Annotated in this window: 50 protein-coding genes (1 of these 50 only partly in view); 28 read left to right on the top strand and 22 right to left on the bottom strand. The window is 70.8% G+C overall.

Annotation, left to right across the window (positions count from 1 at the left end; translation table 11 throughout):
* A protein-coding gene (locus ACIBHX_RS15840; protein ID WP_397067789.1) for a carbohydrate-binding protein crosses the window boundary here: on the top strand, positions 1-1,114 show its 3' portion. The gene continues 974 nt to the left of window position 1, outside the view; the window shows 1,114 of its 2,088 coding nt (coding positions 975-2,088); the start codon falls outside the window, past its left edge; the stop codon is at positions 1,112-1,114.
* 94 nt (positions 1,115-1,208) lie between these two features.
* Positions 1,209-2,255 carry an NAD(P)-binding domain-containing protein gene (locus ACIBHX_RS15835; RefSeq protein ID WP_397067788.1) on the top strand — a complete coding sequence of 349 codons (1,047 nt, stop codon included), beginning with the start codon at positions 1,209-1,211 and terminating at the stop codon, positions 2,253-2,255.
* Positions 2,256-2,456: 201 nt separating this feature from the next.
* Here the strand turns inward: ACIBHX_RS15835 and ACIBHX_RS15830 are convergent, their stop codons facing one another.
* The 3 genes from ACIBHX_RS15830 to ACIBHX_RS15820 all read right to left on the bottom strand — a co-directional run bounded on the left by ACIBHX_RS15830 (position 2,457) and on the right by ACIBHX_RS15820 (position 3,733).
* Complete coding sequence (locus tag ACIBHX_RS15830) at positions 2,457-2,876, bottom strand: DUF4396 domain-containing protein (RefSeq protein WP_397067787.1); 420 nt, start codon at positions 2,874-2,876, stop codon at positions 2,457-2,459.
* A complete protein-coding gene (locus tag ACIBHX_RS15825) occupies positions 2,846-3,010 on the bottom strand; it encodes a hypothetical protein (protein ID WP_397067786.1) in 165 nt (54 codons plus the stop codon). The genes ACIBHX_RS15830 and ACIBHX_RS15825 overlap by 31 nt, the downstream gene beginning before the upstream one ends.
* Positions 3,011-3,154: 144 nt before the next feature.
* Positions 3,155-3,733, bottom strand: coding sequence for a GNAT family N-acetyltransferase (locus ACIBHX_RS15820; protein ID WP_397067785.1), 579 nt, complete (start codon positions 3,731-3,733; stop codon positions 3,155-3,157).
* Positions 3,734-3,910: 177 nt separating this feature from the next.
* Between ACIBHX_RS15820 and ACIBHX_RS15815 the strand changes: the two genes are divergently transcribed.
* Together ACIBHX_RS15815 and ACIBHX_RS15810 are read left to right on the top strand one after the other, a co-directional pair.
* Positions 3,911-5,521, top strand: a complete 1,611-nt coding sequence (locus tag ACIBHX_RS15815; RefSeq protein WP_397067784.1) for a protein kinase — start codon at positions 3,911-3,913, stop codon at positions 5,519-5,521.
* 101 nt (positions 5,522-5,622) lie between these two features.
* Complete coding sequence (locus ACIBHX_RS15810) at positions 5,623-6,603, top strand: coiled-coil domain-containing protein (protein ID WP_397067783.1); 981 nt, start codon at positions 5,623-5,625, stop codon at positions 6,601-6,603.
* A 302-nt stretch (positions 6,604-6,905) separates the two neighbouring features.
* On the opposite strand, the gene ACIBHX_RS15805 is transcribed toward ACIBHX_RS15810, so the two are convergent.
* Both ACIBHX_RS15805 and ACIBHX_RS15800 read right to left on the bottom strand, forming a co-directional pair.
* Entirely contained in the window at positions 6,906-7,988 is a 1,083-nt protein-coding gene (locus ACIBHX_RS15805) for a TIGR03118 family protein (protein WP_397067782.1), read from the bottom strand.
* Between the two features lie 80 nt (positions 7,989-8,068).
* Positions 8,069-8,512, bottom strand: a complete 444-nt coding sequence (locus tag ACIBHX_RS15800; protein ID WP_397067781.1) for an ATP-binding cassette domain-containing protein — start codon at positions 8,510-8,512, stop codon at positions 8,069-8,071.
* A gap of 103 nt (positions 8,513-8,615) precedes the next feature.
* Between ACIBHX_RS15800 and ACIBHX_RS15795 the strand changes: the two genes are divergently transcribed.
* The 3 genes from ACIBHX_RS15795 (at position 8,616) to ACIBHX_RS15785 (ending at position 12,219) form a co-directional block, all read left to right on the top strand.
* Positions 8,616-9,518 (top strand): alpha/beta fold hydrolase, encoded by a 903-nt coding sequence (locus ACIBHX_RS15795; protein ID WP_397067780.1) that lies wholly within the window; start codon positions 8,616-8,618, stop codon positions 9,516-9,518.
* A gap of 235 nt (positions 9,519-9,753) precedes the next feature.
* Complete coding sequence (locus ACIBHX_RS15790; RefSeq protein ID WP_397067779.1) at positions 9,754-10,131, top strand: hypothetical protein; 378 nt, start codon at positions 9,754-9,756, stop codon at positions 10,129-10,131.
* Between the two features lie 39 nt (positions 10,132-10,170).
* Positions 10,171-12,219, top strand: a complete 2,049-nt coding sequence (locus tag ACIBHX_RS15785) for a serine/threonine protein kinase (protein WP_397067778.1) — start codon at positions 10,171-10,173, stop codon at positions 12,217-12,219.
* Here the strand turns inward: ACIBHX_RS15785 and ACIBHX_RS15780 are convergent.
* From ACIBHX_RS15780 to ACIBHX_RS15765, 4 genes are all read right to left on the bottom strand, one after another.
* The gene (locus ACIBHX_RS15780) at positions 12,216-13,112 is read right to left on the bottom strand and encodes a pirin family protein (protein ID WP_397067777.1); all 897 of its coding nucleotides are present in this window, start codon (positions 13,110-13,112) and stop codon (positions 12,216-12,218) included. The two genes, ACIBHX_RS15785 and ACIBHX_RS15780, sit on opposite strands and share 4 nt — an antisense overlap.
* A gap of 103 nt (positions 13,113-13,215) precedes the next feature.
* Entirely contained in the window at positions 13,216-13,776 is a 561-nt protein-coding gene (locus ACIBHX_RS15775) for a hypothetical protein (RefSeq protein ID WP_397067776.1), read from the bottom strand.
* A 262-nt stretch (positions 13,777-14,038) separates the two neighbouring features.
* The gene (locus ACIBHX_RS15770) at positions 14,039-19,750 is read right to left on the bottom strand and encodes a ThuA domain-containing protein (RefSeq protein ID WP_397067775.1); all 5,712 of its coding nucleotides are present in this window, start codon (positions 19,748-19,750) and stop codon (positions 14,039-14,041) included.
* A gap of 358 nt (positions 19,751-20,108) precedes the next feature.
* Entirely contained in the window at positions 20,109-21,392 is a 1,284-nt protein-coding gene (locus tag ACIBHX_RS15765) for an ROK family protein (protein ID WP_397067774.1), read from the bottom strand.
* A gap of 229 nt (positions 21,393-21,621) precedes the next feature.
* Between ACIBHX_RS15765 and ACIBHX_RS15760 the strand changes: the two genes are divergently transcribed.
* The 13 genes from ACIBHX_RS15760 to ACIBHX_RS15700 all read left to right on the top strand — a co-directional run bounded on the left by ACIBHX_RS15760 (position 21,622) and on the right by ACIBHX_RS15700 (position 35,789).
* Entirely contained in the window at positions 21,622-22,908 is a 1,287-nt protein-coding gene (locus tag ACIBHX_RS15760; RefSeq protein WP_397067773.1) for an ROK family protein, read from the top strand.
* Positions 22,909-23,075: 167 nt separating this feature from the next.
* The gene (locus tag ACIBHX_RS15755; protein WP_397067772.1) at positions 23,076-24,602 is read left to right on the top strand and encodes a sugar ABC transporter ATP-binding protein; all 1,527 of its coding nucleotides are present in this window, start codon (positions 23,076-23,078) and stop codon (positions 24,600-24,602) included.
* Positions 24,599-25,627 (top strand): ABC transporter permease, encoded by a 1,029-nt coding sequence (locus ACIBHX_RS15750; protein WP_397067771.1) that lies wholly within the window; start codon positions 24,599-24,601, stop codon positions 25,625-25,627. The genes ACIBHX_RS15755 and ACIBHX_RS15750 overlap by 4 nt, the downstream gene beginning before the upstream one ends.
* A 53-nt stretch (positions 25,628-25,680) precedes the next feature.
* On the top strand, positions 25,681-26,736 hold the full coding sequence (locus tag ACIBHX_RS15745; protein WP_397067770.1) for an ABC transporter substrate-binding protein: 1,056 nt from the start codon (positions 25,681-25,683) through the stop codon (positions 26,734-26,736).
* Positions 26,733-27,905 carry a Gfo/Idh/MocA family protein gene (locus ACIBHX_RS15740; RefSeq protein WP_397067769.1) on the top strand — a complete coding sequence of 391 codons (1,173 nt, stop codon included), beginning with the start codon at positions 26,733-26,735 and terminating at the stop codon, positions 27,903-27,905. The genes ACIBHX_RS15745 and ACIBHX_RS15740 overlap by 4 nt, the downstream gene beginning before the upstream one ends.
* The gene (locus ACIBHX_RS15735; protein WP_397067768.1) at positions 27,902-28,909 is read left to right on the top strand and encodes a sugar phosphate isomerase/epimerase family protein; all 1,008 of its coding nucleotides are present in this window, start codon (positions 27,902-27,904) and stop codon (positions 28,907-28,909) included. The genes ACIBHX_RS15740 and ACIBHX_RS15735 overlap by 4 nt, the downstream gene beginning before the upstream one ends.
* 73 nt (positions 28,910-28,982) lie before the next feature.
* Positions 28,983-30,134 carry an inositol-3-phosphate synthase gene (locus ACIBHX_RS15730; protein ID WP_397067767.1) on the top strand — a complete coding sequence of 384 codons (1,152 nt, stop codon included), beginning with the start codon at positions 28,983-28,985 and terminating at the stop codon, positions 30,132-30,134.
* Positions 30,131-30,979 (top strand): SCO3242 family prenyltransferase, encoded by an 849-nt coding sequence (locus ACIBHX_RS15725; protein WP_397067766.1) that lies wholly within the window; start codon positions 30,131-30,133, stop codon positions 30,977-30,979. Before ACIBHX_RS15730 ends, ACIBHX_RS15725 begins: the two co-directional genes overlap by 4 nt.
* A complete protein-coding gene (locus ACIBHX_RS15720; protein WP_397067765.1) occupies positions 30,976-31,833 on the top strand; it encodes a sugar phosphate isomerase/epimerase family protein in 858 nt (285 codons plus the stop codon). Before ACIBHX_RS15725 ends, ACIBHX_RS15720 begins: the two co-directional genes overlap by 4 nt.
* Positions 31,830-32,435 (top strand): EboA domain-containing protein, encoded by a 606-nt coding sequence (locus ACIBHX_RS15715; RefSeq protein ID WP_397067764.1) that lies wholly within the window; start codon positions 31,830-31,832, stop codon positions 32,433-32,435. Before ACIBHX_RS15720 ends, ACIBHX_RS15715 begins: the two co-directional genes overlap by 4 nt.
* Positions 32,435-33,286 carry a TatD family hydrolase gene (locus ACIBHX_RS15710; RefSeq protein WP_397067763.1) on the top strand — a complete coding sequence of 284 codons (852 nt, stop codon included), beginning with the start codon at positions 32,435-32,437 and terminating at the stop codon, positions 33,284-33,286. The genes ACIBHX_RS15715 and ACIBHX_RS15710 overlap by 1 nt, the downstream gene beginning before the upstream one ends.
* On the top strand, positions 33,286-34,413 hold the full coding sequence (eboE, locus tag ACIBHX_RS15705; protein WP_397067762.1) for a metabolite traffic protein EboE: 1,128 nt from the start codon (positions 33,286-33,288) through the stop codon (positions 34,411-34,413). The genes ACIBHX_RS15710 and eboE overlap by 1 nt, the downstream gene beginning before the upstream one ends.
* Positions 34,410-35,789 carry an alkaline phosphatase family protein gene (locus ACIBHX_RS15700; RefSeq protein WP_397067761.1) on the top strand — a complete coding sequence of 460 codons (1,380 nt, stop codon included), beginning with the start codon at positions 34,410-34,412 and terminating at the stop codon, positions 35,787-35,789. The genes eboE and ACIBHX_RS15700 overlap by 4 nt, the downstream gene beginning before the upstream one ends.
* On the opposite strand, the gene ACIBHX_RS15695 is transcribed toward ACIBHX_RS15700, so the two are convergent.
* Entirely contained in the window at positions 35,752-36,987 is a 1,236-nt protein-coding gene (locus ACIBHX_RS15695) for an ROK family protein (protein WP_397067760.1), read from the bottom strand. The two genes, ACIBHX_RS15700 and ACIBHX_RS15695, sit on opposite strands and share 38 nt — an antisense overlap.
* A 107-nt stretch (positions 36,988-37,094) precedes the next feature.
* The gene (gene xylB / locus ACIBHX_RS15690; RefSeq protein ID WP_397067759.1) at positions 37,095-38,549 is read right to left on the bottom strand and encodes a xylulokinase; all 1,455 of its coding nucleotides are present in this window, start codon (positions 38,547-38,549) and stop codon (positions 37,095-37,097) included.
* A gap of 126 nt (positions 38,550-38,675) precedes the next feature.
* Between xylB and xylA the strand changes: the two genes are divergently transcribed.
* Together xylA and ACIBHX_RS15680 are read left to right on the top strand one after the other, a co-directional pair.
* Positions 38,676-39,848 carry a xylose isomerase gene (xylA, locus tag ACIBHX_RS15685; RefSeq protein WP_397067758.1) on the top strand — a complete coding sequence of 391 codons (1,173 nt, stop codon included), beginning with the start codon at positions 38,676-38,678 and terminating at the stop codon, positions 39,846-39,848.
* Positions 39,849-39,859: 11 nt separating this feature from the next.
* Positions 39,860-40,000, top strand: a complete 141-nt coding sequence (locus tag ACIBHX_RS15680) for a hypothetical protein (protein WP_397067757.1) — start codon at positions 39,860-39,862, stop codon at positions 39,998-40,000.
* Positions 40,001-40,124: 124 nt separating this feature from the next.
* Here the strand turns inward: ACIBHX_RS15680 and ACIBHX_RS15675 are convergent, their stop codons facing one another.
* Both ACIBHX_RS15675 and ACIBHX_RS15670 read right to left on the bottom strand, forming a co-directional pair.
* Entirely contained in the window at positions 40,125-41,225 is a 1,101-nt protein-coding gene (locus ACIBHX_RS15675) for an MBL fold metallo-hydrolase (RefSeq protein WP_397067756.1), read from the bottom strand.
* Positions 41,226-41,345: 120 nt separating this feature from the next.
* The gene (locus tag ACIBHX_RS15670; RefSeq protein ID WP_397067755.1) at positions 41,346-42,122 is read right to left on the bottom strand and encodes an SDR family oxidoreductase; all 777 of its coding nucleotides are present in this window, start codon (positions 42,120-42,122) and stop codon (positions 41,346-41,348) included.
* A gap of 105 nt (positions 42,123-42,227) precedes the next feature.
* Between ACIBHX_RS15670 and ACIBHX_RS15665 the strand changes: the two genes are divergently transcribed.
* Positions 42,228-42,779 carry a TetR/AcrR family transcriptional regulator gene (locus tag ACIBHX_RS15665; RefSeq protein WP_397067754.1) on the top strand — a complete coding sequence of 184 codons (552 nt, stop codon included), beginning with the start codon at positions 42,228-42,230 and terminating at the stop codon, positions 42,777-42,779.
* Positions 42,780-42,791: 12 nt separating this feature from the next.
* Here ACIBHX_RS15665 and ACIBHX_RS15660 read toward each other — a convergent pair whose 3' ends face one another.
* Together ACIBHX_RS15660 and ACIBHX_RS15655 are read right to left on the bottom strand one after the other, a co-directional pair.
* Positions 42,792-44,225, bottom strand: a complete 1,434-nt coding sequence (locus ACIBHX_RS15660) for a carboxylesterase/lipase family protein (protein WP_397067753.1) — start codon at positions 44,223-44,225, stop codon at positions 42,792-42,794.
* A 177-nt stretch (positions 44,226-44,402) separates the two neighbouring features.
* Positions 44,403-45,857, bottom strand: coding sequence for an MFS transporter (locus ACIBHX_RS15655; RefSeq protein WP_397067752.1), 1,455 nt, complete (start codon positions 45,855-45,857; stop codon positions 44,403-44,405).
* Positions 45,858-45,916: 59 nt separating this feature from the next.
* On the opposite strand from ACIBHX_RS15655, the gene ACIBHX_RS15650 reads away from it, so the two are divergent.
* Entirely contained in the window at positions 45,917-48,946 is a 3,030-nt protein-coding gene (locus ACIBHX_RS15650) for an AfsR/SARP family transcriptional regulator (RefSeq protein ID WP_397067751.1), read from the top strand.
* Here ACIBHX_RS15650 and ACIBHX_RS15645 read toward each other — a convergent pair.
* The 4 genes from ACIBHX_RS15645 to ACIBHX_RS15630 form a co-directional block, all read right to left on the bottom strand.
* Positions 48,943-49,392 carry an SRPBCC domain-containing protein gene (locus ACIBHX_RS15645; protein WP_397067750.1) on the bottom strand — a complete coding sequence of 150 codons (450 nt, stop codon included), beginning with the start codon at positions 49,390-49,392 and terminating at the stop codon, positions 48,943-48,945. The genes ACIBHX_RS15650 and ACIBHX_RS15645 overlap by 4 nt on opposite strands.
* Before the next feature lie 91 nt (positions 49,393-49,483).
* Positions 49,484-49,873: a pyridoxamine 5'-phosphate oxidase family protein gene (locus ACIBHX_RS15640; protein ID WP_397067749.1), complete on the bottom strand. Its 390-nt coding sequence runs from the start codon at positions 49,871-49,873 to the stop codon at positions 49,484-49,486.
* A gap of 211 nt (positions 49,874-50,084) precedes the next feature.
* Entirely contained in the window at positions 50,085-50,513 is a 429-nt protein-coding gene (locus ACIBHX_RS15635; protein ID WP_397067748.1) for a type II toxin-antitoxin system PemK/MazF family toxin, read from the bottom strand.
* Positions 50,514-50,714: 201 nt separating this feature from the next.
* Entirely contained in the window at positions 50,715-51,008 is a 294-nt protein-coding gene (locus ACIBHX_RS15630) for an aldo/keto reductase (protein ID WP_397067747.1), read from the bottom strand.
* A gap of 9 nt (positions 51,009-51,017) precedes the next feature.
* On the opposite strand from ACIBHX_RS15630, the gene ACIBHX_RS15625 reads away from it, so the two are divergent.
* Positions 51,018-51,890 carry a TIGR03854 family LLM class F420-dependent oxidoreductase gene (locus ACIBHX_RS15625; protein ID WP_397067746.1) on the top strand — a complete coding sequence of 291 codons (873 nt, stop codon included), beginning with the start codon at positions 51,018-51,020 and terminating at the stop codon, positions 51,888-51,890.
* Here the strand turns inward: ACIBHX_RS15625 and ACIBHX_RS15620 are convergent.
* Positions 51,859-52,506 (bottom strand): NAD(P)H-binding protein, encoded by a 648-nt coding sequence (locus tag ACIBHX_RS15620; protein ID WP_397067745.1) that lies wholly within the window; start codon positions 52,504-52,506, stop codon positions 51,859-51,861. The genes ACIBHX_RS15625 and ACIBHX_RS15620 overlap by 32 nt on opposite strands.
* A 23-nt stretch (positions 52,507-52,529) precedes the next feature.
* On the opposite strand from ACIBHX_RS15620, the gene ACIBHX_RS15615 reads away from it, so the two are divergent.
* Positions 52,530-53,222, top strand: coding sequence for an HAD family hydrolase (locus tag ACIBHX_RS15615; RefSeq protein ID WP_397067744.1), 693 nt, complete (start codon positions 52,530-52,532; stop codon positions 53,220-53,222).
* Positions 53,223-53,288: 66 nt separating this feature from the next.
* Positions 53,289-54,713, top strand: coding sequence for an NADP-dependent phosphogluconate dehydrogenase (gndA, locus tag ACIBHX_RS15610; RefSeq protein ID WP_397067743.1), 1,425 nt, complete (start codon positions 53,289-53,291; stop codon positions 54,711-54,713).
* Here the strand turns inward: gndA and ACIBHX_RS15605 are convergent.
* Entirely contained in the window at positions 54,710-55,477 is a 768-nt protein-coding gene (locus ACIBHX_RS15605; RefSeq protein ID WP_397067742.1) for an acyl-CoA thioesterase domain-containing protein, read from the bottom strand. The two genes, gndA and ACIBHX_RS15605, sit on opposite strands and share 4 nt — an antisense overlap.
* Before the next feature lie 11 nt (positions 55,478-55,488).
* A complete protein-coding gene (locus ACIBHX_RS15600; RefSeq protein ID WP_397067741.1) occupies positions 55,489-56,421 on the bottom strand; it encodes a helix-turn-helix transcriptional regulator in 933 nt (310 codons plus the stop codon).
* A 51-nt stretch (positions 56,422-56,472) separates the two neighbouring features.
* Between ACIBHX_RS15600 and ACIBHX_RS15595 the strand changes: the two genes are divergently transcribed.
* The gene (locus ACIBHX_RS15595; RefSeq protein ID WP_397067740.1) at positions 56,473-57,549 is read left to right on the top strand and encodes an epoxide hydrolase family protein; all 1,077 of its coding nucleotides are present in this window, start codon (positions 56,473-56,475) and stop codon (positions 57,547-57,549) included.
* Positions 57,550-57,553 lie beyond the last annotated feature (4 nt).

Here is a 57,553-nt window from a genome sequence, read left to right as displayed (position 1 = left end):
CGACCTGACGAACCTGACCTCGGCCGACCTGGCGATGCTCACCAACGACCGGATCATCGCCGTCGACCAGGACGGCGTGGCCGCCCAGCGGGTCGTGAACTCTGGTGTCAACCAGGTCTGGCGTAAACAGGAGGCGAACGGCGACTACGTGGTGGCCCTGTTCAACACCGGCACGTCGGGCAACTCCACGGTCAGCGTCACCTGGTCCCAGGTGGGGTTCACGGGTTCCGCAGCGGTGACGAACCTGTGGTCGGGGGCTTCGGAGGGCACGATCGACTCCTCCTACAGCGCCACGCTCAGGCCCGGAGAGACCCGGCTGATCCGGGCGCATCCCAGCGCCGCCACGCCGCACTTCGAGGCGGAGAACGCCACGATCTCGCAGGGCGTGGTGGAGTCCAACCACACCGGGTACTCCGGCACCGGGTTCGTGAACTACGACAACGTCGTGGGGTCCTCCGTGGAGTTCTCCGTGAACGCCGCCTCCGCGGGGAACGCCGCCGTCACCCTCCGGTACGCCAACGGGACGACGGTCAACCGGCCGATGTCGGTGGCCGTCAACGGCACGGTGGTCGCGACCAGGGACTACCCCGCCACGGCGAACTGGGACACCTGGGCGAGCGACACGTTCACCGTGCCGGTCAGCGCCGGGCCCAACGCGATCCGGCTGACGGCCACCACGGCCAACGGCGGGCCGAACGTGGACTACCTCGACCTGGGGGCCGTCACGCCGGTCGGGACGGACTACCAGGCGGAGAACGCCACGATCTCGCAGGGCGTGGTGGAGTCCAACCACACCGGCTTCACCGGGACCGGGTTCGTGAACTACGACAACGTCGTGGGGTCCTCCGTGGAGTTCACGGTGAACGCCGCCTCCGCCGGGGACGCGTCGCTGACGCTGCGCTTCGCCAACGGCACCACGGCGGATCGGCCGATGTCCGTGACCGTCAACGGGACCGTGGTGGCGTCCACGCTGTCCTTCCCGCCGACGGCCAACTGGGACACCTGGTCCACCCAGACCCTGACAATTCCGCTGAACGCCGGGGCCAACACGATCCGCGCCACCGCCACCACGGCGAACGGCGGTCCGAACCTCGACCGCATCACCGTCTCCTGACCCCACCTCCCCGCCCTGGGCACCACTCGGGCGGGGAGGTGGCTCCTCCCCGGTCCCGGGATGACTTCGGGTTCTCGGGTGGTTGAAACGAGCCGTGGAGAAGATCGAGGTCGTCGTGATCGGCGCTGGGCAGGCGGGCCTGTCCAGCGCCTACTTCCTGCAGCGTTTCGGCTTCGACCTGCGCGTGCTCGACGCCGCCGAGGGCCCGGGCGGGGCGTGGCGGCACCGGTCGCCGTCGCTGACCATGGACAAGGTGCACGGCATCTTCGACCTGCCAGGCGTCCATCGGGAGGCCGAGGTCGACGGCCGGCGTCCGGCCGCCAGCGTGGTGCCCGAGTACTACGGCGACTACGAGCGCAGCGTCGAACTGCCCGTCCTGCGCCCGGTCAAGGTCACCGCCGTCACCCGCGGTGACGACCGCCTGATCGTCACCGCCGACGTGGGGGAGTGGGCCGCCAAGGCCGTGGTCAACGCCACCGGCACCTGGACGCGCCCCTACTGGCCGTACTATCCCGGCGCCGCGGACTTCCAGGGCAGGCAGCTCCACTACGCGAGCTACCGCGGACCGGAGGAGTTCGCCGGCCGTCGCATGGTGATCGTCGGCGGCGGCGCCTCGGCCATGCACGTGCTGTCGGAGCTGGCCGGCGTGGCCGCGAGCACCACCTGGGTGACCCGCCGCCCGCCCGTCTGGCGTGACGACGACTTCGGCGAGGACGCCCGCAGGCAGGCCGTGGCCCTGGTCGAGGCGCGCGTCAGGGCCGGGCTTCCGCCGCAGAGCGTGGTCAGCGTCACGGGCCTGGGTTACACGCCCGTCGTCCGCGAGGCCCTCTCGAAGGGCGCGCTGGATCGCCTGCCCATGTTCTCCCGCATCACCCCGGACGGCGTGACCTGGCCCGACGGCGGCCACCTGCGGGCCGACACGATCATCTGGGCCACCGGCTTCCGCTCGGCCCTCGACCACCTCGCCCCCCTCCACCTGCGCGAACCGGGCGGCGGCATCAAGCTCGACGGCACCCGGGTGCTCGCCGAGCCCCGCCTCCACCTGGTCGGCTACGGCCCCTCGGCCAGCACCATCGGCGCCAACCGCGCCGGCCGCACCGCCGCCCACTCCATCCGCCACCTCCTCACCCCCGCCGCATAGCCCCCGCCGCCCGCCTTCCCCTCCCACCGCCTGCCTGACGCCGCACCCTCGCCCGCCTGGCTTGCCTCCCGCCGTCTGGCTTGCCCTCTTGCCGCACTCTCCTGCCGCCTGGTTTCCCCCCGCTGCCTGACGACGCTGCACCCCCGCGCCCGCCCGGCTTTCCCTCCTGCGGGGTGGAGGGAGGGGTCGGCTGGGGTGGGGCTAGTGGTAGGCGTGGACGACGGCGTGGCCCTTGCCCTTGCCGATGATCCACTTGTTGATGGGGGTGGTCACCAGGAAGGCGATCACCAGGGAGAAGGCCAGCGAGAGCCAGAAGAGCAGCTGGCCGAGGCCCGCGTTCATGGCACCGGGGACGACCACCATGACGCCGTTGTCCACGATCTCCATGACGATGATCGAGACCGTGTCCGCGGCCAGGGCCACCCGGAGCGCCTGGCCGAACGTCAGGCCCGCCTTGAGCACGCCGCGCATCGTGAGCGCGTACCCGGACACGAAGGCCAGGACGATCGCCAGGATCACCGTCGGCAGGTTCGACCAGCCGAAGGCGGTGCCGATCACCATGCCCAGGATCTCGCCGATGGCGCATCCCGTCAGGCAGTGCAGCGTGGCCTGCGCCGCCATCTTCCAGGACGTCCCGCCCCCACCATGCCCGCCATGCTGACCGTGCCCACCATGCGCGTCATGTCCGGCGTGCCCGGCATGCTGACCGTGCCCGGCATGCCCGCCATGTGCGTCATGCCCCGAAGCCGTGCCATGACCGGAAGGCGTGCCATGTCCGGGGTGCGGGTCGTGCCCGGGCTGGGGGGTGTGGGCGGCGTGGTCTTTGTGGGAGTGCGTAGACATGGGGTCCTCGGTTCGTCATCGTCAAGCGGACACCAGGTATATACCCCATGGGGGTACTAGGGCAACTCCGTGACCCCGAAGGCCGTCCACCCGCGCGCGGGAAAGCCGGCCGCCTCGGCGACCGCCGCGGAGGCCGCGTTGGACGTGGCGTGCATGTAGGTGGGCACCGCACCCTCGTCCAGCACCCGCCGGGCCGCCTGCGCGACCAGTCGCCGGGCGAGCCCGCGTCCCCGCGCGGCGGGAGCCGTCACGACGGAGAGCTCGTGGCCGTACTCGTCGTGCCGCTTGACCCCCACCCCGGCCAGGTGCTCGCCCGAGCCGGGATCCACCGCCACCAGCACCTCCCCGCCAAAGGGGTGCAGCCACTCCGGTACGCCGGGGGAGGAGGCGGGAACCCAGATGCCCGCGTCCGCCAGCGCGGCGGGAGCCGTACTCCAGCGATAGACCGCCGTGAACCAGCCCCGCCGCGGATAACCGACCAGAGCGGGAATCTCGGACGGGGAGGAGGCGGCGGCGACGCGCGCGGCGTGCTCGGGCGCCACCGAGAGCACGCCGCCGTCGGGCGAGCCCACGCCGATCGCCGGATGGACGAGCCCGTCCCAGCCGGGCTCGGACCGCCGCGGGGATCCGATCACGTCGAGATCGCCCGAGGGCGGCCACGCACCCAGCCAATGTCGCAAATGTTCCGTTAGTGCCACGCGCCGAACTATACGGAGTAGTAAATCCCAAGCCGGCGGTAGGCCTCGACAGCGGGTGTTACCGCGGGTTAACGTCCCGACACAAGGATCTTTGTCTGACAGGGGGATACCCTCATGCAGGTTCCCGGCTACACCGAAGTACGGGAGCTGGGGCACGGCGGGGCGGGGCGCGTCATGCTGGCCGTGCGCGATTCGGACGGGTTACCGGTCGCGATCAAGCACTTATCGGAGAAGCTGCTCCAGGACCAGGAGTTCGTCGAGCGGTTCCGCGCCGAGGCGCTGGTGATCAAGGAGCTCGACAGCCCGCACACCGCCCGGCTGCTCGAGTACGTCGAGGGTGACGGCGACGCCGTCATCGTGATGGAGCTGGTCGACGGCGTCACGCTGCGCCGCATGCTGCAGCACGAGGGCGGCACCGGGCCGGAGGCGGCGCTCGCCGTACTGAAGGGGGCGCTGCTGGCGCTGGCCGAGGCGCACAGGCACGGCGTGGTCCACCGCGACTTCAAGCCGGAGAACGTGATCGTCTCCCAGGACGGCGACAGCAAGCTCGTCGACTTCGGCGTGGCCGTGCACTCGGGCGAGAGCATGCCGCTGGTCGGCACCCCCTCCTACATGGCGCCCGAGCAGTGGGAGGACGCCCCCGCCAGCCCCGCGACCGACGTCTATGCCGCCAGCGTGGTGTTCTTCGAGTGCCTGACCGGGCACAGGCCCTTCCTCGGCGACAACATCGCGGCGCTGGCCTACCAGCACCAGAACGTGCCGCCGCCGGTCGAGAATGTGGCCGAGCCGATCAGGGCGCTGGTCGAGCACGGGCTGGCCAAGGACCCCGCGGACCGTCCCGTGTCGGCCGAGGCGTTCCTGGCGGAGTTGGAGGCCACCGCTGCCGCGGCCTACGGCGGTGACTGGGAGGAGCGCGGCCGCGCCGGGCTCGGCGCGCTGACGCTGCCGTTCACGGCGCTGCTGCCGCTGAGCTTTTCTGCCGCCGAGGGCAGCACGAGCCTGTTCAGCAGCACGCTCTCGCCGCCCGGCAAGCTGATCGTGACCGGCGGGCTGGTGGTGGCGACCGCGGTGGCGGTGATCTCGGCCTTCTCCGTCTGGAACAGCAGCCCGAGGGAGAACGTCAGCGCCTTACCGCCCCCGACCAGGACCCTGCAGGCCTCCACCCCGCCGCAGACCCCCACAGCGGAACCCGCCACGCCGGAGCCGAGCCTGACCCCGCCCACGATCACCGACCCGGTCACCGCCGGGCCCGTCTTCACGCCGGGCCCGACGGGCACGACGGCCCCCGAACCCACCAACACCAGGGAGCCCACGGCCCAGCCCACGCGACAGCCGACGAGGGAACCCACCAGGCAGCCCACGAGGCAGCCGACCGGGCAGGCGACCAGCCAGCCGACCAGGGAGCCCACCCGCACGCAGCAACCCACGAGAACCCAGGAGCCCACCAGGCCGCCGACCCAGCAGCCCACGAGAACCCAGCAGCCCCCCACCTCGAACCCCCCGGACACGGCCGCCAGGCCCAAGCCGCTGCTGTCGGTGTCGGTCAAGGTGTCGCTGGACGTGCCGGTGCTCAGCGGCAAGGGCGACGGCCTGCTGGACGCCGACGTGGGTCTCGGCGTCGGCACGGGCCTTCTCGGGTTCGTGGTCGTGCCGGGCTCGGTGCTGCTCGGCAGGCAGCTCGTCGTCCGCCGGACCAGGCGCGAGCGCGATAGCGAAATGACCTGATTGCCGGTCCGGTCCAGACATCCCCTACTATCGTCCATCGGGAAAGAGGGCACCCCCGGGCCTGACCTGGTCTCGCCCTGCCGTTCGGGCGAAGGAGAAGTGTGCCGGTAGCGTCCCGCTGGGGCCTCTTCCTCGCATTGTTCGGCGCGATCCTCCTGGTCATGCAGACCGCCACGGCCGGGCTCGCCGCGCCCAAGCCCACGGTCAAGCAGCTCAAGAAGGAGCTGGCCGACCTGCAGAAGCAGTCGGACGCGCTCATCAAGGACTACTACAACCGCCGGATAGAGCTGCTGAAGGCCGACAAGACCGAGAAGGCGGCGGCGGCCAAGCTGACGGCCGCCCAGGAGGTCTACGACCGGGAGGCCGTGGCCCTCAGGGAGATGGCCGTCACCCAGTACACTGGCGGCGGCGCCAACCTCTTCGCCATGATGGCCGGCAGCGACGACCCCGGCGCGCTGCTCGACCAGCTGGCGCTGGCCCAGCACCTGGTCGACTCGCAGAACGCCCGGCTGAGCGGCTTCGCCGCGGTCCGTGACGGCTACCAGCAGGCCGAGGCGGAGGCCGCGGCCCGGGCCAAGGAGCTGGCGGCGCTGGTGGCGGACCTCGGCACCCGCAAGAAGCAGGCGGAGAAACTGATCGACAAGATCAGGAACAAGATCGACCAGCTCTACCACGCGCCCGGCGTCAGGCGTTCGGACGGCACCTGGGTGCCCCAGCTACCCGACGGGTCGGACAACATCACGCCCCGGATGCGCCTGGTCAGGGATCTGGTCAAGGAGCGCTTCGGCGACGACTTCGGCATCGGCTGCTATCGGACGATCCAGGACGGCGGTGAGCACCCGCTCGGCCGGGCCTGCGACTTCATGCTCAGCCGCGGCGGCTCGATGCCGACCGCCGCGGAGGTCGCCCGGGGCTACGCGATCGCCAACTGGGCGATCAAGAACGCCAAGCGGCTCGGCATCATGTACATCATCTACCGCCAGCGCATCTGGCACGTGAAACGCGGCTACTGGCGCACCATGTCCAACCGCGGCGGCGTCACCGCCAACCACTTCGACCATCCGCATATTTCCGTCTATTAGAGGATCTTTCGCTGGTACGGCGAGCCACGGCCACCGCCAATCTCCGCACTTCGGCCGGGCCCTGTCCAGGGAGACGCTCCTCCGGTGATACAGGGCCGGTCGCCGTAACGCCCCAGCGAGAAGCACCGGGACCCGACCAACCGGAACCCCAACAGCTGGGCCGGAACGCACGGGAAATCACTGCGTGGACGGGGCCGGCCGCCGTTGGATCGAGGAGTCGGGGGACGAGCCCGCGGCGGCCGGCCGGGCCGAGGTCGCACGGCGAGCGGATTCCGCCTCCGCCCGCCGTACACCTCGACCGATCAGTAGGCCGGGCGGATCAGTCCGACGAGGCCGTGCTTCTCGTCGTCGACCCCGGCGGCGAACCAGAGAGCGTTCCTGCCGCCGTTGGCCGCGGTGCCGGGCACCAGGCCCCACAGCCCGTCGACCGAGATCGCCGAGCCGTCGGCGCGGCGCAGCGGGCCCATGAAGCGGCCGCTGCGCCGGTCGAAGGCGTTGATCCGGCCGTCACCGAAGTTCCCGACCAGCAGGGCGCCGGCGAACGTGCCGAAGGAGCGCGGCGCCACCGTGATGGCCCACGGCGCGTTGAGCGGACCCCTGCTCGCGAAGCGCCGCAGGAAGTGCCCGCTCGCGGTGAACTGGCTGACGAACCCCCTGCCGGGACCCGCGATCTCGTCCGCCTCGCCCGGCTTGCGCTTGGCGTAGGCGACGAACACGGTGCCGCCGACGGCCGCCACGTTGAACGGGGCGTACCCGGGCGGCAGCCCGCGGTCGCGGAAGGCGCGGAAGGTCGGCAGCAGCCTGAAGTGGGAGTTGAAGACGTCGATCCGGCCGTTGAGGAAGTCCGCGGCCAGCAGGAACGGCCTGCCGTGGATCCACACCATGGTCAGGCCCTTGAAACTGGCCCCCTTGACCTTCGCGCCGAGCAGCGCGGTGGCCGGGTCGGCCTGCGGGTTCCAGCCGCGGATCGTCCCGCTCTCGGTGGCGGACAGGAACATCGCCGGGCCCGAGCCCTTCTTGGTGGAGACGACGAAGCCGTGCCCGGGGTTGAACACCTGCCCGGTCGGCCCGCCTGCCACCTTGACCTCCAGGCCCTGCTTGTGGACCGCTCCAGCGGCGCCGCCGCCGGAGTAGACGGTGGACAGGTCCTTGTCGGCGTCGGAGACCCACAGGAACTTTCCGATGGACATGCCCCACGGGTTGACCAGGTTGGGGTCGGTGATCTGGGCCTTGCCCGGCTGGTCGGACACCAGGTCGACCTCTTCGAACCGGGTCTGGCGATGGGCGGCCGCCGCCGAGGACTGGGCGGGGAGAGCGGTGGAGACGCTCAGGACGAGGGCCGCGGCGCACAAGGTGACGAGGGATGATTTTCGCCTGACTAACATCAGGCCTCCTTGGTTTGCGAGGGTGCGCTACGCAACAGACACGGCGAGGCGCCCGCGCCGGTTCAGAAGGATCTCCGCGCTCAGGCCTTGGCCAGCGCCGCCAGGAGGCGGTCCTCGGTCACTTCTGGCCCTGTGAGCTGGTCGGTGATGGCGCCGTCGCGCAGCACGACCACGCTGTCGCAGTTGTCCACCAGCTCGGCGACGTCGGAGGAGATCAGCAGGATCGCCAGCCCGTCCACGGCCAGCTCGTCGAGCAGCGCCTGCATCTCCAGCTTGGTGGCCACGTCGACGCCGCGGGTGGGCTCGTCGAGCAGCAGCACCCGCGGATGCATGGCCAGCCAGCGGGCCAGCAGCACCTTCTGCTGGTTGCCGCCGGACAGCTCCCCGGCGGGCTGGCGCGGCGAGACCGCCTTGATCGCCAGGCGGTTCATGAACGTGGTGACGATCCTGTCGATCTGCGCGTCCGACACGATGCCCGCCCTGGACAGCCGGGGGAGCGCGGCCAGCGCGATGTTGTCGCGCACCGACAGGCACAGCGGCTGAACTGAACGTTGCCCCGCCGCCCGCCAGATGATAGTCCGGTAACCGGAATATCGTTCGGTCCGGTCGGGAGGCGGGAGAAACAGCGTGCACGTTGAGGAGCAGGGATCGGGGCGGCCCGTCGTGCTGTGCCACGGCTTCCCCGAGCTGTCGTACTCCTGGCGCCACCAGCTGCCCGCACTGGCCGCCGCCGGATACCACGCGATGGCGCCCGACCAGCGCGGCTACGGGCGCAGCCCGATCCCGCCCGCGGTCGAGGACTACGACATCGACCACCTGACCGGCGACCTGTTGCGTCTGCTCGACGAGCGAGGGATCGAGCGGGCCGCGTTCGTGGGCCACGACTGGGGCGCGCTGGTCGTCTGGTCGCTGGCGCTCAGGGCGCCCGAGCGCGTGACGGGGATGGCCGCGCTGAGCGTGCCCTACCAGCGGCGCGGCGTGATGGGCTCGCGGGCCGCGATCGAGGCCGCCTACGCCGGCACCTGGTTCTACGTGCTCTACTTCCAGGAGCCCGGAGTGGCCGACGCCGACCTCGGCCGCGATCCCGCCACCACGATGCGCAGGATGATGGGCGCGCTCGGCGGCGGGCTCGCCGGCGCCGAGGACGGCCGCGGCCTCGTCGAACGGCTGCAGGAGCCGGGCGGCCCGCCCGACTGGCTCACCCAGGCCGACCTGGACCACTACGCCGCCGAGTTCGCCCGGACCGGATTCACCGGCGGCCTCAACTGGTACCGCAACCTCGACCGCAACTGGGAGCTGATGGCCCCCTACGACGGCGCCCCGGTCCGGGTGCCCGCCCTGTTCGTCGGCGGCACCCTCGACCCGACGCTGCGCAAGGATCGGGTGGAGTCGCTCGGCCGCTGGGTGCCCGACCTGCGGGGGACCGTGCTGATCGAGGGCGCGGGCCATTGGATCCAGCAGGAACGGCCGGACGAGGTCAACGCCGCCCTTCTGCACTTCCTCGACGGGCTCGACTGGACGGGCGCCTGAACCAGGCCAAGGTCATCGACGTGCCCTGGATATGAGAAAAGCACTCTTGGTGCCCGCCTTCCTCCTGGTCGCAGGATGTGGCAGCGCGGGTACCACCACCCAGAAAGCGGCGCCCAGTCCGACCCCGGTCCCGTACGTGGCGGGGGGCCAGAAGGCGGCGCCCAGTCCGACCTCGGTCCCGTACGTGGCAGAGGGCCAGAAAGCGGCGGCGCCCACTCCGACAGCGTCCACCTATGTGGCGGCGAACCGGACCGCGGCGCAGACGGTCAAGGCGGCCAACACCAAGATCGGACAGGTCATCGTCAACGGCAAGGGCATGACTCTGTACCACTTCGAGAAGGAGGAGAAGGGCACGCCCGCGTGCTACGGCCCGTGCACCGGCGAGTGGAAGCCCTACATCACGCAGGGCAAGCCGACGGCCACCGCGGGGGCCAATGCCGCCCTGGTGTCCATGGTCGCCCGCAAGGACGGCGCCATGCAGGTGACGTACGGCGGCCACCCGCTCTACACCTACGCGGACGACAAGAAGCCAGGTGACACCACCGGCCAGGACAAGAAGGAGTTCGGCTCCGACTGGTACGCGGTCAAGACCAACGGGCAGGCCGTGGAATAACGTAAGCGTCCTGCAAGCGATGATCGGCATAATGCCGTTATGCCGTCGATCGCCGCACTGAGAGAGAACGATCCAGCCGCCATCGGGGGGTATGAGCTGAAAGGGCGGCTGGGCGAGGGCGGCCAGGGCGTGGTGTACCTCGGAGCGGCCGACAGGGGGCAGCAGGCCGCGATCAAGTGGTTACGGCCGCATCTCGCCGGGGACGCCACCGCCGCGGAACGCTTCGCCAGGGAGGCGGCGGCCGCGCAGCGCGTGGCCCCGTTCTGCACGGCCAAGGTGCTGGCCACGGGGGTGCACGACGGGCGACCGTACATCGTCAGCGAGTTGGTGGACGGAAAGTCCCTGCACCGTGCGGTCGCCGAGGAAGGGCCGCGTGCGGAGTCGGCGCTGCACCGGCTGGCCATCGGCACGGTCACCGCGCTGGCCGCCATCCACCAGGCCGGGATCGTGCACCGCGACTTCAGCCCGAACAACGTGCTGCTCGGCGCCGAGGGCCCGCGCGTGATCGACTTCGGCATCGCCAAGGCGCTGGACGCCACGTCCACGATCACCTCGATGCCGGTGGGCACGCCCGCGTTCATGGCGCCGGAGCAGATCCTGGCCCATCCGGTCGGCCCGGCCGCGGACATGTTCGCCTGGGCCAGCACGATGGTCTACGCCGCCAGCGGGGTCGGCCCGTTCGCCGCCGAGTCCGTGCCGGCCACCATCCATCGCGTGCTCTACACCGAGCCCGACCTGAGCAGCGTCACCGGACCGCTGCGCGATCTGGTGGCCGCGTGCCTGTCCAAGGACCCGGCCCGCAGGCCCACCGCAGAGCAGGTGATCCTGCGCCTGCTCGAGCAGCCGAACTCCAACCCCGCCGAGCTGCGGCAGGCCGCCGCCCTGGTCAGCGGCAACGTCCCGCCGCAGCGGCAGTGGGCGCCGCCCGGCCTCCAGCCCCCGCCGCCACCGGGCCCGTACGGCATGCCCGCTCCCGCGCCGATGCCGCCGCGCCGCGGCAAGCGCGCCTTCGTGGTCGCCGGGATCGCCGCAGGTGTGGCCATCGTCGCCACGGTGGCCGTGGTCGCGGTGGCGCTGCGCAACCTGCCCAAGCCCACGCCCACGGCCGCCTCACAGCCGCCCGCCTCCCAGCCCGCCTCGCGGCCGGTCACGAGCCCGAGCCCGGCACCGGTGGCCACGTCCGGCCTGTCGTCGACGAAGCTGCCCGACACCACCGGCACGATCTTCGAGCACCCGTCCGACCCGGTCCGCCTGACCGGGTACTCGATCTACAACCCGAAGACCAAGGAGTGGATCGAGTACCCGCGCGACTCCCTGACCGGGCCCTTCAAACGCCGCTCCGACGTCGAGCAGATCCTGCTGTCACCCGACGGCAGGTACCAGGCACTGCGCACGAAGCACTTCGAGGACGGCTACGACGCGGTGGAGATCACCGACCAGGTGTCTGGCGAGAAGTTCACCGTCAAGACCACGCAGAAGCCGCAGAACGGCAGCCTCCAGGTGTGGTCGCGTGACAGCCGCCGGATCCTGGTCAACATCGGCGACTCCGGCAAGGACGGCGTCTGGCAGTCCACCGGATTCGGCATCGTCGACGTGGCCTCGCGCGACTTCAACGCCGTGACGCTGCGCGAGGGATCGCTGCGCGGGATCAACTACGGCTTCGACGACCGGCAGAGCGGCGTGGTCGTGATGGGCACCGACAGCAAGACGCAGGCGCTGCGTTTCTTCGACGAGCAGGGCACCAGCGTGCGCCGCGTGCCCAACGTGGGCGCCGGGCTGGCCAGGCGGCTGTTCTCCCCGGCGGGCCGCAAGTTCGCCACCGACTGTCCCGGCTTCGACAACAGCCGCACCACCTGCGTGTTCGACACCCAGACCGGCGCCGAGCTGAAACGCTTCGAGTCCGGGTGCGAGTACCCGCCGGAATGGTTCGACGAGGAACACGTGATGTGCTGGGCCAAGCCCGACGCCAAGGCCCCGCGGCAGCAGCTGCGCGTGCTGGACATGTCGGGCACGATGGTCCGCCTGCTGGCCGAGGTCCTGACCAACGCCGACAACGTCGACCTGATCTACTACGCCACGAAGGGCTAGCGGACCCGGCCGCGCGGCTTGAGCCGGGAGGTCGGCAGGACGGGCGCGGGCAGCGGATCGCCGTCGAAACCCTCGACGGAGCCGAAGCCCTCGCCCTCCATCCACTCCTTGCGGAAGGCGACGATCTCGTCGTGCCCGCGCCCGACGAAGTTCCACCACATGACGATCTCCTCGGCGAACGGCTCTCCGCCGATCAGCAGCACGCGCCCACCGCCCACGGTGACCGACGTCCGTCCCGGCGGCAGGTATCGCAGCGGAGCCCGCGGATCGTCCAGTGACAGCACCCCGTGCTCGAAGGCGGGATCCAGCGGCACCTCCGCCGTCTCGTCCACCGCGAGCTGCGCGCCGACCAGCGGGCTGTAGGCCGCCGCCGGCGACCTCGCCCCGGCGAACGTCCCCATGACCACGGTCGCCGTGTATCCAGGCCCGCTCACCTCGGGCAGGTCGGCGTGGTGCTCGAAGCCCGGCTCCACGTGCCGGTGCTCGCCCGGCAGCGCCACCCACAGCTGCACGCCGTGCAGCACACCCTCGGGCGACTCCTCCGAGTGCGAGATGCCCCGCCCCGCCGTCATCAGGTTGAGCTGCCCGGGACGGATGGTCTGCAGGCTGCCCAGGCTGTCGCGGTGCAGCACCTCGCCGGCCACCAGCCAGCTGACCGTCTGCAGCCCCGTGTGCGGATGTGGCGGCACCCGCATCGTGGCCACCTCGGGCCCGTAGGAGTCGACGAAGCACCACGCGCCGATCATGCGCCGGCGCACGCCCGGCAGCGCCCTGCGCACCTTCATCGCGCGCGGCCCGCCCAGCGGCACCTCGCGCGCCTCGAGCAGCTCGACATCGTCGCCACCGGCGCGCCCGCAGCGCAGCTCCCGCGGGTCCCGCTCCAGGTTGCTCATGCCACGACTGTACGGCTGCCGCCACGCCGTACCCGCGCCAGGACCAGAGTGGCCGGGGTCAGGCCACCACTCAACGGCGGCTACGTCGAGTCACCTCAAGCTTTCAACTTCTGTAGCGACGCAGAAGATGCCACCCGGCCGCGACACCGATCACAACCGCGGCGGCGACCCCCACCACGACGACGACGACGATCGTCGTGAGCGGCGTTCCGGCCGGACTTCCGGTGTCCGTCGCGGCGGCGGCCTTCAGCGATGGCGGGGCCGCCTGCGCCGGCTCGGGCGCGGCGGTGATGTCTCGTGCCACCACGTTCACGATCTTCTTCGCCTCAGTGGGTTCGGTCGTGGTAACCGTGACACGCCATTCGCCGCTCGGCAGCGGCTCGGCCGCGTTGTAGAGGTTTTGGCCCTCGGGCGCCGAGACGAGCCGGACCGGCCCGAAGGAACCGCCGTTGGTGGAGGTCGCGGTCACCGTCCCGACGACAGCGTCCCTGACCGGATGACGATCCTTCTTCCAGGTGACCACGATGTTGACGCCATGGCTGCCGTCTCCGGCCACCTCCAGGACGATCGGCCCGCCATGGGCGTAGGCCGCGGGTGCGCCAAGCAGCAAAACGAGCCAGGCGAACAGGACAGCCGCTACGGCCTTCTTCAGTGCCATGTTCACGGACGTTGACTCCCCTCGGGTTCGGGATCGGCGGTGAGTGCTCCGCTGCCGGGCGAGGCCGGCAGGAACACGTGATGGTGCCTGTAGCCTGCGTCGACGCTCACCGCGTCGAGAGCGGTGGCTCCGACCGACCTGGATGTGTGTGCTGATCGGGGCGGGTGCCCCGCGACACGCGTCGCGGGGCACCCTCGGGTGGATCAGCGGGGTGCCGGGTCTCGTTCCGGTCCTCCGGCACCCCTCGGAGCCGTGGCCCCGCTCATGGTCAGCCCTTCGGCGTGCCGCCGTACTGAGCGATCAGTGCGTCGGTGTCGCGGAGGAGCGCGTCGCGGACCTGGTTGTCCGCGACGACCTTCGCGTCGTTGACGAATTCCTTGAACATCTCCAGTTCCTTGGCGATCTTGTCCTCCTTCTTGTCCTTGGCTTCGGCGTCGAGGACGCCGGCAAGGCCGCTGTGGAGCTTGTGCGCGCCCTGCGCAGTGAGCTTCCCGGCGGCCGCGAAGCGGTCGATCAGGCCGGCGATGTCGGCCGTCGAGGTGACGACGGAGAACTTCACCACCTGCTCCGTCTGGTTGTCGGCCTTGTTGGTGGCGGTGACGGTGAGCGTGTGCTCGCCCAGCGCCAGCTCGTACAGCGCCAGGACGCTGCCCGACTCGAACGGCTTGCCGTCCAGCATGGCGCTCACCGACTTGATGCCGGACCCTGAGTCGGCGGCCTCCCAGCTGATGCCGAGGTCCTGGCTGTCGCCATACTGCTCGCCGGCCGCCACGCCGGAGATCGCGACGGTCGGGGCCTTCGTATCGATCTTGACCGTCGCGGCCTTGACGTCCTCGACGTTCCCGGCCTTGTCGGTCGAGCGGTAGCGCAGCTCATGCTGGCCCTCGCCGGAGACACTGACCGTGTCGGTGTACTGCGTCCAGGCGCCGCCGTCGAGGGAATACTCGATGCCCGCCACGCCGGACGTCACGTCCGTCGCAGTGAGGGTCACCGGCACCGCCTGGTTGTGCCAGCCGTCGTCGTTCCCCGCGGCGAACTTCGCGGTGGTCATCGGCGCCGTCGCGTCCATCTTGACCGCGAGCGTCTTGTTGTTCTCGACGTTGCCCGCCTTGTCCGCCGAGCGGTAGGCCAGCGTGTGCGAGCCGGCGCCGGAGACGATGACCGGGGTGGTGTACGCGGTCCAGGCGCCGCCGTCGAGCTGGTACTCGGTACGGTCGACCCCGCTGCCGTTCGCCTCGTCGGCGGCCGTCAGCGTGACCGTGACCGGACCGGTGAACCATCCGCTCCCCGGCTGCGCCGGGTCGGTCGTGGGGCTCGTCACGGGCGCGGTCTTGTCGTCGGTGCCGGTGCCGCCCTGCGAGAGGTGGAAGTAGGCGAATTTGGCCGTCTTCGACTCTGTCTGGTTGACGCCGAAGGCGAACACGCCGGCCTTCGCACCACTTGCCACCTTGCCGTTCTTCACCGGCGCCGGCGTGCCGTTCGCACCCATCTCGGTCCACTTGGTGCCGTCGGAGGAGTAGTACCCGTGGAAGGTGTCCGCCTCCTTCTTCAGCCGCAGCCACCACACGCCGCCGGGGAGCGAGGTGACCTGAGGTTGCGGCTGCTGCACGATCCCGCCGACCTCGCTGCGCAGTTCGAGTCTGCGCTGCACCGCCGAACCCGGCGCGTTGTCGGTGATGAAGTCGAACTTCACGTAGTCGTCGTCACCTGCGTACACCAGGAGCCCGCCCTGCTGGTATGCCTGATTGAACGCCGCGCCGTCGATCTTGGTCTCCAGCGTCCAGTCGCCGTCCGGCGCCTTCTGCAGGATGAGGTTCTTCGGGCCGGTGTTGCCCGTCCCGAAGATGTCGCCCTTGGACGTGTCGATCTCCAGGTTGCCGCCGGTCACCCGCACGGCCGAGGAGTCAGGTCGCACGATCGCGTTCCAGCGGCAGCCGTCCAGCGCCGTGCCGTCGAACTCGTCGTCCGGCCCCGGCGTGGTCGCCGTGTCGTCGGGGGTGATCTGGAACCAGTCGAAGGACGCGTCGATCACCGGGTGGCTGCCGGTGCCGGACAGGGAGAGCAGCCCGAGCTTCGGGTTGTTGATCCCGGCGAGCGGCTTGGTCTGCGGCATCGCGGTGAACGTGATGCCGTCCGCCGAGTACTGGGCGGTCAGGTTGGTGCCGTCGCTGACGAACCGCACGTACACGGTGTCGGGGTAGGCGTCGCCGAGCGCGGCGGTGCTGCTCGCCGCCACCTCGTTCGGGTTGCCGTTCTCCTCTCGGATGAACTGGAAGACGCGGTCGGCGTGGTTGTTGGCGCCGCGCGCCATCAGCACCATCTTGGCGTAGTTGTTGTCGTCGCCGTAGAGGACCAGACCGGCCTGCTGGTACCGGTCACGGGCGTTGAGGGTGACCTTGGCCGTGGCCGTCCAGGCTCCCGACGGCGCCGGCTGCACGACGATGTTCGACGTGTTGCCACCGGCTCCGTACAGGTCGGTGTTGGACGTCGGGATCACGAGCTTGCCGTCGGCGACCTTCAGGTTCTGGTCCTCACGGATGACCGACCAGCGGTTGCGGTCGAGCTCCGCCCCGAGGAAGTCGTCGGAACGTCCGGACATGCACACCGTGCTCGCCGGGTCCACCTTGATCGGGACCTGCTGCGTCGTCGCCGCGCCCTTGGGGTCGGTCACGGTGACGGTGGCGGCGTAGGTTCCCTCAGCGGCGTAGGTGTAGCTCGCCTCGGCGGTCGTCGGCTGCGGCGCGCCCTGCACCCCGAAGTTCCACTTGTAGGTGAGCGGCGTGTCGCCGTCGGGGTCGGTGGCCGACGCCGTGAAGGTGACCTTCAGCGGAGCGGTACCCGACGTCGGGCTCGCCGACGCGGTCACCTTCGGACGCTGGTTGTCCGTGGAGCCCTTGCCGACGAAGTCCACCCAGTTGGCATTGATCAGGTAGGCGTTGTCCGCCGCGCTCGCGGGCTTGCGCACGACGAAGTACAGCGGACCGGTGGTCGTCGGCGGATTGGTCAGGTTCAGGGTGACGTCCTGGAAGGTCTGCCAGCCGCCGGTGCCCGGCACGTCGACCGAGCCGACCAGCGTCCCGTTCTCGGGGTTGCCCTGCCGGACCTGTACGGTCCCACCGGAGCCGCCGGAGGAGGCCCGCAGCCGGATCGCGGTGATGTTCGTCAGGTTCACCGGGGCGAACGACCACCAGTCGCCGTCCTGGATCCACCCGATGTTCAGGTTGCCGCCCGATGGGTCGTCCGTGGACTGCGTCTGCACGCCCGCGGCGTCGGTGCCCTTGCCGTCCGCCACCCGGCCGGTCTCCGTGAAGTGCTCGGCCTGCTTGCGCTTGGGCTGCAGGATGACCTGGCCGCGGCCGGTGAGCGCCTTTGCCCCGTTGGCGCCGTTGTCGGTGTAACTGGCCTCGATCACGTAGAAGAGGTTGTCGTCGGTGCCGTGACCGCTGTCCGACAGCGTCTGCAGCTCGCCTTCGCACCCCTTGCCCTGGTCGAGCGGGTGGGCGTGGCTGTCGTGGCCGAGCAGCGCCTGGATCTGGACCTTGTCACAGTCGATCGTGCCATCCTCGGGGTCGGTGACCGTGACCTTGTACTTCACCTGGTCGCCGAACTCGAAGAACCCGCCGTTCGGCGGCAGGTCGACGGTGACCTTCGGCCGGGTGTTGCCGGCCTCGATCACCACACTCGCCGTCGCGGTCTTCTTGTCGGCGTTGGTGACCGTCAGGACCGCGCTGTACTCGCCCGCCTTGGAGTAGGTGTACGTGGGGTTGGGGTCGGTCGAGTCGACGGTGCCGTCACCGTCGAAGTCCCACGCGTAGGTGATCGCCTTGCCATCCGGGTCCCGCGTTCCCTCGCTGGAGAACTTCACCGCCAGCGGTACCGGACCATCGGTCTTGTCGGCCGAGGCACGGGCGATCGGCGGCCGGTTGCCCTTGATGTACTCGATGCGGTAGATGCCGGAGTCGGCGTTGTCGCCGCCGAACCCGGAGCCCCACTCGATCAGGTACAGCGCCCCGTCAGGACCGAACGTGAAGTCCATGGGCTTCTTGAAGCTCATGGTGTTGAAGAGCTGGTTGATCTTGACCTGCTTGGTGGCGTCCTCGTTGAGCTGGAACGAGAACATCTTGCTGCTGTTCCACTCGGCGAAGACGGCCTTGCCGTCCCAGTACGCCGGCCACTTGACGTCCGACTTCAGGTCCGCGTCGTACCGGTAGACCGGGCCACCCATCGGCGCGCCGCCGTTGAGCTCGGGGAAGTTCTGCGCGTCGGTCGTGTAGTGGTACCAGATAGTCGCCGGGGTCGCCGCCGGCAGGTCGGTCAGGCCCGTGTTGTTGGGCGAGTTGTTGACCGGCGCGCCGCAGTTGAACGCCGATCCCGACGTCTTGGTGGCGAAGTTGTAGTCGATGTACGCGGCGTTGTTGCCGATGCAGTACGGCCAGCCGAAGTTGCCCGGTTTGGTGACCAGGTTCCACTCGACGGTGTTCTGCGGACCCCGCGTCGTACTCGCCGACCCGGCGTCGGGCCCGTAGTCGGCCACCATCGGATACCCGGTCTTCGGGTCCAGGCCGATGCGGAACGGGTTGCGGAAGCCCATGCCGTAGATCTCGGGCTTGGTCTTCTGCGTACCCGCGGGGAACAGGTTGCCTGCGGGCACGGTGTAGGTGCCGTCCGCCTCGGGGTGGATCCGCAGCAGCTTGCCGCTCAGGTCGTTGGTGTTGCCTGCCGTGCGCTGCGCGTCCCAGGACGAGCGGCCGGACTGCTCGTCGATCGGCGCGTAGCCGTCAGAGGCGAAGGGGTTGGTGTTGTCGCCCGTGGCCAGCCACAGGTTGCCGGTCTTGTGGTCCATGAGCATGCCGCCGCCGTGGTGGCAGCACTCGGCCCGCTGTACCGGGACATCGAGCACCTTCTTCTCGCTGGACATGTCCAGGGTGTTGTCCTTGACCGTGAAACGGCTCAGCCGGTCGACGTTCTCACCGGAAGGTGAGTAGAAGAGGTACACGAAGTTGTCGGTGGCGAAGTCGCGGTCCAGCGCCAGCCCGAGCAGCCCGCTCTCGTTGGCGGTGAAAACGTTCAGCTTGCCGGCCGACACGGTGCCGCCGGCGGGCTTGATGATCTTTACTTCACCCAGCCGGTCGATGTAGAAGACCCGGCCGTCCTGCGCGACGTCCAGCATCATCGGGTTCGACGTGTTGTCGTCGAGGGTGACCTTTTCGAAGCTGCCGGTCTGCGACGCCGAGCAGTCGGCCTTCACGGCGCCCGCGGCGGTCTTGATGCCGCCGAGGAGCAGGTTCAGGAACTGCGGCTCGGTGAAGCTCTCCTTGGTGTGGCCGAGCCCGGTGTACCACGAGCGGCCGCCGTCGTAGTCCTGGCACCACGTGTTCGGGTGGTCCACGCCCATGGTGCCGCCGGAGTAGGACTTCTCGTTCAACGACGTCAGCACGTGCACGGTGCCGCGGGGGTCGGCCTGGTAGTCGTACCACTCGTCGGTGCGGTTCCATGACGTGGGCAGGCCCGCGGTGGAGGGATGCGCCGGGTCCTCGACCGTGACGGTGGCCTGCTGGATCGCCGGGTGCGACTTGAAGTAGGCCCCGACGAGCTTGCCGTACCACGACCAGTTGTAACCGCTGTCGGCGGCCGCGTGGACGCCGACGAAGCCGTTGCCCTTCTGTATGTAGCGCTGGAAGGCGTCCTTCTGCTCCTGCGTACTCAGCGGGTCGCCGGTCGTGGAAAGGAAGATGACGGCCTGGTACTGCGCCAGGTTCTCGTCGGTGAACTTCGCGCTGTCCTCGGTGGTGTCGACCGCGAAGCCGTTGTCCTGGCCGAGCTTCTGGATGGCGGCGATGCCGTCAGGGATCGAGTCGTGCCGGAATCCGGTGGTCTTGGAGAAGACGAGCACCTTGAAGGCAGGTGCCGCGGCGTCGGCGAGCGCTGGCGTCGCCGGCGCGAACAGCGACAGGACAGGGAGGACGAGGGCTAAGGCCATCGTCGCGGCTGTCCTGCGTAAGGTGCGATGCCTGTGGGCTGTCACAACAGCTCCTCTGGAAGTCAGGTGAGTGTGGACCCGCGGGGCGTACGGCGTCAGCGCGCCGATCGGCGTGGCAAGGCGGCCCCACGGAAAGGTCCGACGGGCTGGGGGGACGGTTCTAGGGGGTGCGCTCCGCAGTCAGGCCCGGGCCGCTGTTCGGAGAACGCGCGCCGGACGAAGAGAGCATAGTGACATGGGAAACCCTTTCCTGACCTGGGGGGACGTCAGGCAAGGCGCGCGCCGCCGCGCTTGTTGCCGCTTACTTCGTGGTGGTGCGGTGTTACTGGAGGGTGCTGTCTCCAGGCTCAAGGGGCCGTCAGGGAACTGCCGGCCGCAATGTGGGATCCATGATCGTAAGGGGGTCGTCGATGAGCTGGTTGACGATGATGTTCGCGGCACCCCTTGAGGGGGCGCCGAAGCCGAAGCCGGAGGCGATGAAGCGGCACTGGGCGGCGGAGCTCCCCACGACCAGCCGCTTCAACTCGGCCTGGGCGTGGGGGAGCAGCCATTCGGCCAGTGCGGCGAAGTAGCCGCCGACGACGATCGCACCCGGGTTGAAGAGATTGACGATGATGGAGCCTCCGAGCCCGAGCCACTTGCCGACTTGAGCGACTGCATCCAGCATGCGGCGGTCACCCGCGGCCAGTCCTCTGGCGATCTCCATCACCCGCTCCTCCGGATCAGGCACCATCACGTCGGCCAGTTCGTAAGCCTGCTCGGGCATCGCCATCCGCACCAGCGCCGCGAGCCCCACTTTGGTCTCCCAGCAGCCATGACGTCCGCAGCCGCAGGGATCACCGGCCGGGTCGACCGGTAGGTGCCCGACCTCACCGGCGGATCCGTCCGCCCCGCGCAACAGCTTTCCGTCGATGATGACGCCGCCGCCCACGCCGACCTCGCCGGTGAGGTAGACCAGGTGCGGCGTACCGGCGGCGACGCCTGAGGTGTACTCGGCCATGGCGGCGAGGTTGGCGTCGTTGTCCACTGTCACCGGAACTCTCATCGGGCCGAGTGCGGAGGACAGTCGGGCCGCCAGCGGCAGGTCGTGCCAGTCCAGGTTCGGCGCGAACGTCACGATGCCGTGGGCCGCGTCGACCAGGGCCGGCACCGCCACCCCGATACCCGCAGGGGTGGCCCCGGCTCGCCGCATGGCCTCTTCGGCCTCCCGGGCTACCAGTGCGAGCCGGCGCAGCGAGCGGTCGGGGCCGCTGCCCACGGTGTCGAAGGTGACACGGCGTTCGACCAGGACGCGGCCGCTGAGGTCGGATCCGTGCACGGCGATGTAGTCCACGTTGATCTCCAGCCCCAAGGCGCCGACGTGCGCACCGTGCAGCGCCACGGCTCGCCGGGGGCGGCCGACCGCCCCCACGTGCTCGATGCCGACTTCCCGTACCAGTTGCCGTTCGAGAAGTTCGGTCATCAGGTTGGAGACGGTGGCCCGGTGCAGGCCGGTCGCCTCCGCGATATCGGCCCGAGACCCGGAGGCGTGATCACGCAGGTGGCGCAGGATCAGTGAGAGGTTCGTGCGGCGCAACGCGGCAGGGCCCGTCGGCGGGGCCGCTCCGCCCGCCGAGTGAACGAGGTGCTGCTCCTGCGTCACGCGCTCACCTGCCGAGGTTTGTCTTAGCAATCAATTAATCGGTTTTGTAACACGCGTGTGCCCGGGATGCACGATCTGTCGTGTAACGAGTTGGCATCGCATGACGTTGTCGCAGCTCGACGGGGAAGCCCGGGTGCGTTACGCGACTGTTACAGAGCAGGGGGCTTGTCTTCTCGCCTCGCCTGTGACTTTAATTCGGCCAGCCATGCAAATGAATTAAGGGAGTGGCGTGCATCAGAGTTGGCCCGGCGGCCGCACCAGCGAATCGAGCAGTCCGCATCGATCCTCGAGGATCCCCGCGGACCAGACCACGGTGCGCCGCTCCAACCTCTCCCTCGTACTGCGCCACGTCAGCGAACGCGGCCCATGCTCCCGGTCGGCTGTCGCCGTCGAGACGGGCCTGAACAAGACCACCATCACCAGCCTCGTGGGAGAGCTGCAGGCGCGCGGGCTGCTCAAGGAGATCGGACCGCAGCACGCGGGTTCCGTCGGGCGCCCGGGCCTCGCACTCGTTCTCGACGGCTCGAAGGTGGGGGCCCTGGGACTGGAAGTCAACGTCGACTACATCGCCGCCGTCGCGACCGACCTGGCGGGCCGGGTGCTCATCGACCGTCGAATCGGCTTCGACGCGATGGGATCCGCTCCCGGGCGCTCACTCGCCAAGCTCGCCCAGGTGATCGAGAAGGCTGTCGCGGATCTCGACCGGCTCGGGGTCACACTGGCCGGGATCACGGTGGCCGTTCCCGGTCTCATCGACACGGCCACTGGCACCGTCGTCCTCGCCCCGAACCTCAACTGGCACGGGGTGCCGCTGGTCGACTCGCTCATGTCCGCCGGCATCTCTCCTGGCGTGCCGATCACCGTCGACAACGACGCCAACCTCGCCGCGCTGGCCGAATACAGCTCGGGCGTCGCCATGGGCACGCCCGACCTGGTCTACCTCACCGGTGAGGTCGGCGTCGGCTGCGGCATCATCTCCAACGGCCGGCCGCTGCGGGGGGCGGACGGGTTCGCCGGCGAGGTGGGCCACATCGTGGTCGACCCGTCCGGCGAGCAGTGCGGCTGTGGCCGCGTCGGCTGCTGGGAGACCAAGGTCGGGCTGGCGGCGCTGGTGCGCATGGCCACCCCCGACCACGCCTACGGAACGAGCCAGCAGGTGGTGCGCGACCCGGAGGAGCGGCTTGCCGAGATCGAGCAGCGGCGGGACGAGGGGGATCCCCGGGTCGACGCGGCCGTCGCCGAGGTGGGCCGGTGGCTCGGGCGGGGCGCCGCGATACTGGCCAACCTCTTCAACCCGCGGGTGATCGTGCTGGGCGGATACTTCGCCCAGCTCGCCGACCGGCTCATCCCCATCGCCCAGATGGAGCTCGATCGACTGGGCATGACCGTCGCCGCCGGCCGCTGCGGCTTCGCCGCCTCCAACCTCGGCTTCGGCGCGGCTTCACGGGGAGCGGTCGACGTCGTCATCGAGCGGGTGCTGTCCGACCCCACCACCATCGCGATCCGCAACCCATAGGAATACGAACCCGCCTCCCATCAAACGTCCCGTTCGCCGACCGTCGCCAGAGCTGCGGCGGCACCGTTCCCGCCGACTTCGGTGCCGTCGAGGTGCTGCTATCCGGCCCGGTCGGCGAACGGGATCCCTTCCCCTCCTTAGCCGCCAGACCCCCCCAGGAGGCTCCCATGCCGCAGTCATCTCCCGACTCGGCCTCTCTCCTCGTCATGCGAGGAATCGTCAAGCAGTTCCCTGGCGTGCGCGCTCTGGACGGCGTCGACCTCGACGTCCGCGCAGGGGAGGTGCACTGCCTGCTGGGCCAGAACGGCGCGGGCAAGTCGACCCTCATCAAGGTGCTGGCCGGCGCCCACCAGCCCGACGAGGGCACCATCACCTTCAGCGGCGAGCAGGTCCGCTTGACCAGCCCGACGGCCGCGATCCGGCTGGGCGTCTCCACCATCTATCAGGAACTTGACCTGGTCGACGGGCTGAGCGTGGCCCAGAACGTCTTCCTCGGCCACGAGCCGACCAGGCTGGGGTTCGTCAGCCAGAGCGAGGTCAACCGGGCCACCCGGGAACTGCTGACCAGGCTCGGGCACGGCGAGATCCGCCCGACGACCGAGGTGGGCCGGCTGTCACCGGCCGCCAAGCAGGTGGTGAGCATGGCGCGGGCCCTCTCCTACGACACCCGGCTGATCGTGATGGACGAGCCGTCGGCGGCCCTGGCCCACGACGAGGTGGCCAACCTGTTCCGGATCATCCGCGACCTGACGGCGCAGGGCGTGGCGGTGGTCTACATCTCGCACCGGCTGGAGGAGATCCGCGAGATCGGCGACCGGGTGACGGTACTGAAGGACGGGCGCACGGTCGCGGTCGGACTGCCGGCCAAGCAGACGCCGACCTCGCAGGTGGTCGCGCTGATGACCGGCCGCAACGTCGAGCACGTCTTCCCGCCACGGCCCGGTCCCGGCAGCCACGACGGCCGTCCCGAAGTCCTGCGGGTGGAGAGACTGACCGTCCCCGGCCGGGTCGACGAGGTGTCGTTCAACGTGCGGGCCGGAGAGATCGTCGGCCTGGCCGGGCTGGTGGGGTCGGGCCGCTCGGAGATCCTTGAGGCGATCTACGGAGCACGCCGCGCCGGCGGCCGCGTCACCTTGGACGGCTCACAGTTGCGCGGTGGCAGCCCCAGCCGCGCCGTACGGGCCGGTATGGGCCTGGCCCCCGAGGAGCGCAAAGCCCAGGCACTGCTGCTCGACCAGAGCGTCATGCGCAACATCTCCCTGAGCAGCCTCAACCGCTACGCCAGGTTTGGCTGGATGAACCGCGACCGGGAGGCGTCCGACGCCCGGCGCCAGGTCGAGGAGCTGGGCATCCGTCCTCCCCAGATGGACCGGCCGATCAAGAACCTTTCGGGAGGCAACCAGCAGAAGGCGGTACTGGCGCGCTGGCTGATCAACGGCCGCAAGCTGCTGCTGCTCGACGAGCCGACCCGAGGGGTGGACGTCGGGGCCAGGGCAGAGCTGTACGCCGTCGTCAGGAAGCTGGCCGATGAGGGGATCGGGGTGCTGCTGGTCTCCAGCGAGGTGCCCGAGGTGCTCGGCCTGGCCGACAGGGTGCTGGTCATCCGGGAGGGACGCGTCATTCACGAGAACGACGCCCGAGACCTCGACGAACACCACGTCCTCGACATGATCATGGAAGGAAGGCCGGCGTGAGCGACTCTGTGACGCCCGCGGTGGACGAGCATGCGACCGCCCAGCCGCGGCCCGGCAAACCCACCCCTGGAGCGACAATGCGCGACACACTAGAGAGGATCCCTCACCTCGGCCTGATCATCGCGCTCGTGCTGCTGGCGGTGGTGGGCATGGTGACGGTGCCCGATACCTTCGCCACCACCTCCAACCTTGTGAGCATCCTCTCGCTGGCCGCGACCGTCGGTGTGATCACGGTCGGCGCAACGTTCGTGATCATTGGCGGTGGGATCGACCTGTCGGTCGGCGCGGTGATGGCCCTCGCCTCGGTCTGGGCCACCACGCTGGCCACCCAGTCCTACGGCCCGTTCGTGATGGTCGTTTGTGCTGTGCTGGTGGGTGTCGGGGCCGGGCTGGTCAACGGGCTGCTGATCTCCTACGGGCGGATGGTGCCGTTCATCGCCACCCTGGCGATGCTGGTGGCCGCCCGCGGGCTGGCTCAGCGCATGTCGGACCGCAAGACCCAGCTGGTCCAGCAGGGCAACCAGGCCATCGTGGACCTGTCCACGACGCGAGTGCTGGGGATTCCCGCGCTGGTCTACATCTTCGCCGTCGTGGTGGTGCTGGGCTGGTTGCTGCTGAACCGCACCACATTCGGCAGGCGCACCTATGCGGTCGGCGGCAATCCCGAGGCCGCGCGCCTGGCCGGCATCGACGTGCGCCGCCACACCGTGCTGCTGTACGCCCTTTCCGGTCTGTGCTGCGGGATCGCCGCGGTGCTGATCATGGCCCGCACGACCACCGGGTCGTCCACGCACGGCGATCTGTACGAGCTGGACGCCATCGCCGCCGTGATCATCGGCGGCACCCTCCTCACCGGAGGCAAGGGCACGATCATCGGATCGATCCTGGGCCTGCTGATCTTCACCGTGATCACGAACCTGTTCATCCTGAACGGGCTCAATACCAGCGACCAGCTCATCGCGAAAGGCCTGATCATCGTCGCGGCCGTGCTGCTGCAGCGGCGAAGCCTCACATCACGCACCTGAAACCCGCAACGGCTGGATCGTGCACGCGGCCGGCCGTACCCAAGGGAGAACGTATGAACAAGAACATCGGCCGGCGCGGTCTCCTGGTGAGCGGCGCGGTCGTCGGTGCCGGCGCCCTGGTGAGCGCCTGCACGAGCAACCAGCCCGTCACCGCGTCGTCTGCCGCTCCCCAGGCGGCGTCGGCGGGGACGGACAACGACAAGCCAGGCGAGAAGGTGGTCATCGGGTTCTCCGCGCCCGCGGCCGACCACGGCTGGATCGCTGCGATCACGAAGAACGCGCAGGAGGCGGCCAAGCAGTACTCCGACGTGGAGCTCAAGCCGGTCGAGTCGACCAACGACATCAACCAGCAGATCTCGGCTGTGGAGTCGCTGGTCCAGGCCAAGGTGAACGTCCTGGTGATCCTGCCGAACGACGGGGAGCAGCTCAACCAGGTCGCCCGTAAGGCGATGGACGCCGGGATCCCGGTCGTCAACCTCGACCGGGTCTTCCCCGACAAGCTGTCGTACCGGACCTGGATCGGCGGCGACAACTACGGCATGGGCGTGGCGGCGGGCCACTTCATCGGCAAGCAGCTCAAGGACAAGGGCGTGTCGAACCCGGTGATCCTGGAGATCCAGGGCATCGCGACGCTGCCGCTGACACAGGACCGCAGCAAGGGCTTCGCCGACACGCTCAAGACGTACGGCTTCAGCGTCACCGCACAGCAGGACGCCAAGTTCACCGTGGAGTCCGGCACGCAGGTGGCCACCAACCTGCTCCAGGCGCACAAGAAGATCGACGCGATCTGGAACCACGACGACGACCAGGGCGTCGGCGTGCTGGCCGCGATCAAGGAGGCCGGGCGGAACGAGTTCTTCATGGTCGGCGGCGCCGGCTCGGCCAACGCGATGCGCGACATCCAGGCCGGCTCGGGCGTGCTGAAGGCCACCGTCACCTACAGCCCGACGATGGCCGCCTCGGCGATCAAGCTGGCCCGCCTGATCGCCCAGGGCAAGGGCATGAGCGATCTGCTGGAACAGCAGGTGCCGCAGTCGATCACGCTGACGTCGGAGACCGTCACCAAGGAGAACGCCGCCAAGTACCTGCCGCTCGGATTCGAGTCATGAGGCCCGTCGTCGGGATCGGCATGATCGGCTACGCGTTCATGGGCCGTGTCCACTCTCAGGCCTGGCGCAGCGTGGACGCGTTCTTCGACCTGCCGCTCAAACCCGCGATGGTCGCGCTGGCCGGCAGATCCGCCGAGGCGACCGCGCAGGCCGCCGGGAAACTGGGCTGGGCCCGCGCGGAAACCGACTGGAAGCGCCTCCTCGACCGCGACGACGTGCAGATCATCGACATCTGCACGCCGGGCGACAGCCACGCCGAGATCGCCATCGCGGCACTGGAGGCGGGCAAGCACGTCATCTGCGAGAAGCCGCTGGCCAACACCGTCGCCGAGGCCGAAGCCATGGCCGCCGCCGCGGCCCGCGCGGCCGAGCGGGGAGTGCACGCGATGGTGGCCTTCAACTACCGTCGCGTGCCTGCCATCGCACTCGCCCGCCAGTGGGTCGCCGAGGGCAGGATCGGCCCGATCCGGCACGTGCGGGCGCAGTACCTGCAGGACTGGATCGTCGACCCGGAGTTCCCGCTGGTGTGGCGACTTCAACGAGACAAGGCGGGATCGGGCGCGCTGGGCGACATCGGCGCACACATCATCGATGCCGCTGAGTTCATTACCGGTGAGCGGTTGGCCGGGGTGTCGGCACTGACGGAGACCTTCGTCAAGGAGCGTCCCCTGGCCGCCGGCTCGGCCGGGCTCTCGGCCGGTGGCGGCGCCGGGAGGGGCACGGTCACCGTCGACGACGCCGCGCTGTTCATCGGCCGGCTCAGCGGCGGCGGGCTGGCCTCCTTCGAGGCCACCCGCTTCGCGACCGGGCGCAAGAACGCGCTGCGCATCGAGGTCAACGGCGTGCTGGGCAGCCTGGCCTTCGACTTCGAGGCGATGAACGAGCTGTGGTTCCACGACCACACCCTCGACGGCGCCGAAGCGGGGTTCCGGCGGGTGCTGGCCACCGAGCCCTCGCACCCCTACGTCGGCGCCTGGTGGCCGCCCGGGCACGCACTGGGCTACGAGCACGGCTTCACCCATGAGGTGAAGGACTTCATCGAGGCGATCGCCACCGGCACCGCCCCAGAGCCGTCCTTCGACGACGGCCTGAGGGTGCAGCGGGTGCTGGCCGCCGTCGAGCGGAGCGCGGCTGACGACAGCCGCTTCACGACTGTGGAGGGTTCATGACCAGGCCGATCACGCTGTTCACCGGCCAGTGGGCCGATCTGCCGTTCGAGGAGGTCTGCCGCCTGGCCTCGGAATGGGGCTACGACGGCCTGGAGATCGCCTGCTGGGGCGACCACTTCGAGGTCGACAAGGCGGTGGCCGACGACTCCTACGTCGAGCGCAAGAAGGAGACACTGGCCAAGCACAACCTGAAGGTGTGGACGATCTCCAACCACCTGGTCGGCCAGGCCGTCTGCGACAACCCCATCGACGAGCGGCACAAGGGCATCCTGCCCGCCCGCATCTGGGGCGACGGCGAGCCCGAGGGGGTACGGCGGCGCGCCGCCGAGGAGATCAAGGACACCGCCCGCGCCGCGGCCAAGCTCGGCGTGAAGACCGTGGTCGGCTTCACCGGCTCCTCGATCTGGCACACCCTGGCCATGTTCCCGCCGGTCCCGCCGTCCATGATCGAGGCCGGGTACGCCGACTTCGCCGACCGCTGGAACCCCATCCTCGATGTCTTCGACGAAGTGGGCGTCCGCTTCGCACACGAGGTGCACCCCAGCGAGATCGCCTACGACTACCACACCACCGTACGGACGCTGGAGGCCATCGGGCACCGGCCGGCCTTCGGGCTGAACTGGGACCCCTCCCATATGGTGTGGCAGGACCTGGACCCCGCCGGGTTCATCCTCGACTTCGCCGACCGCATCTACCACGTGGACTGCAAGGACGCCAAGGTGCGGACCGGCAACGGCCGCCGCGGCCGCCTGTCGTCCCACCTGCCCTGGGCCGACCTGCGCCGGGGCTGGGACTTCGTGTCCACCGGGCGCGGTGACGTGCCGTGGGAGGACTGCTTCCGGGCCCTGAACGCGATCGGCTACGACGGACCGATCTCGATCGAGTGGGAGGACGCGGGCATGGACCGGCTGGACGGGGCACCGGACGCGCTGGCGCTGATCCGCCGGCTCAACGCGATCACCCCGCCCACCGACGCCTTCGACGCCGCCTTCTCCGCCGAGTAACGCATCACGCCGGCGGCGGCCGCACCCTGGCCGCCGCCCTGCCGTCCCGGCAACCGACCGCGAGAGGAGACTGATGAGTACGGGAGTATGGCTGATCGGAGCACGAGGATCGGTCGCAGTCACCAGCATGATCGGGGCGCTGGCGGTGCGGGCGGGCCTGGCCGAGCCGACCGGATGTGTCCTGGAGTCGCCCGAGCTGCACAGCGACGCCCTGCCCGGCATCGGTGAACTGGTCTTCGGCGGCCACGACATCTCCTCGATCGCCCTGGGCAAGAAGGCCACCGCGCTGGCCGAGGCGGGAATCGTCCCGGCCCGGCTCGCCGAGACCGCGCAGGACGCGTTGCTCGAGATCGAGCAGGACGTACGGCCGCTGCCGGTCCGTGACACCCAGGCCGAGGTGGTGGAGGCCATCGGTGCCGACCTGGACCGCTTCCGCCGGCGACACCACCTCGATCGAGTCGTCGTGATCAACGTGTCGACCACCGAACCGGCACCGCTTCCACACCCCGCACACAACGACCTCGACGCACTTCGGGACGCGCTGGACGGCCCCGACCTCGTCCTACCACCCAGCGCCCTGGCCGCCTACGCCGCCCTGTGCGCCGGCTGCCCGTACGTCGACTTCACGCCCTCCACCGGCGCCCGCCTGCCCGCCCTCGACGCCCTGGCCCGCAGGCAGAAACTCCCGTACGCGGGACACGACGGCAAGACCGGCGAGACCCTCGTCAAGTCGGTGCTCGCCCCGATGTTCGCCCTGCGCAACCTGAAGGTGCGCACCTGGTCGGGGATCAACCTGCTGGGCGGCGGCGACGGCGCTAACCTGGCCGAGCCGGCGGCCAACGCGGCCAAGGCCGCCAGCAAGCAGCGCGTGCTGGCGGAGACACTCGGCTACGTCCCGCAGGGCGACACCCGCATCGACTTCCTGGAGGACCTCGACGACTTCAAGACCGCCTGGGACCTGGTCACCTTCGAAGGCTTCCTCGGCACGCGCATGCGCATGGAATTCACCTGGCACGGCTGCGACTCCGCCTTGGCCGCACCACTGGTCCTCGACCTGGCGCGACTGACCGCTGCCGCGCACCGGGCCGGGCGTACAGGCCCGCTCACCGAACTGGCCTTCTTCTTCAAGGATCCCCTCGGACAGGTACCGCACGCCCTGGCCGAGCAGTGGCAGGCGCTGCGCGACGCCGTCACCGCGTTCGACACGCAGAGCACCTCGCGATGACGTCGCTGCGCGACCTGTGCGAGCTGGTCCGGGCACCGGCCGCGCTGTCCGTCCCCGGAGACGTCGTAGCAGGCGCGGCGGCCGGTGGCGTGCTGGACCGCCGTACCGTCGGTCTGGCCTGCTCCTCGATCTGCCTGTACTGGGCGGGGATGGCCGCCAACGACTGGGCCGACCGGCACCTCGATGCGGTCGAGCGCCCCGAGCGTCCCATCCCCTCGGGGCGGGTGTCGCCGAACGCGGCCCTCGGGACAGCGGCGGCACTCACCGTCATCGGCATCGCCGCGGCGCGACTCGCGGGCGGCCGGCGTGCCCTGGCCGTCGCCGCACCTCTGGCCGTCGCCGTCTGGTCGTACGACCTGGCGGCCAAGGGCACACCCGCAGGCCCCCTGACGATGGCGCTCTGTCGCGGCCTCGACGTGCTGCTGGGCGCCAGTCCCGGCTCCTCCTCCAAGGCCGCCATGCCTTCCGCCCTCACGATCGCCGTCCACACGTACCTGCTCACCGCGCTCTCACACGGAGAGGTGTCAGGCACGGACCCGCGCCTGCCCGCGGCGACCCTGGCAGGCACCCTCGCGCTCACCGCCGCCGCAGTCCGCGGCAGCGCAGGCGTGGCGCAGCCGGTCCTCGCCGGCTGGTACGCCGCCCAGTTCGGACTCTCCCAGGCGCGCGCCGTCGCCGACCCCTCGGCGCGACGCGTCCGTGACGCGGTCACCGCGGGCATCGTCAGCCTGCCGGCCCTTCAAGGAGCCCTCGCCGCGCGCGGCGGCGCCCCACGCGCCGCCCTCGTCTTGGCGGCAGCGGTCCCGCTGGCCCGCCGCCTGGTCAGAAAGTTCTCCGCGACATGAGGTTCGGCTACGGAACCAACGGCTTCGCCAACCACCGGCTGCCGGACGCCCTCGACGTCATCGCCGGCCTCGGCTACGCCGGCGTCGCACTCACGCTCGACCACTCCCACCTCGACCCGTACGCCGAAGGGCTGGGACGGCGGGTGGCGGAGGTCGCCGACCTGCTGCGCTCCCTCGATCTGGCGGTGGTCATCGAGACCGGTGCGCGTTACCTGCTCGATCCGCGGCGAAAGCACGCCCCGACGCTGCTGGACGACGACCGGGACCGGCGGGTGGATCTCCTGTGCCGCGCTGTCGCGATCGGCGCCGACCTGGGCGCCGAGGCGGTGTCGTTCTGGTCAGGAATACGCCCGGCGCCACTCGATCGGGCCACCGCATGGAACCGGCTCGTCGACGGCTGCGCGCAGGTCCTCGATGCCGCACAGCGCCATGGTGTGCCGCTGGGGTTCGAACCGGAGCCGGGGATGCTGGTCGAGACGATCGCAGACTGGCGGACGCTGTACGAGGCGCTAGGCGCGCCGGCCGGCTTCGGCATCACCCTGGACATCGGGCACTGCCGCTGCAACGAGCCCGATCCGGTGCCCGACTGCGTCGCGACCGTCGCTTCCCACCTGGTCAACGTCCAGATCGACGACATGCGACGGGGCGTGCATCAGCACCTGGAGTTCGGCGAAGGGGAGATCGACTTCCCGCCGGTGCTGCGCGCGCTCACCGACGCCGGCTACGGAGGCCTGGTCGCGGTCGAGCTGCCCCGCCACTGCCACGCCGCGCCCGCCGTGGCCGCGCGTTCGATCGACTTCCTGCGCGAAGCCGAGAAGGCGTCCAAGCGCGATGCTGAAAGGAGCACGAGGTGACGCGACTGCAGCGGCTGCGAGCCGTGCTGCGGGACACGCCGCAGGGAGAATGGGCGGACGCCGCGCTCACCGCGGCGGCCGAGCGGCCCGAGACGATCAGCCGGTCCTTCGCCCAGGCCGGGCGGCGCGCCGGGCGCGCGCCGTTGCCCGGCATCCCCGGCTGGACGATCGACGAGGCCGCCCGGGCGCTGCTGCTGGCCGCACTGCCGGCGGACCGGGCGCCGGCCGAGACCGACGACCTCTACCGCTACGGCGACGCCGACGAGAAGCGGGCCGTGCTCAAAGCCCTGCCGATGCTCCCCATCGGGACGGCGGGACTGCCGCTCCTGCACGACGCGATCCGCACGAACGACGCGCGCCTCCTGGCGGCCGCCCTCGGACCGTACGCCCGCCACCTCGACCAGGCCGCCTGGCGGCAGGCGGTGCTCAAGTGCGTGTTCATGGGAGTGCCGCTGACCGCGGTGGATGGGCTGGACGAGCGGGCCGACCATGAGCTGGCGGCGATGCTGGCCGCCTTCTCCGACGAGCGCGCGGCGGCGGGACGTCCCATGCCCGCCGACGCCGCCGCCCTGCTCGACCGTCTGACCCGTGAGGAGGCGTGATGCGCATCTTCGACCCGCACATCCACATGACGTCGCGCACCACCGACGACTACGCGCGGATGGCCGCCGCCGGAGTCTCAGCCGTCGTCGAGCCCGCCTTCTGGCTGGGGCAGCCCCGCACCAACCCCGGCTCGTTCACCGACTACTTCGACTCCCTCATCGGCTGGGAGCCGTACCGCGCCGCCCAGTTCGGCGTCGTCCACCACGCCACCATCGCCCTGAACCCCAAGGAGGCCGGCGACCCGCGCTGCCGGCCCGTGCTGGACCTGCTGCCGCGCTATCTGGAAAAGGACCGCGTCGTCGCTGTCGGCGAGATCGGCTACGACTCGATGACTCCCGAGGAGGACGACGCCTTCGAACGGCAGCTCGCCCTGGCCGTCGAGCACGACCTGCCGGCGCTCGTGCACACCCCCCACCGCGACAAGGCCCGAGGCACCCGGCGCACCCTCGAGGTCGTCGCCGCCTCCGGAATCGCGCCCGGGCGGGTCGCCGTCGACCACCTCAACGAGGTCACCGTCGACATCATGCACGACTCCGGATGCTGGATGGGCTTCTCCATCTACCCCGAGACGAAGATGTCGCCGGCGCGCATGGTGGAGATCCTCCGCCGCCACGGTCCGGACCGCATGCTGATCAATTCCGCCGCCGACTGGGGAGTCTCCGACCCGCTCCTCACCCTGGAGACCGGCAGGGCGATGCTGGCGGCCGGGTTCACCGACGACGACGTCGACCGAGTGCTGTGGCGCAACCCCGTGGAGTTCTACAGCCAGTCCGGACGCCTCGACCTGACCGGCACCGGCGCCACCGCGCCCACCTTCGCCGGAAGCTCCATCAAGCGCGGCGGCAGCTGATGCGACTACGCCACCCCGGAGGAGTGCCACTACACCTCAGCTACTGCACCAACGTGCATGCAGCCGAGGATCTCGACGGCATCCTCGCCCAGCTCGACACCTACGCGGTCCCGATCCGTGCCCGCCTCGGCACGGACGTCCTGGGGCTCGGGCTCTGGCTGGCCGCGCCGGTCGCCGCCGCCCTCGCCGCTGACCCCGTGCTCCGAGGCAGGCTCCGCCGCGAGTTGTCCGTACGCGGCCTGGAGGTGGTCACGCTCAACGGCTTCCCCTACCGTTCCTTCCAGGCCCCGGTCGTCAAGCACGCCGTCTACCACCCCGACTGGACGACGAAGGACCGCCTCTCCTACACCCTCGACCTGGCACGCGTCCTCGCGGACCTGCTGCCGGACGACGCTGCCAGAGGGTCCATCTCGACGCTGCCGCTCGCCTGGCGCGACCCATGGGACACCGAGATGGCCGACCTCGCCGCACGCAGGCTCGGCCAACTGGCCGTCGGCCTGGCCGCGATCGAATCCTCCACCGGGCGGGTGGTACGGGTGGGGTTCGAACCCGAACCGGGCTGCGTCGTGGAGACCACCGGGCAGGCCGCGGCACGGCTGGCCGACGTCGACAGCGACCGGCTCGGCATCTGCCTGGACCTCGCCCACCTGGCCTGCGCCTGGGAAAGGCCCGCCGACGCGCTGAACTCGCTGAACCGAGCCCGACTGCCGATCGTCAAGGTCCAGCTCTCCGCGGCCCTGGAAACCGCGGATCCGGACGCCCTGCGCGAGTACGCCGAGCCGCGCTTCCTGCATCAGACGCGCAACGCCGCGGGCGACGCCGCCGACGACCTCGACGAGGCGTTCGAGCAGCGGCTGCCCGGGCCATGGCGGGTCCACTACCACGTGCCTCTCCACGTCTCACCGGCGGCGCCTCTGGCCACGACCATCCCGGTGACGCGAGCGGCGCTCGGAGAGCTCGTCGGCGGGCCGCAGCCACTCTGCGACCACTTCGATGTGGAGACCTACACCTGGGGTGTGCTGCCGCCCGCGCTGCGCCCACAGACCCCCGAGCAACTCGCCGCGGGCATCGCCGACGAGCTGGACTTCGCCCGTGCCGAGCTGCGCGATCTAGGGATGAGGACATGACATCGTTGCTGGTCCTGGACGTGGTAGGGCTGACCCCGAGGCTACTGGCGCACATGCCGCGGCTGCGGGCCGTCGTCGCGGACGGCTTCCAGGCGGAACTCGGCACCGTCCTGCCCGCCGTCACCTGCTCGGTGCAGTCGACGTTCCTCACCGGCGTTCCGCCGGCCGAGCACGGCATCGTCGGCAACGGCTGGTACTTCCGCGACCTCGGTGAGGTCCTGCTCTGGCGCCAGCACAACGCACTCGTCGGCGCAGAGAAGGTGTGGCAGACCGCGCGTCGCGAGCGGCCCGGCCTCACGGTGGCGAACGTGTGCTGGTGGTACGCGATGGGCGCCGACGTCGACTGGACGGTCAGCCCGCGGCCGATCTACCACGCCGACGGGCGTAAGGAGCCCGACTGCTACACCGACCCCCCGGAGCTGCACGACGAGCTCACCGCGGCGCTGGGAGCCTTCCCCCTGTTCACCTACTGGGGCCCGGGAGCGGGAATCCCCTCGTCGGCCTGGATCTGCCGCGCCACCCAGCATGTCATGGCCGCGCACGACCCCGATCTGACGCTGGCCTACATCCCCCACCTCGACTACGACCTGCAACGGTACGGCCCGTCCGACCCTCGCTCCGCTGCGGCGGCCGTCGAACTCGACACCGTCCTGGCGCCACTGCTGGATGCCGCGGCGGCGCAGGGAAGAACCGTCGTCGTTGTGTCGGAGTACGGCATCACCGACGTCTCCCGCCCTCTCGACGTCAACCGGAAGCTCCGCGCGGAAGGCTTCCTCCGGGTCTACACCCAGGCCGGTATGGAGTACCTCGACCCGTGGACCTCGCGCGCGTTCGCCGTCGCCGACCATCAGGTGGCGCACGTCTACGTCTCCGACCCCGCCGACGTGCCGGCCGTCGCCAAGCTTTGCGCGTCCGTCCCCGGCGTCGCCGAGGTGCTCGACGAAGGCGGGAAGGCGGCGCACGGCCTGGACCACGCCCGATCCGGCGAACTGGTCCTGCTCGCCGAGCCCGACGCCTGGTTCACCTACTATTACTGGCTCGACGACGCCCGCGCGCCCGACTTCGCCCGCCTCGTCGAGATCCATCGCAAGCCCGGCTACGACCCCGCAGAGCTCTTCTTCGACCCGGCGGCCCCCCGCGCCGCCAAGCGCAGGGCCGGCGTGGCACTGCTGCGGAAGAAACTCGGCATGCGCTACCTCATGGACGTCGTCGGCCTCGACCAGGGCGCCCAGGCCGTACGTGGCTCTCACGGGCTGCTTCCCGCCGACCCCGCCGACGCTCCGGTGCTGCTCTGCTCCGACCCATCGGCCGCCAGGGAACGGTTCGAGGCGACGGAGATCAAGGACTTGCTCCTGCACCTGTGCCGTTTGCCCTGAGCCACGTCGGGTTGTCGAGACATGCCTGTACGACCGAGTTGGCCGCACCGAGGAGCGGCCCATCCGAGCCCAGACGAGATACGATCACCGCGCCTTGGCCCACGCGACCCGGATCCATGACGCGGCGATCCAGCTCTCGCTCCAGGGCGGGCTGCAGCCACGGCAGCAGCGGAGAGAGCCCGCCGCCGAGCACCACTTTCTGGGGATCGAGAAGGTTGACGGCGCCCGCCAGTGCGATGCCGAGTGCCGCGCCAGCATCACGCAACGCGCGCCGTACCTGCTGGTCGCCGTCGCCCGCCCGCTCCGCCAGATGCGCGATCCGTCCGCCCGGGCCCGGATGCCGGGCTGCCGCTTGTCCTGGATCGACGCCGCTGGCCTGCAGCAGCGCCTCCTCGCCCGCGTATCGCTCCAGGCAACCTCGCCCACCGCACGCGCATGGCGGGCCTTCGGGTTGGACCGGCATGTGGCCGAGTTCCCCCGCGAAGCCGTGCGTCCCGCGCAACAGCCGTCCGTCGATGACGACTGCCGCGCCGATGCCGATCTCTGCTGAGACGTGCACGAAGTCACGAGGGGAAGGGTCGTGGCCGCCGAGCCACAGCTCGGCGAGCGCGCCGAAATTGGCCTCGTTGTCGACCGTCAGAGGGAGAGCGGGAAGGGAGGGCGCGACGTCCACGCCTTCCCAGCCGAGATTGGGAGCGCGCACCACGGACGACGACCCGCGCGCTACCAGCCCTGGCACAGCCACGGCGAGCCCCGCCGGCCGTAGCCCCTGGCCCTCCGCCTGTGCAGAAACCTGCCGGACGAGGCCGGCGAGGTCCTCGAGCACCGGCCCAGGCGCACGGCCCCGATTGACGGCCTCGGACACGATACGGGCTCGCACCCGTCCGCTCAGATCCACCGCGCATACGGCGAGGCGGTCGACTCCGATCTCCGCACCCAGGCCCGCCGGACCCTGATCGTTGAGCTGCAGCGCGCTGCCAGGACGCCCCACGGTTCCTGGGCGCGACGGGCCCAGCTCCACGAGCAGCCCGTCGCGAATGAGCTCGTCGACGAGCGTGGACACGGCGGCCCGCGTCAAGCCGATGTGGGTTGCGACCGATGCGCGAGACAGCGGCCCGAGCCGGGCCACAGCATGCATGACGAGTGAAAGGTTGCGCCGGCGCATCTCCTGCTGGGTGATGGACAGGGGCTCTGACACCTGGACTCCTCTCGAGTGGTCTTCGTGTCTCGCGGGCTCGTGCCACCGTTGATCCTGGAGTCTGCCGGGGCCGGGTGAGATATCGCGGGTGTCAGGCTACGCGGCGCTCATCTGCGCCCCAGTAGTGCCTCCGCCCCGGACATGACCTGGCTGATGCGGCTCAGCGCCGCGTCATCGCGCTGGATCGGCTCGTACAGAGGTCCTTCGGTCGTGGCCCACCTGAGCGCCACCGCTGCCGGATCCTCGCCCAGCAGCAACCCCGCGGCCTGCGCGGCGGCCCCGAGGGCGACCAGCTCCCCGGCCCTCGGTACCTGCACAGGGCGGCCGCTGAGCCTGCGGACCGTCTCGCGCCACGCAGTTCCCTTGGCTCCGCCTCCGATGAGCAGGATGGGAGCATCTGGTGCGGCGTCCTCGTCGAGAACTCGGCCCAGGGCGGTGAGCAGGGCGAAAACGGCACCGTCATACGCGGCCTGGAGCACCTGCCCGGACGTCGTGTCGTGGCGAAGCCCGTACAGCAGGCCGGAGGCCAGCGGGAGATCGGGAGTGCGCTCACCGTCGAGGAAGGGGAGCAGGACGGCCGCGCCGCCCTGTTCGACCGCCTCGCGGTCGCGGCCGAGGAGGCCGGCGATCCTGTCGACGGCCAACGTGCAGTTGAGGGTGCAGGCGAGCGGCAGCCACGCGTCGCGGGCGTCCGCGAACCCCGCGACGATCCCTGTCGGGTCGGTAGGTCTGCGGGCCGAGACGGCGTAGACCGTGCCGGAGGTGCCGAGACTGAGCACCGGCCGGCCTGGGCGCAGACCGAGCCCGAGGGCCGCCGCCATGTTGTCGCCGGTGCCCGCGGCAACCAGTGCACCGGGTGCCAGGGGCAGATCGGGCAGGTTCCGTACAGTCCCTGCCGCGGCGCCCTGTGGCAGGAGCCGTGGCAGCAGTTCGGGGGAGAGCCCGACATGCTCCAGGATCTCCTCGTCATAGGTTTCGGAGACGGACGCCCACCAGCCCGTGCCCGAAGCGTCGCCGCGGTCCGTTGTGCCCTGCCCGGTGAGGCGCTCAGTCAGGTAGTCGTGGGGGAGGCGTACAGCCGCCGTGGCGCGGATCGCCTCCGGCTCGTTCTCCCGAAGCCAGGCCCATTTCGTGACGGTGAATGCGGGCGCGGGTACGCTGCCGGTCCGCTCCGCCCACGCCTGGGGGCCGCCCAGTTCGCCGATGAGCCGGTCGCGCTGCGGGGCGGAGCGGACGTCGTTCCAGAGCAGCGCGGGCCGTACCGGCAGACCGGAGGAATCCAGCGTGACGAGTCCATGCTGCTGACCGCTGACGGAGATGGCGGCGGCCCGCAGGGCGTACGGACCGCACTGGCCCAGTGCCTCGCGCAGAGCCGCCCACCACTGCTCGGGGTCGCTCTCCTTGCCGTCGCCTGCGGCTCCGCCGCTCACGGTGTGGGGCGCCTGCCCGCGCGCCACCACCGCGCCGGTTGCGACGTCGAGGACCAGTGCCTTCGTCGATTGCGTGGAGCTGTCCACGCCGATGACCAGTGGCCCTTCCTGCACAGGTACGGCTGCCGCCATCTCGCTTCGCCCTCGCGTTCTTTGCCTTGACCCGGGATGCGGGTGAGTTGGGGGGTTCCCCGGGACGCCTAAAGATACTAATTTGTAAAGCGCCATGACAAATAGCCGGCCCCTGAGGGAGACACGATGAGTTACGCCCCCACCCCTGAGGACAAGTTCAGCTTCGGTCTGTGGACGGTCGGCTGGCAGGGAAGGGATCCCTTCGGCGACGCCACGCGGCCGGCTCTCGACCCCACCGAGTCCGTGAGGCGGCTCGCTGACCTCGGCGCATACGGCGTGACGTTCCATGACGACGACCTGATCCCGTTCGGCGCCTCAGACGCGGAGCGCGAAGCGCATATCAAGCGATTCCGGCAGGCCCTGGACGCCACCGGCATGACCGTCCCGATGGCCACGACGAATCTCTTCACCCACCCCGTCTTCAAGGATGGGGGATTCACCGCCAACGACCGCGATGTACGCCGCTTCGCTCTGCGCAAGACCATCCGCAACATCGACCTCGCCGCCGAGCTCGGCGCGAAGACGTATGTCGCCTGGGGTGGCCGTGAAGGCGCGGAGTCCGGCGCCGCCAAGGACGTCCGTGCCGCCCTGGACCGGATGAAGGAGGCCTTCGACCTGCTGGGTGCCTATGTCCTCGAGCAGGGCTACGACCTGCGCTTCGCCATCGAGCCGAAGCCGAACGAGCCGCGCGGCGACATCCTCCTGCCGACCATCGGGCACGCCATGGCCTTCATCGAGCAGCTCGAACGGCCCGAACTCTACGGCGTCAACCCCGAGGTCGGCCACGAGCAGATGGCCGGGCTGAACTTCCCGCACGGCGTCGCCCAGGCACTGTGGGCGGGCAAGCTCTTCCACATCGACCTCAACGGCCAGAACGGCATCAAGTACGACCAGGACCTGCGCTTCGGAGCCGGTGACCTTCGGGCCGCCTTCTGGCTGGTGGACCTGCTGGAGTCCGGCGGCTACGACGGTCCCCGCCACTTCGACTTCAAGCCGCCGCGGACCGAGGACATGGACGGTGTGTGGGCCTCGGCCGCCGGCTGCATGCGCAACTACCTGATCCTCAAGGATCGGGCTGCGGCCTTCCGTGCCGATCCGGAGGTTCAGGAGGCCCTGCGCGCCTCTCGCCTGGACGAACTGGCGCAGACGACACTGGGTGAGGACGAAACCCTGGCTGGACTTCTCGCGGACCGCACCGCCTTCGAGGAGTTCGACGTGCAGGCCGCCGCAGAACGCGGCATGGCCTTCGAACACCTCGACCAACTCGCCATGGACCACCTGTTGGCAGCACGCGGCTGAAGGACTTCTGGGTGATGGCCTCCGACCAGCCGTTCACCGCCGACGACCTGGACCAGGCTCGCACCGCGCCCGGCGTGACCGCCGTGCACGTCAGCGCGCAGGCCAGCTCGCCAAGCAAGATCAAGCTGCCCGAGGGCAGGGCCTGGCGGTAACCGCCTGCTGAACGAGTCTGCGGGCGACCCACACGGCGACCTGCACCATCACGGCCACCGGCGACACATCGACGCCGGTGGCGGCGGGCTGCCGTACAAGGTCACTGCGGAGATCGGGGCCAGATCAGGCGAGCATCTCCCACCATGCGTCGACGGCCGGGGCGTCGGCGGTGTCGATGCCCTGGCCGGGGCGGGGGACGACGATCTTGACGTCGCGGGCCTTGGCCTCGCGCCACAGCCGCCGCACCGGCTCGGCCCACGGGTGCAGCGCCAGCGTGAACGTCGCCCAGTGCACCGGCAGCATGAGCCGGCCGCCGAGGTCGAGGTTGGCGTTGATCGCCTCCTCGGGGTTCATGTGGATGTCGGGCCAGGCAGGGCTGTAGGCACCGATCGGCATCAGCGTCAGGTCGAACGGCCCGTGCGCCGCGCCGATCCCCTTGTAGCCCTCGAAGTAGCCGGAGTCACCCGCGTAGAACACCCGCCGGGTCGGCCCCGCGACCACCCACGAACCCCACAGCGTGTCGTTGCGGGTCAGCGAGCGGCCGGAGAAGTGCCGGGCGGCGGTCGAGACGAAACGCAGGCCCGCGACCTCGGCCTCTTCCTCCCAGTCGAGCTCGATGATCCGGAACAGCGGCACACCCCAGCGCTCCAGGTGCGCCCCGATGCCGAGCGGGACCAGGAAGGGCGCCTTCTGGGTGGCCGTCAGCCACCGCACGGTCGCCATGTCCAGGTGGTCGTAGTGGTCGTGCGAGATCGCGATGGCGTCGACCTGGGGCAGCTCGTTCAGCTCGATCGGCACCGGCTGGTGCCGCTTGGGGCCGGCCAGCTGGGAAGGTGAGGGCCGCTTGCTCCACACCGGGTCGAACAGCACCTTGCGGCCGTCGAGCTCGACCAGCGTGGAGGCGTGGCCGTACCAGACGGCGCGCAGCCCGACCGGGTCGTCGGTCGGCGGTACGCGCAGCGGGATCAGGCCGTTGGGGCGGCGCTGCTCCCTGTCCTTGGCCAGCTCGCGCAGCATGCCGACCGGCGGGGCGGTCGGCACGGAGGTGCTCGCGTCCGGCATGGTGTTGACGAACGTGCCGTTACTGAACTGCGGTGACCGGCGGATCCTGGCCGCCCGGTCGGGTCCTGACTGCAGCGGGCGCGCCCCCAGCTCCGCCGGGACCTGGCGCAGCGCCCACCCGGCGGCGGCCAGCGCCGCTCCGCCCACGAGGATCTTCCGCATTCCTGCCATTCAGCCACACTCCCCTGGGGTACTCACTCCACCCTCTGTCCGAACCGGCCGCCACCCCCAGCTGTTCCCGAGGCCCCGGTGGCGGCTTGGACAGATATATCGCGATAGATTCTAGACGGTTTTGATCGATCCGCCATCGATGACGTAGTCCGCGCCGTTGACGCTGGCGGCGTGCGGCGAGGCCAGGTACGTCACCAGGGCGGCGATCTCCTCCGGCTCGACGAATTTACCGGTGGTCATTCCGGCGCTCGACGGCAGCCCCGCCAGCAGCTGCTCGTGATCCACCCCCATGGCTCCCGCCAGGGCCGCGCCGTACGAGTCCGGGGCCTCCCACATCGCGGTGCGCGCGAGGCCGGGGGAGATGGTGTTGACGCGTACCCCTTGCGGGCCGAACTCCTCGGCCAGGGCCTTGCCGAACGCGGTGAGCGCCGCCTTGGCCGTGGTGTAGGTGACCGGTCCCGCGTGCGGCATGCGGGCGCCGTTGGAGGAGATGTTGACCACGGCGCCGCGCGTGCGCACCAGACCGGGCAGGGCGCCGCGGGTGACGCGGACGGCGCTGAGGAAGTTCAGGTCGTGGGCTCGGCGCCACTGCTCGTCGTCGAAGCCGAGGAAACCGCCGAGCTGCCCCTCGCCGCCGTCGCCGCCGCCCACGTTGTTGACCAGCAGGTCCAGGTCGCCCAGCCGGTCGAGCACGGCCTCGACACCCGAAGCTGTCGACAGGTCCGCGGCGATCGCCGCCGCGCCGGTCGCCTCAAGCTCGGGCGAGATCGTCCGGGCGGCGCCCGTGACGCGCATGCCCTCGGCCGTCAGCGCCCTGACGATCGCCAGCCCAAGCCCACGGCTGGCGCCCGTGACGAGTGCGGACTTGCCGCTGAGTCGCATGTCCATGGTCGTTCCTCCCATATGCATCTTCATCGATGCCGCGACTCTACGACTTGCAACAGAAATGATGCAACTCCTGTCGGAATGGGAACCATGCAGTACCATGACCGAGTGGCCCAGCTCAGAGCGGACACCTCGCGGACAATTCAGGCGATCCTCGAGGCGGCCGAACGCGTACTCAGCAAGAACCCGGCGGCCAGCATGGAGCAGATCGCCGAGGCCGCGGGGGTGGCCCGCACCACGGTGCACCGCCGCTTCGCCTCCCGCGAGGCGCTCGTGTCGGCGATGACTGGCTGGGCGGCGGGCCGCTTCGCCGAGGCCGTCGCCGCGGCGCACCCGGACACGACGCCGCCGCTGGTCGCGCTCTACCAGGTCACGGCGAATGTGCTACGGGTGAAAGCCGACTGGGGCTTCGCGATGAGCCGTTCCGACCCCGAGGTGGCCCGGGTGCACGCGGACGTCGAGGAGCAGTGCGACCGCCTCTTCCGCCGTGCCCGCGACGCGGGCGTGCTGCGCCCGGACGCCGACCTGGGCTGGGCCCGCCGCGTCTACTACGCCCTCATCCACGAGGCCGCCCAGACGGCCGCGGCAGACCCTGACGCCGCCGCGACCCTGGTCGTCGACACCCTGCTGCGCGGCGTCGGCACCGACCGCGGCCTCTGACAATCTCCCTGCTCAGGCGTCGATCGGGGGAAATCCGGGCTCGGACCACAGGGCACGGGAGGCCGCCTCGGGGTCGGGCACGTCGCGCGGCTCGACGTCGAACAGATGCGTCGTGGCGGTCACCGGGTCGTAGGCGGGCCAGCCGGGGTCGCCCGTGGCTGCGAAGCGCGTCCAGGCGGTGCGGAACTGTCGCGACATGTCCTCCGCGTGTGGCGAGTCGCCGATGATCAGCCCTGCCAGCTGCCCCTGGACGGTCCCGAACGTCAGCGGCACGTCCAGCCCGTGGCAGGCGCCGAGCTCCGGCTGCGGCGCCCAGGTCAGTTCGTAGGCGAAGGTGGGCCCGGTGTGCGCGTCGGCCAGCAACGCGCTCGGCATCCTGAACATCCAGTCCGACATCAGCATCACCAGCAGGTCCGCGTCGGACGCCTGAGGATGCGCGGTCCGGTACACGACGCCCGCGTCCGCCGGGGCGAGCATCTTCAGCGCCGGTCCCAGCTCCGCCGCCCCGCCGTTCATCATCTGGAACAGCAGGTACTCGTCCCTGGTGTAGCCGGTGATCAGCTCCACGTCGCCGCCGGCCCCGTCGGCCAACGCGTTCCACGGCGTGTCCGGCAGCACCTCCCCGTCCACCACCGGCGCGAACGGGGTCGGCGCGAACGCCATCGTCCCCCACCGCTCGGGATCGCCGCGCATCTCGCCGTAGGCCACCAGCCCCGCCGCCTCCACGGCGGCCTCGGGCGTCAGCTCGTACGGCGTGCCGCCCCCCGCCTGCCCGAGCAGGGCCCGCGTCACCATGGCGGCGTACCGCGGCGTGTAGAACATCCCGGGCACGCTCTGCGCGATCGCCCGCCGGAACAGCCCCGCCGCCGACGGCATCGCCAGCAGGCACGCCACCGCGCCTGCCCCCGCCGACTCGCCGAAGATCGTGACGTTGCCCGGATCGCCGCCGAACGCGGCGATGTTGTTCTGCACCCAGCGCAGCGCCAGCACCTGGTCGAGCAGCGCCCGGTTGGCCGGGGCGCCCTCCACGTGCCCGTAGCCCTCGAAGCCGACCCGGTGGTTGAAGGTGACCACGACCACGCCCTCGCGGGCCAGCCGCGTGCCGTCATACTCGGGCCGGTCGGCCGAGCCCACCCAGTAGGCGCCGCCGTAGATCCACATCATGACCGGCAGCCCCGAGCCGCCCGCGTCGGGCGTCCAGACGTTGACCGTCAGGCAGTCGAGCCCGTCGGCCGGGTCCCACGCCGGCATCCCGGGGTACATCGGCGGCTGCGGCGGCCGCGGGCCGAAGGCGAGGGCGTCGCGCACGCCGTCCCACGGCTCGGCGGGCACCGGAGCGGCGAGCCGGAGCGGCCCGAACGGGGCCCTGGCATAGGGGATGCCCCTGAAGACGGCGACGCCGTCCTCCTCCAGGCCGCGAATCCTGCCCGTCGTGATCGTGGTCATCGCGCGTCCTCTCTGCCACCCGTGGAGGTCAAGGGATCTTCAGTCTCACATATTGGTAAAAAGGGAACCAAGGGATTTAAGGCAGGCCGCCACGGATCACCGGGCCCTGACGTGCGGAAGGCGCCGGACCCAGAGGGTGAGGCGCCTTCGAGGATGTGCTCAGCGGGGAACGGGGGCTCACGCGGCCTGGGGCTTGCGCAGCACCGCCACGGTGAGCAGCGCCAGGGCCACGAAGACCGCCGCGCCGACCCCGGCGACCGCGTGCAGGCTGGTGGTGAAGGCGTCCAGCGCGGCCGGCGCGCCGCCCGCCGAGCTGATCCCCTCGCGGACCGCGTCCGCGGCGCCGGCCGGCAGGACCGCCCGGTAGACCGCGCTGGCCAGGCTGCCGAGCAGCGCCACACCGAGGGCGACGCCGAACTCGCCGGAGGTCTCCAGGATCGAGGCCGCCGACCCGGCCCGCTCGGGCGGGGCGGAGCCGATGATGATGCCGTTGCCCAGCCCCATCGGCAGCGCGATGCCGCCGGATGCCAGCACCAGCCCGGCCACCACCACGATCACGCCGCCCCCGGAGGGCGCCTGCGTCTGGACGATCAGCCCGAGCGCGGCCACGGCCAGCCCGGCCGCCATCACGTACGCGGGAGGGATCCGCCGGCCGATCCTGGGAGCGGCGACGATCGCGGCGATCATCACGATGTTCTGCGGGATCAGCCAGAGCCCGGCGTGCAGCGGAGACAGCCCGGCGACCGACTGCAGATACAGGGTGCTGACCAGCGAGGTCCCCGCCATCACCACGCCGCCGAGCAGCATGACGCCGAGCGTGGTGCTGAAGGCCCGGTCGACGAACAGCCGCAGGTCCAGCAGTGGGTCGGCCAGGCGGCGCTGGCGCCGGACGAACACGACCGCGAAGACCGCGCCGATCACCACGGCGGCCACGGACAGCGGGTGCCAGCCGTTCCTGGCGATGTCCTTCAGCCCGTAGATCACCGGCAGGATCGCGCCCAGCGACAGGACGACGCTGGCCAGGTCGAGCCGCCCGGAACCGGGCGCCCTGTATTCGGGCAGCAGCACGGGGCCGGCCACCAGCAGCAGCGCCATGAACGGCACGCCGAGCAGGAACGCCGCGCCCCACCAGAAGTGCTCGAGCAGCACGCCGCCCACCAGCGGGCCGAGCGCCATGCCGCCCATGAAGCAGGCGAACCACACGCTCATCGCGGCGCCCATCTGCCCGGGGTCGCGGAACATGTTCCGGATGAGCGCCATCGACGACGGCATCAGCGTGGCGCCGGCGATCCCGAGCAGCGCCCTGGCCGCGATCAGCATTTCGGCGCTGGTGGAGTAGGCGGCCACCACCGAGGCGACGCCGAAGGCCGCCCCGCCGATCAGCAGCAGCTTGCGCCGCCCGATCCTGTCGCCCAGCGTGCCCATCGTCACCAGGAAGCCGGCCAGCATGAACGAGTAGATGTCCATGATCCACAGCTGCTGGGGAGCGGTGGCGCCGAGCCCGGAGCTCAGGTGCGGCAGCGCCAGGTACAGCACGCTCACATCCAGCGACAGCAGCAGCGTGGGCAGCGCCAGCACGGCCAGCCCGATCCATTCCTTGCGTCCCGCCTTGGGGGTCGTGTCGGTGTTCATGGCTTCACGATGCGCTCGGCCGCTTCAGGTCCCCTTCTCGTGCCCTTAAGGTCGGCTGCATGCGCTTTGGAGTGCTGGGACCGCTGGACGTGTGGACCGACGGCGGCCGGCGGGTGACGATCCCCGGGCTGAAGGTCCGCGCCCTGCTGGCCGATCTGCTGGTGCACGCGGGCCGGCCCGTGTCGGTGGACCGGCTCGTCGACGACCTGTGGGGGCAGGACGTGCCGGGCAACCCGGCCGCCGCGGTCCAGGTGCGCGTGTCGCAGCTGCGCAAGGCGCTGGACGAGGCCGAGCCCGGCGCCCGCGACCTGGTGGTCTCGCGCTCGCCCGGCTACCTGCTGCAGGTCGAGCCCGACGCGGTCGATGCCGGCCGCTTCGCCGCGCTGGTCGCCCGCGCCGAGGCCGCGGGGGACGCCAGGACCGCGGCCGCGCTGCTGGCCGACGCGCTGGCGCTGTGGCGCGGCCCGGCCTTCGCCGACTTCGCCGATGAGGAGTTCACCCAGGCCACCGTCGTCCGGCTGGAGGAGCAGCGGCTCACCGCCCTGGAACAGCACGTCGAGGCGCGGCTGGAGCTCGGCGAGCACGCCGCGCTGGTGGGCGAGCTGGGCGACCTGGTGGCCCGGCACCCGCTCAGGGAGCGGCTGCGCGCCGTACACCTCAAGGCCCTGTACCGGTCGGGACGGCAGAGCGAGGCCCTGGCCAGCTACGGCGAGCTGCGCGAGCGGCTGGCCGACGAGCTCGGCCTGGACCCCGGCCCCGAGCTGGCCGCGCTGCACCAGGCCATCCTGGAACAGGACCCGGCGCTGAACCCGGCCCGCGAGCGGCCGCGCACGAACCTGCCCGCCCAGCTCAGCGACCTGATCGGCAGGGACGACGCGGTGACCGAGGTCGGCGCGCTGCTGGGGGAGCGGCGGCTGGTCACACTGACCGGACCCGGCGGCGTGGGCAAGACCCGGCTGGCGGTCGAGGCGGCCACCCGGCTGGTCGAGGCGTACCCGGACGGGGCGTGGCTGGTGGAGCTGGCGCCCGTCGACTCGCCGCTGGAGGCCGTGGAAGAGACGCTCGAGATCCGGCAGGACACCGACCTGGCCGAGGCGCTGCGCTCCAGGAAGCTGCTGCTGGTCCTGGACAACTGCGAGCACCTCGTGGAGCCGGTGGCCGAGCTGGTCGGGCGGCTGCTGCGCGCCGCGCCGGGGCTGCGGGTGCTGGCCACCAGCAGGGAGCCTCTGGGCCTGCCGGGCGAGGCCGTGCTGGGGGTGCCGCCGCTGGCCGTACCGGACGGCGCCGAGCCGCAGGCCGTGGCGGACTCCAGCGCGGTCAAGCTGTTCACCGCCCGCGCCTCCGGGTTCACGCTTGAGGCCGGCAACGTGGAGGCGGTCGCCCGGCTGGTCAGGCGGCTGGACGGGATCCCGCTGGCGATCGAGCTGGCCGCCACCAAGGTCCGCGCGCTCGGCGTGCACAAGCTCGCCGAACGGCTGGAGGACCGCTTCAGGCTGCTGGCCATGGGACACCGCGGCACCACCCTCACCACGATGATCGACTGGAGCTGGAACCTGCTCACCGAGCCCGAGCGGATCGTGCTGCGCCGCCTGTCGGTGCACGCGGGCGGCTGCACGCTCGAGGCGGCCGAGGAGGTCTGCTCGGGCGGCGACGTGGATCCCGACGACGTGCTCGACCTGCTGGTCCGCCTCGTGGACCGCTCGCTGGTGGCCGCCGTCGAGACACCGCTCGGTGTGCGCTACCGGCTGCTCGAGTCGGTGGCCGAGTACTCGCGTGAACGCCTGGCCGAGGCGGGCGAGCAGGAGGAGCTGGCGGTACGGCACGCGGACCACTACACCGCGCTCGCCGTACGAGCCGATCCGCTGCTGCGCGGGGGAGAGCAGCGCGAGTGGCTGGAGCGGCTCGACGCCGAGGCGGCGAACCTGCGCGCGGCGCGCGGCTCGGCACGGCTGGCCAACGCGCTGGTCTGGTACTGGTTCCTGCGCGGCAGGCTGGTCGAGGCGCGCGAGACGCTGGACCGCTTCCCTGACGACCCGAGGGCGGCCGCCTGGCGGACGGGGTTCGCGCTGATGCTCGGCGAGCAGACCGACCGGGCCGCGGTGCTCGACGGCCACGACGACCCGCGGGCGCTGCTGTTCGCCGCCCAGGCGATGCCGGACCTGGCCTCCGGGCAGGAGCTGGTCACCCGCGCGCTGCCGATGCTGATCGAGCGTGGCGACACCTGGGGCGAGGCGTTGGCGCTGAGTATGCGTGCCATGGAGGCCTTCACCAGGCGCGACGCGGTAGCCGTCGAACACGACGCGACCCGCGGCAGGCAGCTGTTCCGCTCGCTGGGCGACCGGTGGGGCCAGCTCAAGCACATCGGCTGGCTGGGCGGGCTGGCCGAGATGCAGGGCGACTACGCCACGGCGGACCGGTTCTTCACCGAGGGGCTGCGCATGGCCGAGGAACTGCGGCTGTGGCCGGAGTCGGTGCGGTTCCTGGCCTGGCGCGGCTGGATCGCCATGGAGACGGGCGACTACGACCGGGCGATCGAGCTGTGCGGCCGCGGCATGGACCGGGCCGTGGAACAGGGGTTCCACGAGGGACTGGTGTTCACGGGGATGGGGCTGGGGTTCTCCGCGCGGCGGGCGGGGCGTTTCGAGCTGGCCACGGAACACCTGACGCGGCTGCTCGACGGCGTGCCGCGCGATCCGGACGCGGAGCCCTCAATGCACCTCGCTGACACGCTCATCGAGCTGGGCTTCATGAAGGAGGCACAGGGCGAGGCCGACGCCGCCAAGGAACTGCACCTGGAGGCGCTGGCCGCGGCCGAGCGGATCGGAGACCCACGCACCTGCGCTTTCGCGGTCGCGGGGCTGGCCGGCGCGCTGGCCGCCACGGGATCGCCGGCGGTGGCGGCCCGGCTGCTCGGGGTCGCCACCGAAGCCATGGCGTCCCTCGGGACGCCCGCGGGACCCAGCAGCCAGGCCGAGCTCGACCGCATCGCGGCGGGCGCGCGGGAGACCCTGGGCGATGCGGTGTTCGAGGCGGAGTTCGAGCACGGGCGCCGCGTGAAGCTCGCCGACGTCCGCACCGTCCTCGACTAGGCCACCTCCTCGGCCAGGCGGTCGAAGAACTCGATCCAGCCGGTGCGGGCGCCCTCGGCGTGCTCCTGGGTGGTGTTGACGCCGTACTGATGGAAGCGCATGTGGGTGCCCGTCCCGGTGGTCGCAAACTCGATCGTCACCACCGAGGCGGGGCCGTCGCCGGGGTTGTCCGGGTCGCCGGTGGTGAAGACGAGCCGCTCGGGCGCCCGCACCTCGCGGTAGGCGCCCTCCAGCGTCGCCTCGAACCCGTCGCCCGACACCACCGTCGCCTCCCACCGGCCGCCGGGGCGCACGTCCAGGCGCACCCGGTCGGCCGGGGTGGCGTAGGCGCGCGGCCCGAACCAGCGGGCGAAGCGCTCGGGGTCGGTCCAGGCCTGGTAGACGTCCTCACGCGGGGCGTCGAAGTCGCGGTCCAGCTCGTACTGCGCGGTGGGGGTGTTCGACATCTCCGTGGTCCCTTCTCGTCGTTGTCCGAAGTGGTTCCACCTTCGCCTCCGGCCCTTACGATCGCCTTCCCGCGGCCTTAAGGCCGGCTTCTCACCGCGGCAGCGTCATCACCCGGTCGACGGCGATCTCGATGACGACCCGGCCGGGCGGCTCCGGCGGCAGCGCGCCGTAGCGGGCCGCGTACCTGCGAGCCCCCTCGGCGACGCGATCAGGATCGTCGCGGACCGTGGCGGTGCCCTCGAGCGTGACCCACCTCGGTCCCCATACCTGGCAGATCGCCACCCGGGAGGCGGGGCCCGCGAGCAGGTTGCGGACCTTGCGGGTGGCCGACCTGGTCATGACCCTGGCCAGCCCCTCCTCCGCATCCCAGGTGAAGCGGACAGGTGCCGTGTGCGGCGACCCGTCCGGCCGGATCGTGGTGAACACCCCAGCGTGCGGCTCCTCGAGGAACGCCGCGTCGGAGGCCGACAGACGACTCATCGTCTCAACCCTTCTATGTTAGTTGACTAACTCACTCTGAGCCTACACGCCTTGCTTCATCGAGGCAGCATCAGGCCCGATACGGGGCGACATCGAGGGGCGGCGGGCGGCTCAACTCATAGGCGGCGCCCGCACCGACGATCCCACTCCCGATCACCACGACCCTCATGGTCATCATTCTGGGGTCACGAGACGCGCCGGCCATAAGGGGTCAGGCGACGCGCCAGCCGTGAAGGTCGCGCAGACGTGCCGCGACCCGGGTGAAGCGGTCGGCGTCCAGGACGGCGCCCTCGCGCCGGATCCCCTCCTCCGACAGCAGGAACACCCGGTCGAGGCGCACGTACGACACCTTGCCGTCGCGGCCCCAGGCACCCAGCTCGAGCCATTCGGGGTCGTCGTCGCCGTGGCTGGACAGCATCACGCCGAGCAGCCCGTCTCCCGCCCTGCCCACCACGAGCAGCGGCCGGTCCTTGCCCCGGTCCTGGTCCTCCTCGTACGGCACCCACGCCCAGACGACCTCTCCGGGATCCGCCATGCCGTCCAGCTCGGGCGAGTAATCCAACTCCGCCACCCGATCGATCCCGAACACCTCGCGCACGGCCCCCCGAGCGGGCCGCGGGTCCTCCCCAAGATCACCCATCCCCGCACCCTATCGAACCCCACCCCCACCAACCGCCACGCTCCCACCGTCTCCCAGCCGCCACCCACGCTCACGCTCCCAGGCGGCTCGCGCTTCCGGGCGGCACTCCACGGTTGCTTTCCAGGCGCCGGGTCGGCGGGAAGAGGGGGCGGTGAAAGTCGGCGCCTCTTGCGGGGGGAAGTGGGGACCGGGGTGCCCGGGTCACGAAGCGCCGTGACGGTGAGCAAGTGTCATCGACTCGCCGCAAGCGCCGCCCGCGGGCCTGTCGTCGCGCCTGCCGTTCTTGGCCAGTGCCTGCCCGACGTACTCCTCCGACTGCCCCTGCGAGTAGACGTCGGCGGTGTCGATGAAGTTGATCCCGGCGTCGAGCGCCCTGTCGATGATCCTGGCCGACTCATCGGCCGACTGCTCGCCCCAGCCGCCGAACATCATCGCGCCAAGGCAGAGTGGGCTGACCTTGAGACCGGTACGTCCAAGTACGCGAAATTCAGTCACGCTTCCAGTATGAAGATTCGTCTAGGAATCGCGCCGCCGGGCTCAGCCGACTTCACGCAGACCGTCGACCTGGCCGAGGAGCTGGGCATCGACTCGCTCTGGATCTCCGAACGCGTCTACGACGCCTCGATCGACCCGTTCATCGGCATGGCCCACGCCCTGTCGCGCACCCGCGCGCTGAAGGTGGGCTTCGGCGTGGCGATCCTGCCCGGCCGCCACCCCGTCCTGGTGGCCAAGCAGCTGGCCTCCCTGGCCGCGCTCCATCCCCGGCGGGTGCTGCCCGCGTTCGGCGTGTCACCGGCCCGGCCGCGCGAGCGCGACGCCTTCCCCGTCGACGGTCCCAGAGGGGAGGTGTTCGACGAGGGACTGAGCCTGCTCAGGCAGCTGCTGCGGCAGGAACAGGTCACCTTCAAGGGCGACTACTACCGGGTCACGGACGCCGGCGTCGGCCCGCTGCCCGCCAAGCCACTCGACCTGTGGGTGGGCGGCAGCGCCCCGGCCGCGCTGCGCAGGGCGGGCAGGCTGTCGGACGGCTGGCTCGGCAGCCTGCTCACCCCCGCGGAGGCCGGCGCCAGGCGCGAGGAGATCCAGCGGCACGCCGCCGAGGCCGGGCGGGAGATCGAGCCCGACCACTTCGGCATCTCGATCGCGGTCGCCCTCGGCGACGTCTCCGACGACCTGCTCGCCTCGATCAGGCGCCGCCGCCCGGACGCCGACCCGGCCGCGCTCGTGCCCGCCGGCTGGGCCGCCGCGCGGGCGCAGGTCGAGCGCTACGTGGCCGCCGGTCTGACCAAGTTCGTGGTACGGCCGGCCGGACGGGAACCCGGGCTGCGGGAGTTCCTCGACGGGTTCACCCGAGAATTGATGCCACTGCAGAACTGACCGGGTCGTCGCCCGACACCAGCTCCAGCGTCAGTCCCGCGGTGCCGGGCTCGGCCAGCAGGGCGACGATCACGGCCGCCACGTCGTCGCGTGGCACCGTGCCGCGCGGCACCTGCGGCGCCAGCCGTACCCGGTCCATGCCGGGAGCGTCGGTCAGGCCGCCCGGCCGCAGGATCGTCCAGTCCAGGTCGCGGCGGCGCAGGTCGTCCTCCGCCTCGGTCTTGGCGTTGATGTAGGCGGCCCACACCTCGTCGGACCCGGACGCCGACGGCCTGCCCGCGCCCAGCGAGGAGATCTGGACGAAACGCCGCACGCCCGCCCGCTCGGCCGCGTCGGCAAGCAGCACCGAGGCGGCCCTGTCGACCGTGTCCTTGCGCGCCACGCCGCTGCCCGGGCCGGCGCCGGCCGCGAAGACGGCCGCGTCCGCGCCCTCCAGCACCTTGGCGACCTCGTCGACGGTCGCGCTCTCCAGATCCAGCACCACGGCCCGGGCGCCGGCGGCCTCGACGTCGGCGACGTGCGCGGGGTTGCGCACCAGGCCGACCGCGTCGGCGCCGAGCAGCCGTTCGAGCCGGAGCGCGATCTTGCCGTGCCCGCCCGCTATCACGATCTTCATGCTGTCCATGGTGTCATGGGGCCATGTACGAGTTTCCTGAGGCACCGCCGCCCTCGTTCCTGTTCGACCTGGACGGGACGCTGATCGACAGCGTCTACCAGCACGTGATCGCCTGGCGTCAGGCGCTCTCCGCGATGGGCATCGACCTGTCGGTGTGGCGCATCCACCGGCGCATCGGCATGAGCGGCGGCCTGTTCGTGACCGCGCTGCTGCGCGAGACCGGGCTGAAGCTGACCGCCGAGCAGATCGACCGGTTGCAGACCATGCACGCCGACGCCTACGCCGAGCAGGTCGACTCGGTCAGGCCGCTGCCGGGCGCGGTGGAGTTGCTGACCGAGCTGACCGCGCGCCGCGTGCCCTGGGCGATCGCCACCAGCGGCTACTCCCGTACGGCGCGCCTGGCGCTGGGCATGCTCGGCCTGCCCGAGGACACGCCGATGGTCACCAGGGACATGGTGCGCAGGGCCAAGCCCGACCCCGATCTGTTCCTGGCGGGGGCGTCGCTGCTCGGCATCGATCCCGCCCATGCGATGGTGGTGGGAGACAGCGTCTGGGACCTGCTGGCCGCCCGGCGCGCGGGCGCGCTCGGCGTGGGGCTGCTGTCGGGCGGCTACGGCCGCGACGAGCTCGAACGCTCGGGCGCCTTCCGGGTCTACGCCGATCCGGCCGACATGCTGAGCAGACTTGATGAGCTCGGGGTGCGGCTGGCCGACTGACCCGTGGGAATATCGGGCCGAACCACCTGGCTGGATCCGAGCGTATCCACGACAGAGGAGCTTTCGATGGACTTGGCAGACATCGGCGTCACCGGCCTGGCCACGATGGGCCGCAACCTCGCCAGGAATCTGGCCGGGCACGGGTACGCGGTGGCCGTGCACAACCGTTCGGCGAGCCGTACCCAGGCACTCGTCAAGGAGTTCGGCGGCGAGGGGACGTTCGTGCCTTCGGAGGACGTGGCCGGCTTCGTGGCCTCGCTCAAGCGACCGCGGCGGGCGATCATCATGGTCAAGGCGGGCGCTCCGACGGACGCCGTGATCGAGGAGCTGGCGGCGGTGATGGAGCCGGGCGACATGATCGTCGACGGCGGCAACGCGCACTTCGCCGACACGCGCAGGCGGGAGGCGGCGCTGCGGGAGCGCGGCATCCACTTCGTCGGCGCCGGCATCTCCGGTGGCGAGGAGGGCGCGCTGCACGGGCCCAGCATCATGCCCGGCGGTTCGGTGGAGTCCTGGGAAGCGCTCGGCCCGATCCTGCAGGACATCTCGGCCAAGGTGGACGGCGTGCCGTGCGCCGTGCACGTGGGCCCCGACGGCGCCGGGCACTTCGTGAAGATGGTGCACAACGGCATCGAGTACTCCGACATGCAGCTCATCGCCGAGTCCTACGACCTGCTTCGCCAGGCGCTCGGCGCCACCCCGGCCGAGCTGGCCGAGGTGTTCCGCGAGTGGAACCAGGGTGAGCTGGAGTCGTACCTGATCGAGATCACCGCCCAGGTGCTCGACCAGGTGGACGCGGCCACCGGCAAGCCGTTCCTGGACGTCGTGGTCGACCAGGCCGAGCAGAAGGGCACCGGCCGGTGGACCGTGCAGAGCGCTCTTGACCTGGGCGTGCCCGTGACCGGCATCGCCGAGGCCGTCTTCGCCCGCGCCCTGTCGGGCCACCCCGAGCAGCGCGCCGCCGCACGCTCGCTCGAGGGCCCCACGCTGTCGGGCGTAGGCGGGCGCGAGCTCGTCGAGGAGGTACGGCACGCGCTGTACGCCTCGAAGATCGTGGCCTACGCGCAGGGCTTCGACCAGATGGCGGCCGCCTCCAAGGAGTACGGCTGGGACATCGACCTCGGGGCGATGGCCACGATCTGGCGCGGCGGCTGCATCATCAGGGCCCGCTTCCTCGACCGGATCCGCGAGGCCTACGACGCCGACCCGAACCTGCCCACGCTGCTGACCGCGCCGATGTTCGCGGCGGCGTTGAACGCGGCCCAGGAGGCCTGGCGGCGCGTGGTGACCACGGCCGTGCAGATCGGGGTGCCGACGCCCGGCTTCTCCTCGGCGCTGGCCTACTACGACGGCCTGCGCCGCGACCGGCTGCCGGCCGCGCTGGTGCAGGGGCTGCGCGACTACTTCGGCGCGCACACCTACCGCCGGGTCGATCGCGAGGGCGTCTTCCACACCGACTGGTCGGGCGACCGCGCCGAGCACCAGGCCTAGGAGCCGAGGGCCCGGTTGGCCACCGCGGTGACCACGCAGTAGCCGATCGGGCCCGCCTCGTCGTGCAGGGTGCACTGGCCCGTCGCGATGCCCGCCGTGCTCAGGTGGCCGGTGGACTCGATCCCGATGTGCTCGCCCGCGGGCAGCCTGGCCAGCGTCAGCGTGTAGTCCGCGTTGATGAACGCCACGCCGGCGGTGCCCGAGTTGCTGAGCGGGCTGGCGAAGTCGGCCGCCAGCGCCGCCCGTACGAACGGTGTCACCGCCTCCTGGCCGACCAGCGGGTGTGTCTCCCTGGTCCAGACCCGCTTGGGCCCGGCGGTCTGCCAGTCCGTCAGCCGCCACAGGTCGAACGGCGGCTCCCAGTTCACAGCCGGGAACGAGGCGGGCCCTGCAGGCGGCTTCTCGTCCCACGGTGGGGTCAGCAGCCGCTCGCCGTCCGGCTGCTCGGCCTTCCTCAGCAGCACCGCGCTCGCGCGGCCGATCGGGCCCTGCTCGGTTTCCATGGTGACGTCGACGACCCGGATGCGGCGGCCGTCCCTGATCCGGGTGGCCGTCACCGACACCGGCAGCAGCGGGCTGTTGCGGAACAGGTCCACGGTGAGCCTGGCCGGGTGCAGGCCGTCGTCCAGGTGTTCCGCCTCGACGGCACGGGCCGCCAGGCCGCCGAGCAGGCGGCCGTGCAGCATGTCGGGCGACCACGGGCTGCGCGCGATCGGCGCGGGGACCAGGTCGTCGCCCTTGGTGCTGAAGAACGGTGTCGTCACAGAACGAGATTCTAGAGCAGGCGTCGGGCCAGGCGGCGGAGATGGTCCTTCAGCTCGGGTGGCTCGAGCACCTCGAAGTCGACGTCGAGGAAGCAGACGGTGATGCCGATCAGGCCGAGGTCGTCGCCGCGGAGGAGGAGCTCGCAGGTGTTCTCGTTGATCGGCGTGACGATGCCGGAGGTGCGGCCTTCGATGGCGCTGGCCGGCGCGTTGATACGGATTTTTGCCGCGATGGGCCACATATCCCGGCCGATCCGGATTTCTACCCACTTTGCGATATCTGTGGCGGGGAGGTCTCTTGGTGGGAAGTGGGGGCCGTTGGGCGTTCTGGGGTGGATCCTGTCGGCCCGGTAGGTGCGCCAGTCGCGCCGGTCGGTGTCCCAGCCCACGAGATACCAGCGGCGTCCCCTGCTGACCAGGTTGTACGGCTCGGCCTGCCGTACGCTCGACTCGCCGTGGTGGTCGGTGTAGTCGAAGCGGAGCTGCTCCCTGTCGCGGCAGGCCGCGGCGATGCGGGTGAGCGTCTCCGGGTCGACCGTCGGGCCCTCGCGGATGATCGGCAGGGTGTGGGTCTGCAGGGCGTTGACGCGGTGGCGCAGGCGGGCCGGCAGTACCTGTTCCAGCTTGGCCAGCGCGCGCAGCGACGTCTCCTCGATCCCGGTCACCGTGCCGCCCGCCGCCGTACGCAGGCCGACAGCCACCGCGACGGCCTCCTCGTCGTCGAGCAGCAGCGGCGGCAGGCTCGCCCCGGCGCCCAGCCGGTAGCCGCCGGCCACGCCCGGCGAGGAGTGCACCGGGTAGCCCAGGCTGCGCAACCGCTCGACGTCGCGCCGGACGGTCCTGACCGCCACGTCCAGCCGTTCCGCCAGGTCGGCGCTGGCCCACTCGCGCTTTGACTGCAACAGCGACAGCAGGCGCAGCAGCCGCGCCGAGGTTTCCAACACGACCGCCATTGTGGCCCGATCCTGGCCGCGATGCCTCCTAGCGTGCTGCTCATGGAAGCTTTTCGTATCGACGTTCCCCAGTCCCGGCTCGACGACCTGCACGAGCGGCTGCGCCGTACTCGCTGGCCTGCCGAGCTGGAGTCCGTTGGCTGGTCGTACGGCGTGCCTGTCTCCGCCGTGCGGGAGCTGGCGTCGTACTGGCTGGACGGCTACTCGTGGCGCGAGCACGAGGAGCGGCTGAACCGGCTGCCGCAGTTCGTGACCGAGATCGACGGGCAGCGGGTGCACTTCGCGCACGTCCGCTCGGCCCGGTCCGACGCGCTGCCGCTGCTGCTCACCCACGGGTGGCCCAGTTCCTTCGCCGACTTCTCGCGCATCGCCGCGGATCTGAGCCGCGACTTCCACCTGGTGATCCCCTCGATCCCCGGGTTCGGCTTCTCCGGGCCGACGCGGGTCGCCGGGTGGAGCGTGGCGCGGGTGGCCGCCGCCTGGGTCTCGCTGATGGCCTCGCTCGGATATTCGCGGTACGGCGTGCAGGGCGGCGACTTCGGGTCCCTCATCTCGCCCGCCGTGGCGCGGCTCGATCCGGCGCACGTGGTGGGCGTGCACGTCAACGCGCTCACCACGTTCGCCACGGACGACATGGCGGGCCTGACGCCTGAGGAGGTGGAGCGGGCTCGAGGGGTGGAGCGCTGGCAGCAGATTTCCGGATATGCCGCCATTCAGTCGACACGGCCGCAGACGCTGGCGTACGGGCTGGCAGACTCACCGGTCGGGCAACTCGCGTGGAACCTGGACTGTTTCGAGTCCTGGGGCCGCGACGTCGGCGGGGTGGCCAGGGACGACGTGCTCACCAACGTGGCGATCTACTGGTTCACCGACACGGCGGGCTCGTCCGGCCGCCTCTACCGGGAGAGCGCCGCCGCCTGGGAACGCCCTTCGGCGCCCGGCACGACGCCGACGGGCATCGCGGTCTTCCCCGGGGACAGCACGGTCAGGCGGTACGCGGAGACGGCGCACAACGTCGTCCACTGGTCCGAGTACGCCACGGGCGGCCACTACGCCGCCCTCCAGGCGCCCGCCGAGTTGGCGGAGGACCTCAGGAAGTTCTTCGGCGGCCTCGCCTGAACCT

The organism is Nonomuraea sp. NPDC050536 (assembly GCF_044457685.1).
Classification (GTDB): Bacteria; Actinomycetota; Actinomycetes; order Streptosporangiales; family Streptosporangiaceae; genus Nonomuraea.
This window is presented reverse-complemented; position numbering and strand designations above follow the sequence as displayed.

Coding starts and splice junctions, on each gene's coding strand:
- ACIBHX_RS15725 (WP_397067766.1), top strand. CDS start 30,131: ATGACGTCGCTGCGCGACCTGTGCGAGCTGGTCCGGGCACCGGCCGCG.
- ACIBHX_RS15815 (WP_397067784.1), top strand. CDS start 3,911: ATGCAGGTTCCCGGCTACACCGAAGTACGGGAGCTGGGGCACGGCGGG.
- ACIBHX_RS15655 (WP_397067752.1), bottom strand. CDS start 45,857: ATGAACACCGACACGACCCCCAAGGCGGGACGCAAGGAATGGATCGGG.
- eboE (WP_397067762.1), top strand. CDS start 33,286: ATGCGACTACGCCACCCCGGAGGAGTGCCACTACACCTCAGCTACTGC.
- ACIBHX_RS15770 (WP_397067775.1), bottom strand. CDS start 19,750: ATGGCCTTAGCCCTCGTCCTCCCTGTCCTGTCGCTGTTCGCGCCGGCG.
- ACIBHX_RS15730 (WP_397067767.1), top strand. CDS start 28,983: ATGAGTACGGGAGTATGGCTGATCGGAGCACGAGGATCGGTCGCAGTC.
- ACIBHX_RS15635 (WP_397067748.1), bottom strand. CDS start 50,513: ATGGGTGATCTTGGGGAGGACCCGCGGCCCGCTCGGGGGGCCGTGCGC.
- ACIBHX_RS15785 (WP_397067778.1), top strand. CDS start 10,171: ATGCCGTCGATCGCCGCACTGAGAGAGAACGATCCAGCCGCCATCGGG.
- xylB (WP_397067759.1), bottom strand. CDS start 38,549: ATGGCGGCAGCCGTACCTGTGCAGGAAGGGCCACTGGTCATCGGCGTG.
- ACIBHX_RS15805 (WP_397067782.1), bottom strand. CDS start 7,988: ATGTTAGTCAGGCGAAAATCATCCCTCGTCACCTTGTGCGCCGCGGCC.
- ACIBHX_RS15650 (WP_397067751.1), top strand. CDS start 45,917: ATGCGCTTTGGAGTGCTGGGACCGCTGGACGTGTGGACCGACGGCGGC.
- ACIBHX_RS15720 (WP_397067765.1), top strand. CDS start 30,976: ATGAGGTTCGGCTACGGAACCAACGGCTTCGCCAACCACCGGCTGCCG.
- ACIBHX_RS15620 (WP_397067745.1), bottom strand. CDS start 52,506: ATGAAGATCGTGATAGCGGGCGGGCACGGCAAGATCGCGCTCCGGCTC.
- gndA (WP_397067743.1), top strand. CDS start 53,289: ATGGACTTGGCAGACATCGGCGTCACCGGCCTGGCCACGATGGGCCGC.
- ACIBHX_RS15825 (WP_397067786.1), bottom strand. CDS start 3,010: ATGGCACGGCTTCGGGGCATGACGCACATGGCGGGCATGCCGGGCACG.
- ACIBHX_RS15625 (WP_397067746.1), top strand. CDS start 51,018: ATGAAGATTCGTCTAGGAATCGCGCCGCCGGGCTCAGCCGACTTCACG.
- ACIBHX_RS15745 (WP_397067770.1), top strand. CDS start 25,681: ATGAACAAGAACATCGGCCGGCGCGGTCTCCTGGTGAGCGGCGCGGTC.
- ACIBHX_RS15700 (WP_397067761.1), top strand. CDS start 34,410: ATGACATCGTTGCTGGTCCTGGACGTGGTAGGGCTGACCCCGAGGCTA.
- ACIBHX_RS15710 (WP_397067763.1), top strand. CDS start 32,435: ATGCGCATCTTCGACCCGCACATCCACATGACGTCGCGCACCACCGAC.
- ACIBHX_RS15780 (WP_397067777.1), bottom strand. CDS start 13,112: ATGAGCAACCTGGAGCGGGACCCGCGGGAGCTGCGCTGCGGGCGCGCC.
- ACIBHX_RS15740 (WP_397067769.1), top strand. CDS start 26,733: ATGAGGCCCGTCGTCGGGATCGGCATGATCGGCTACGCGTTCATGGGC.
- xylA (WP_397067758.1), top strand. CDS start 38,676: ATGAGTTACGCCCCCACCCCTGAGGACAAGTTCAGCTTCGGTCTGTGG.
- ACIBHX_RS15645 (WP_397067750.1), bottom strand. CDS start 49,392: ATGTCGAACACCCCCACCGCGCAGTACGAGCTGGACCGCGACTTCGAC.
- ACIBHX_RS15660 (WP_397067753.1), bottom strand. CDS start 44,225: ATGACCACGATCACGACGGGCAGGATTCGCGGCCTGGAGGAGGACGGC.
- ACIBHX_RS15595 (WP_397067740.1), top strand. CDS start 56,473: ATGGAAGCTTTTCGTATCGACGTTCCCCAGTCCCGGCTCGACGACCTG.
- ACIBHX_RS15755 (WP_397067772.1), top strand. CDS start 23,076: ATGCCGCAGTCATCTCCCGACTCGGCCTCTCTCCTCGTCATGCGAGGA.
- ACIBHX_RS15735 (WP_397067768.1), top strand. CDS start 27,902: ATGACCAGGCCGATCACGCTGTTCACCGGCCAGTGGGCCGATCTGCCG.
- ACIBHX_RS15615 (WP_397067744.1), top strand. CDS start 52,530: ATGTACGAGTTTCCTGAGGCACCGCCGCCCTCGTTCCTGTTCGACCTG.
- ACIBHX_RS15675 (WP_397067756.1), bottom strand. CDS start 41,225: ATGCGGAAGATCCTCGTGGGCGGAGCGGCGCTGGCCGCCGCCGGGTGG.
- ACIBHX_RS15830 (WP_397067787.1), bottom strand. CDS start 2,876: ATGGCGGCGCAGGCCACGCTGCACTGCCTGACGGGATGCGCCATCGGC.
- ACIBHX_RS15640 (WP_397067749.1), bottom strand. CDS start 49,873: ATGAGTCGTCTGTCGGCCTCCGACGCGGCGTTCCTCGAGGAGCCGCAC.
- ACIBHX_RS15670 (WP_397067755.1), bottom strand. CDS start 42,122: ATGGACATGCGACTCAGCGGCAAGTCCGCACTCGTCACGGGCGCCAGC.